General features: G+C 64.4%; 55 protein-coding genes (2 of these 55 cut by a window edge). 23 read left to right on the top strand and 32 right to left on the bottom strand.

Going from position 1 to position 56,411, the window contains the following annotated elements:
- Positions 1–102 carry the end of a TVP38/TMEM64 family protein gene (locus KUV74_RS06990; protein ID WP_045991712.1) on the top strand. 606 nt of this gene lie to the left of the window's left edge, so 102 of the gene's 708 nt are visible here — the last part of the coding sequence; its start codon lies off the left edge, out of view; it ends in the stop codon at positions 100–102.
- Positions 103–118: 16 nt separating this feature from the next.
- On the opposite strand, the gene KUV74_RS06995 is transcribed toward KUV74_RS06990, so the two are convergent.
- The 3 genes from KUV74_RS06995 to KUV74_RS07005 form a co-directional block, all read right to left on the bottom strand.
- On the bottom strand, positions 119–1,195 hold the full coding sequence (locus KUV74_RS06995; RefSeq protein ID WP_083970241.1) for a sensor domain-containing diguanylate cyclase: 1,077 nt from the start codon (positions 1,193–1,195) through the stop codon (positions 119–121).
- Positions 1,196–1,362: 167 nt separating this feature from the next.
- Positions 1,363–2,700 (bottom strand): glycosyltransferase, encoded by a 1,338-nt coding sequence (locus KUV74_RS07000; RefSeq protein ID WP_222515990.1) that lies wholly within the window; start codon positions 2,698–2,700, stop codon positions 1,363–1,365.
- A gap of 236 nt (positions 2,701–2,936) precedes the next feature.
- Positions 2,937–3,815 (bottom strand): LysR substrate-binding domain-containing protein, encoded by an 879-nt coding sequence (locus KUV74_RS07005; RefSeq protein ID WP_222515991.1) that lies wholly within the window; start codon positions 3,813–3,815, stop codon positions 2,937–2,939.
- A gap of 164 nt (positions 3,816–3,979) precedes the next feature.
- On the opposite strand from KUV74_RS07005, the gene KUV74_RS07010 reads away from it, so the two are divergent.
- Entirely contained in the window at positions 3,980–5,158 is a 1,179-nt protein-coding gene (locus KUV74_RS07010) for a TauD/TfdA family dioxygenase (protein ID WP_261395169.1), read from the top strand.
- A 16-nt stretch (positions 5,159–5,174) separates the two neighbouring features.
- Here the strand turns inward: KUV74_RS07010 and KUV74_RS07015 are convergent, their stop codons facing one another.
- On the bottom strand, positions 5,175–6,080 hold the full coding sequence (locus KUV74_RS07015) for a LysR family transcriptional regulator (protein WP_108132410.1): 906 nt from the start codon (positions 6,078–6,080) through the stop codon (positions 5,175–5,177).
- Positions 6,081–6,253: 173 nt separating this feature from the next.
- On the opposite strand from KUV74_RS07015, the gene KUV74_RS07020 reads away from it, so the two are divergent.
- Positions 6,254–7,330 (top strand): tartrate dehydrogenase, encoded by a 1,077-nt coding sequence (locus KUV74_RS07020; RefSeq protein WP_045991709.1) that lies wholly within the window; start codon positions 6,254–6,256, stop codon positions 7,328–7,330.
- Positions 7,331–7,369: 39 nt separating this feature from the next.
- Here the strand turns inward: KUV74_RS07020 and KUV74_RS07025 are convergent, their stop codons facing one another.
- From KUV74_RS07025 to KUV74_RS07040, 4 genes are all read right to left on the bottom strand, one after another.
- Entirely contained in the window at positions 7,370–8,683 is a 1,314-nt protein-coding gene (locus tag KUV74_RS07025) for a TRAP transporter large permease subunit (RefSeq protein ID WP_045991708.1), read from the bottom strand.
- Positions 8,683–9,192: a TRAP transporter small permease subunit gene (locus KUV74_RS07030; protein WP_045991707.1), complete on the bottom strand. Its 510-nt coding sequence runs from the start codon at positions 9,190–9,192 to the stop codon at positions 8,683–8,685. The genes KUV74_RS07025 and KUV74_RS07030 overlap by 1 nt, the downstream gene beginning before the upstream one ends.
- Positions 9,193–9,247: 55 nt before the next feature.
- Positions 9,248–10,297 carry a TRAP transporter substrate-binding protein DctP gene (gene dctP / locus KUV74_RS07035; protein ID WP_261395172.1) on the bottom strand — a complete coding sequence of 350 codons (1,050 nt, stop codon included), beginning with the start codon at positions 10,295–10,297 and terminating at the stop codon, positions 9,248–9,250.
- A gap of 525 nt (positions 10,298–10,822) precedes the next feature.
- Positions 10,823–11,890, bottom strand: a complete 1,068-nt coding sequence (locus KUV74_RS07040; RefSeq protein WP_222515992.1) for a class I SAM-dependent methyltransferase — start codon at positions 11,888–11,890, stop codon at positions 10,823–10,825.
- Positions 11,891–12,045: 155 nt separating this feature from the next.
- On the opposite strand from KUV74_RS07040, the gene KUV74_RS07045 reads away from it, so the two are divergent.
- The 11 genes from KUV74_RS07045 to msrA all read left to right on the top strand — a co-directional run bounded on the left by KUV74_RS07045 (position 12,046) and on the right by msrA (position 22,142).
- Positions 12,046–12,642, top strand: a complete 597-nt coding sequence (locus tag KUV74_RS07045; RefSeq protein ID WP_108448237.1) for a lipocalin family protein — start codon at positions 12,046–12,048, stop codon at positions 12,640–12,642.
- A 128-nt stretch (positions 12,643–12,770) separates the two neighbouring features.
- A complete protein-coding gene (locus tag KUV74_RS07050; protein WP_222515993.1) occupies positions 12,771–13,793 on the top strand; it encodes an SMP-30/gluconolactonase/LRE family protein in 1,023 nt (340 codons plus the stop codon).
- 428 nt (positions 13,794–14,221) lie between these two features.
- Entirely contained in the window at positions 14,222–15,229 is a 1,008-nt protein-coding gene (locus KUV74_RS07055) for a succinylglutamate desuccinylase (protein ID WP_045992791.1), read from the top strand.
- A 223-nt stretch (positions 15,230–15,452) separates the two neighbouring features.
- A complete protein-coding gene (locus KUV74_RS07060) occupies positions 15,453–16,223 on the top strand; it encodes an ABC transporter ATP-binding protein (RefSeq protein ID WP_045992792.1) in 771 nt (256 codons plus the stop codon).
- An 18-nt stretch (positions 16,224–16,241) separates the two neighbouring features.
- Entirely contained in the window at positions 16,242–16,946 is a 705-nt protein-coding gene (locus KUV74_RS07065) for an ABC transporter permease (RefSeq protein ID WP_045992793.1), read from the top strand.
- Positions 16,946–17,677 carry an ABC transporter permease gene (locus tag KUV74_RS07070; RefSeq protein WP_108132404.1) on the top strand — a complete coding sequence of 244 codons (732 nt, stop codon included), beginning with the start codon at positions 16,946–16,948 and terminating at the stop codon, positions 17,675–17,677. The genes KUV74_RS07065 and KUV74_RS07070 overlap by 1 nt, the downstream gene beginning before the upstream one ends.
- 194 nt (positions 17,678–17,871) lie before the next feature.
- Positions 17,872–18,639: a transporter substrate-binding domain-containing protein gene (locus tag KUV74_RS07075; protein ID WP_371931862.1), complete on the top strand. Its 768-nt coding sequence runs from the start codon at positions 17,872–17,874 to the stop codon at positions 18,637–18,639.
- 427 nt (positions 18,640–19,066) lie between these two features.
- Entirely contained in the window at positions 19,067–19,849 is a 783-nt protein-coding gene (locus KUV74_RS07080) for a transporter substrate-binding domain-containing protein (protein WP_222515994.1), read from the top strand.
- 61 nt (positions 19,850–19,910) lie between these two features.
- Complete coding sequence (gene iadA / locus KUV74_RS07085) at positions 19,911–21,068, top strand: beta-aspartyl-peptidase (RefSeq protein WP_222515995.1); 1,158 nt, start codon at positions 19,911–19,913, stop codon at positions 21,066–21,068.
- Between the two features lie 115 nt (positions 21,069–21,183).
- Positions 21,184–21,630, top strand: a complete 447-nt coding sequence (gene msrB / locus KUV74_RS07090) for a peptide-methionine (R)-S-oxide reductase MsrB (protein ID WP_108132402.1) — start codon at positions 21,184–21,186, stop codon at positions 21,628–21,630.
- A 2-nt stretch (positions 21,631–21,632) separates the two neighbouring features.
- Positions 21,633–22,142, top strand: coding sequence for a peptide-methionine (S)-S-oxide reductase MsrA (msrA, locus tag KUV74_RS07095; protein WP_222515996.1), 510 nt, complete (start codon positions 21,633–21,635; stop codon positions 22,140–22,142).
- Between the two features lie 144 nt (positions 22,143–22,286).
- Here the strand turns inward: msrA and cadR are convergent, their stop codons facing one another.
- Positions 22,287–22,736, bottom strand: coding sequence for a Cd(II)/Pb(II)-responsive transcriptional regulator (cadR, locus tag KUV74_RS07100; RefSeq protein ID WP_222515997.1), 450 nt, complete (start codon positions 22,734–22,736; stop codon positions 22,287–22,289).
- A gap of 545 nt (positions 22,737–23,281) precedes the next feature.
- On the opposite strand from cadR, the gene KUV74_RS07105 reads away from it, so the two are divergent.
- Together KUV74_RS07105 and KUV74_RS07110 are read left to right on the top strand one after the other, a co-directional pair.
- Positions 23,282–25,348, top strand: a complete 2,067-nt coding sequence (locus tag KUV74_RS07105; RefSeq protein WP_315900728.1) for a cation-translocating P-type ATPase — start codon at positions 23,282–23,284, stop codon at positions 25,346–25,348.
- 142 nt (positions 25,349–25,490) lie between these two features.
- On the top strand, positions 25,491–25,742 hold the full coding sequence (locus KUV74_RS07110; protein WP_222515999.1) for a FitA-like ribbon-helix-helix domain-containing protein: 252 nt from the start codon (positions 25,491–25,493) through the stop codon (positions 25,740–25,742).
- 12 nt (positions 25,743–25,754) lie between these two features.
- Here the strand turns inward: KUV74_RS07110 and KUV74_RS07115 are convergent, their stop codons facing one another.
- From KUV74_RS07115 to KUV74_RS07165, 11 genes are all read right to left on the bottom strand, one after another.
- Positions 25,755–26,009 (bottom strand): type II toxin-antitoxin system Phd/YefM family antitoxin, encoded by a 255-nt coding sequence (locus KUV74_RS07115; protein ID WP_045992800.1) that lies wholly within the window; start codon positions 26,007–26,009, stop codon positions 25,755–25,757.
- 211 nt (positions 26,010–26,220) lie between these two features.
- A complete protein-coding gene (locus KUV74_RS07120; RefSeq protein WP_222516000.1) occupies positions 26,221–26,490 on the bottom strand; it encodes a BrnA antitoxin family protein in 270 nt (89 codons plus the stop codon).
- Positions 26,459–26,743 (bottom strand): BrnT family toxin, encoded by a 285-nt coding sequence (locus KUV74_RS07125; protein ID WP_108132400.1) that lies wholly within the window; start codon positions 26,741–26,743, stop codon positions 26,459–26,461. The genes KUV74_RS07120 and KUV74_RS07125 overlap by 32 nt, the downstream gene beginning before the upstream one ends.
- A gap of 128 nt (positions 26,744–26,871) precedes the next feature.
- Entirely contained in the window at positions 26,872–27,606 is a 735-nt protein-coding gene (locus KUV74_RS07130; RefSeq protein WP_108132551.1) for a glutamine amidotransferase-related protein, read from the bottom strand.
- Between the two features lie 124 nt (positions 27,607–27,730).
- Positions 27,731–28,909, bottom strand: a complete 1,179-nt coding sequence (locus KUV74_RS07135) for an iron-containing alcohol dehydrogenase (protein ID WP_185696393.1) — start codon at positions 28,907–28,909, stop codon at positions 27,731–27,733.
- Positions 28,910–28,916: 7 nt separating this feature from the next.
- Positions 28,917–30,302 carry an aldehyde dehydrogenase family protein gene (locus tag KUV74_RS07140; protein ID WP_222516001.1) on the bottom strand — a complete coding sequence of 462 codons (1,386 nt, stop codon included), beginning with the start codon at positions 30,300–30,302 and terminating at the stop codon, positions 28,917–28,919.
- A gap of 73 nt (positions 30,303–30,375) precedes the next feature.
- Positions 30,376–31,755, bottom strand: a complete 1,380-nt coding sequence (locus tag KUV74_RS07145) for a glutamine synthetase family protein (protein WP_124803328.1) — start codon at positions 31,753–31,755, stop codon at positions 30,376–30,378.
- A gap of 99 nt (positions 31,756–31,854) precedes the next feature.
- Positions 31,855–32,913: a twin-arginine translocation signal domain-containing protein gene (locus tag KUV74_RS07150; RefSeq protein WP_222516002.1), complete on the bottom strand. Its 1,059-nt coding sequence runs from the start codon at positions 32,911–32,913 to the stop codon at positions 31,855–31,857.
- A 136-nt stretch (positions 32,914–33,049) separates the two neighbouring features.
- The gene (locus KUV74_RS07155; protein ID WP_045992804.1) at positions 33,050–34,372 is read right to left on the bottom strand and encodes a TRAP transporter large permease subunit; all 1,323 of its coding nucleotides are present in this window, start codon (positions 34,370–34,372) and stop codon (positions 33,050–33,052) included.
- Positions 34,373–34,556: 184 nt separating this feature from the next.
- Positions 34,557–35,132: a TRAP transporter small permease subunit gene (locus tag KUV74_RS07160; RefSeq protein ID WP_108448230.1), complete on the bottom strand. Its 576-nt coding sequence runs from the start codon at positions 35,130–35,132 to the stop codon at positions 34,557–34,559.
- Positions 35,133–35,315: 183 nt separating this feature from the next.
- Complete coding sequence (locus tag KUV74_RS07165) at positions 35,316–36,275, bottom strand: LysR family transcriptional regulator (protein ID WP_045992806.1); 960 nt, start codon at positions 36,273–36,275, stop codon at positions 35,316–35,318.
- Between the two features lie 183 nt (positions 36,276–36,458).
- On the opposite strand from KUV74_RS07165, the gene KUV74_RS07170 reads away from it, so the two are divergent.
- A complete protein-coding gene (locus KUV74_RS07170) occupies positions 36,459–37,259 on the top strand; it encodes a TraX family protein (protein WP_108132396.1) in 801 nt (266 codons plus the stop codon).
- Positions 37,260–37,436: 177 nt separating this feature from the next.
- On the opposite strand, the gene KUV74_RS07175 is transcribed toward KUV74_RS07170, so the two are convergent.
- Positions 37,437–38,381: a LysR substrate-binding domain-containing protein gene (locus KUV74_RS07175; protein WP_045992807.1), complete on the bottom strand. Its 945-nt coding sequence runs from the start codon at positions 38,379–38,381 to the stop codon at positions 37,437–37,439.
- Positions 38,382–38,582: 201 nt separating this feature from the next.
- On the opposite strand from KUV74_RS07175, the gene KUV74_RS07180 reads away from it, so the two are divergent.
- The gene (locus KUV74_RS07180) at positions 38,583–39,593 is read left to right on the top strand and encodes a YeiH family protein (RefSeq protein ID WP_108132395.1); all 1,011 of its coding nucleotides are present in this window, start codon (positions 38,583–38,585) and stop codon (positions 39,591–39,593) included.
- 110 nt (positions 39,594–39,703) lie between these two features.
- Here KUV74_RS07180 and KUV74_RS07185 read toward each other — a convergent pair whose 3' ends face one another.
- The 3 genes from KUV74_RS07185 to purE all read right to left on the bottom strand — a co-directional run bounded on the left by KUV74_RS07185 (position 39,704) and on the right by purE (position 42,503).
- Positions 39,704–40,693 carry a BMP family protein gene (locus tag KUV74_RS07185; protein WP_221621151.1) on the bottom strand — a complete coding sequence of 330 codons (990 nt, stop codon included), beginning with the start codon at positions 40,691–40,693 and terminating at the stop codon, positions 39,704–39,706.
- 135 nt (positions 40,694–40,828) lie between these two features.
- Entirely contained in the window at positions 40,829–41,944 is a 1,116-nt protein-coding gene (locus KUV74_RS07190) for a 5-(carboxyamino)imidazole ribonucleotide synthase (RefSeq protein WP_045992810.1), read from the bottom strand.
- A 37-nt stretch (positions 41,945–41,981) separates the two neighbouring features.
- Positions 41,982–42,503 (bottom strand): 5-(carboxyamino)imidazole ribonucleotide mutase, encoded by a 522-nt coding sequence (purE, locus tag KUV74_RS07195; RefSeq protein ID WP_045992811.1) that lies wholly within the window; start codon positions 42,501–42,503, stop codon positions 41,982–41,984.
- Between the two features lie 249 nt (positions 42,504–42,752).
- Here purE and KUV74_RS07200 point away from each other — a divergent pair, with 249 nt between their 5' ends.
- Positions 42,753–43,451, top strand: a complete 699-nt coding sequence (locus KUV74_RS07200) for a YbaY family lipoprotein (RefSeq protein ID WP_052704348.1) — start codon at positions 42,753–42,755, stop codon at positions 43,449–43,451.
- 92 nt (positions 43,452–43,543) lie between these two features.
- Here the strand turns inward: KUV74_RS07200 and KUV74_RS07205 are convergent, their stop codons facing one another.
- From KUV74_RS07205 to KUV74_RS07230, 6 genes are all read right to left on the bottom strand, one after another.
- Entirely contained in the window at positions 43,544–45,547 is a 2,004-nt protein-coding gene (locus tag KUV74_RS07205; RefSeq protein WP_108448224.1) for a TRAP transporter permease, read from the bottom strand.
- A gap of 140 nt (positions 45,548–45,687) precedes the next feature.
- A complete protein-coding gene (locus KUV74_RS07210) occupies positions 45,688–46,269 on the bottom strand; it encodes a DUF1850 domain-containing protein (RefSeq protein ID WP_240184177.1) in 582 nt (193 codons plus the stop codon).
- A gap of 17 nt (positions 46,270–46,286) precedes the next feature.
- A complete protein-coding gene (locus tag KUV74_RS07215; RefSeq protein ID WP_108132391.1) occupies positions 46,287–47,249 on the bottom strand; it encodes a TAXI family TRAP transporter solute-binding subunit in 963 nt (320 codons plus the stop codon).
- A 245-nt stretch (positions 47,250–47,494) separates the two neighbouring features.
- Positions 47,495–48,697 carry an L-2-hydroxyglutarate oxidase gene (lhgO, locus tag KUV74_RS07220; RefSeq protein ID WP_108448222.1) on the bottom strand — a complete coding sequence of 401 codons (1,203 nt, stop codon included), beginning with the start codon at positions 48,695–48,697 and terminating at the stop codon, positions 47,495–47,497.
- A gap of 142 nt (positions 48,698–48,839) precedes the next feature.
- Positions 48,840–49,835 carry a glutarate dioxygenase GlaH gene (glaH, locus tag KUV74_RS07225; protein WP_083970404.1) on the bottom strand — a complete coding sequence of 332 codons (996 nt, stop codon included), beginning with the start codon at positions 49,833–49,835 and terminating at the stop codon, positions 48,840–48,842.
- A gap of 166 nt (positions 49,836–50,001) precedes the next feature.
- Positions 50,002–51,423: an APC family permease gene (locus KUV74_RS07230; protein ID WP_045992816.1), complete on the bottom strand. Its 1,422-nt coding sequence runs from the start codon at positions 51,421–51,423 to the stop codon at positions 50,002–50,004.
- Between the two features lie 323 nt (positions 51,424–51,746).
- Here KUV74_RS07230 and KUV74_RS07235 point away from each other — a divergent pair, with 323 nt between their 5' ends.
- The 4 genes from KUV74_RS07235 (at position 51,747) to KUV74_RS07250 (ending at position 55,054) form a co-directional block, all read left to right on the top strand.
- Entirely contained in the window at positions 51,747–52,031 is a 285-nt protein-coding gene (locus KUV74_RS07235) for an XRE family transcriptional regulator (RefSeq protein WP_071211119.1), read from the top strand.
- A gap of 114 nt (positions 52,032–52,145) precedes the next feature.
- Complete coding sequence (locus KUV74_RS07240) at positions 52,146–52,811, top strand: hypothetical protein (protein ID WP_045992818.1); 666 nt, start codon at positions 52,146–52,148, stop codon at positions 52,809–52,811.
- Between the two features lie 240 nt (positions 52,812–53,051).
- Positions 53,052–54,203, top strand: coding sequence for a diguanylate cyclase (locus tag KUV74_RS07245; RefSeq protein WP_181248598.1), 1,152 nt, complete (start codon positions 53,052–53,054; stop codon positions 54,201–54,203).
- A 179-nt stretch (positions 54,204–54,382) separates the two neighbouring features.
- Entirely contained in the window at positions 54,383–55,054 is a 672-nt protein-coding gene (locus KUV74_RS07250) for a hypothetical protein (protein ID WP_045992819.1), read from the top strand.
- Positions 55,055–55,056: 2 nt separating this feature from the next.
- Here KUV74_RS07250 and KUV74_RS07255 read toward each other — a convergent pair whose 3' ends face one another.
- Both KUV74_RS07255 and KUV74_RS07260 read right to left on the bottom strand, forming a co-directional pair.
- Positions 55,057–55,656, bottom strand: coding sequence for a peroxidase-related enzyme (locus tag KUV74_RS07255; protein WP_261395179.1), 600 nt, complete (start codon positions 55,654–55,656; stop codon positions 55,057–55,059).
- Positions 55,657–55,883: 227 nt separating this feature from the next.
- Positions 55,884–56,411, bottom strand: the end of a protein-coding gene (locus tag KUV74_RS07260; RefSeq protein WP_222516003.1) for a CoA-acylating methylmalonate-semialdehyde dehydrogenase. It continues 972 nt past the right edge of the window; 528 of the gene's 1,500 nt are visible here — the last part of the coding sequence; its start codon lies off the right edge, out of view; the stop codon is at positions 55,884–55,886.

Genomic DNA, 56,411 nt, shown 5'->3' on the forward strand with positions numbered 1-56,411 from the left:
GGTGGCCTGGCGCTGGGTGTCGGCCTGCTGGTCGGACTCAAGCGCTGGGCCGACGGGAGAAAGGCCGATCGGGGATCATCCAGACAAGTGGAAAGCAAGTAGCACCGCCACGGCTGACCTACTGCGTCACGTGCACGAACTCGACTCGGTTTCGACCATTGGTCTTGGCCTTGTACATCGCCTGATCGGCCTGATTGACCAGGCTGTCGAGGTCAGCGCTGTCACTGTCGATCAGCAACGCACCGATACTGGCGGTGACGCGTATCACGCTATCGGCGACGGGTATCTCCAGCTCGGACAGGGCAAGGTTGAAACGCTCGAGGGCGGACATCAAGGCAGGCTTGTCGACGTCCGCCATGACCACGCAGAACTCCTCTCCCCCCATGCGGGCGATAAGGTCCGACTTGCGAAAGCTTGCGTCGAGCGCCTTGGCCACGGCGACCAGCACCCTGTCCCCGGATTCATGGCCGTAGGTATCGTTGATCGACTTGAAGTGATCGAGATCGACCAGCGCGACACCCAGCGCTCCCTTGCCGCGCTGCCAGCGCTTGGCCAGGGTGGCAAAACGGGTAGCAAAGGCGCGACGATTGCACACCCCGGTCAGGGGGTCGGTCTCGGACAGCACTTCCATCTCTTCGATCTGATGATGGATGCGTATGCTGGCGGCGACCCAGTGGGCCATGGCCTGCAGGCGCTCACGATCTTCATCGGTGAAGGCATTCGGGCTTTCGTGGGCGATGTTCATGGTGCCCACGCAGCGACTGCCGCTGATCATCGGGACATCGAGACAGCACCCTAGCCCCTTGGCACTGAGCATCTGGCAGTCGAGATCGGGACTCCCGTCAAAACGCTCGGCGTACTCCGCCTGGCGAGTGCGATAGACACGTCCGACCATGGTGCCGTAGATCGGCACAGGCTGATCCATCGGGATGGCGTTGTTACCTTCCATGGCGATCAGGGTCAGCTCGGTCTCGGACTGCGCCAGAGTGATGGAAGCGCGGTTGGCGCCAAACACCGTACTTGACCAGCGTGCCACCGTATCCAGCACGTCCTGGAGCGATTCGGCCGCGGACAGCTCATGCACGAAGCGTATCGGTAACTCGATGGTCAGATCCGCGCGCAGGGACACGGCGTCGTCATCACGCTGCGCCGACGATGATCGCTTGCTGTCCTGCCGTGTCTGTTCCAACGTCATACCCTCACCGAGCGCTGTTCGCTCTATCCAACCGAAGAAACGAAGCCTTTGGAGATTCTATCGTGCTCTCCTGGTGAAGCCGAGTCACATGAGCATAAAATGAATGAACGCACTATTCGGAAAATTTTGTGCGTTTAAACCTAGGTGTCTTGAATCAGCAAGCGGCGTCACCTCGACGGCAGTTCGGGTTCGTCTTCATGTTGGCCGGGCCACCAGGATGGCCGCTCCTCACGCCACTCTTCACGCCACGCCTCCTGGACCAGGTGGCGTAGCACCCTCCCTCGGTAGCGTAGCATCTGCCACTCCGCGCCCAGTCGGCTGCGTACACGCTCCCAGCCGCCGTCATCGGCGTGGGTGAAGGGGCCGCCGCGGGCGATCGCCAGGCGGTAGACCCGCAGGCAGCGCTCGGCGCAGCGAGCCTCGTCGTAGGCCTGGGCCGTGCTCAGGGCGGTCTCGTGCAGGGCCGGCCAGTATCGTGCGTCGGTACATTCGGCCAGGGCCAGGGCGAAGGCCTGCTCATCCTCATGCGCCAGCAGCCGTCCATTCTCGCCATTTCGCACGACTTCGCGAACGCCAGGGGCATCGAGGGCCACCACCGGCAGCCCCGCTGCCATTGCTTCGGCCACCACCATGCCCTGGGTCTCGCTGTGTGATGCAAAGGCAAAGACGTCCATGGCGTGGTAGGCGTCGATCAGCGCCTGCCCGTGCAGGCAGCCGGTAAAACAGACACGCTCGCTCACCCCATGACGATCGGCGGCGGCTTCCACCGCTTCTCGGGCATCACCGTCTCCTACCACCAGCCACCAGGCCTCGGCATCCTCGACCAGCGCCTGGCACACCGCGCCCGCCAGAAATGCCAGATTCTTCTCTTTGGCCAGCCGACCAAGATGGCCGATCACCCGGGCATCAGCGGGGATCGCGAAGTGGTCCCGCCAGCGATCACGCTTGCCCGTCGCAAAGAGTGAAGTGTCCACCCCGCTGGGCACGACCGTCATGTCCGGGTTGCCGGCGCGCTGGACCAGCAGTTGCTTGACGCTCTCGCTGGGAGCAATCACCTCATCGCACAGCCAGGTGTACTGGGTCGCCAGTGCCACCGCAAAGCGCTGCATCCGCGAGGAATCCCCCGGCACGTAGTGGGTGTAGTGCTCGTACAGCGTGTGGTGGGTGAACACCAGTGGCAGGCCGTAGGTTTCCGCCGCGCGCGCTGCGGTGTCGCCCAGCAGGAAGGGATGGTGTGAATGCACGATGTCCGGCTCGAAAGCCTCGATGGCGTCGAACAGTTGTCCGGGGATTGGCACCGGCAGCGAGAAGTCGCTGCCGTTGAAGTGCTGCACCGCGACGACACGCACCACGTCCGGCTCGTGTTCCGGCTGTCCCTCCAGCCGAGGCGCCACCACCAGGACACGATGCCCCGCCTGCTGCAACTGGTGCTTCAGGCGCTGCACGGACTCGCTGACACCACCGACGATCGGCGCATAGGTGTTGGTGAACATCAACACATTCACGGCGGCAGCAGTCTCCCGAAACAGATAATGGACCGCACCCCGGCGACGACAATCCCAAGGTGCGGTGCAGGCGGGAGCCGGACGGCACCCTCACTCTCAATTCTATGCTCTTACGAGCGCCAGCGCCCGCCAGCGATAGCGCTCGATAAGCGGGCACGATCATACCGACTCGAGCGGCTCAGCCCCAGCCCTCCTGGAGCAAAGTGCCGAGGCCTGACCTCTTGCCGACAAAGTTGTCACGATGGCCCAGGCGCCACTTCGCCCGCCAGCCAGCGCCATAGCCGTTCGCTTTCGATACTGCCCTGCGCACTGCGCGGGCGACACAACCAGAATCCTTCGCGGGTGGGCACCTCTATGTCGAACGGGGCAACCAGCCCCTGGGGATCTTCCAGCAGGCAGCGGTGCACCAGCGCCACCCCCGCCCCTTGCCGGGCCAGGGCCATCACCATGGACAGGTTGTCGCAGATCAGACTGTGACAGTGGCTCGACAGATCCTTGCGCCCGGCGTGCTCCAGCCAGGCCGGCCAGCCGGCCGCGAAGCCCGCCGCGTGGAGCAAGGTCTGCCCGGCCAGGGCATCCAGCGAGACGAGCTGCCCTGCCAGCGGCGGCGTACAGACCGGCAACAACGACGACGCCCCCAGAGAGATCGACTCCATGCCGCGCCACTCTCCCTGGCCGTAGCGCAGTTCGATATCGGCCCCTTCGGCACCGAAATCCGAACTCCAGACGGCGCTGACCACACGCACGGTCACCTCGGGGTGGGCGATGTGAAATCGTGCCAGACGAGGCGCCAGCCATTGGCTCTGAAGCGCCGGCGTAGTGCGCAGCGTCACCGAACGATCCGGGGTCACGCCGAACACCTCCAGGGTGCCCTCATCGAGCCGCGCAAAGGCTTCCTGGACGCTCGGCAACCAGGCCTGGCCCGCCGGCGTCAGCGTCAGGCTGCGCGGGTGGCGCACGAACAGTGGCTGCCCCAGGCGGTCCTCCAGCAGCCGAATACGTTGACTGATGGCGGCCTGGGTTACCGACAGTTCCTGGCCCGCCGCGGTAAAGCTCAGGGTTCTTGCCGAGGCCTCGAAGGCCTGCAGCCAATGCAGAGGAGGAAGTCGGTGCATGTAGTTTCTGGCCCTGTGGTTTAGCGACGATGAAAAAGACAGTCATAAGCCAGGCTTGGCCTAAGGCGTCATATTAGTCGTTTGTCGCCATCGCCTCGAGCCCCCACCATCGGCGTCAACACTCGTCACCTATTTCGTCAACACTCGTCACCTGGGAGCCATCCATGAGCACCACCTCGTTGACCTCGACCGCCGACGCCGGCCACATCGATATGCACGAACTGGCCCCCTGGCCCCAGCACCTGACGCTGACCGACGTGGTCGCTGAAGGCTTGCGTCTCTCGCTGGTCTGGAACAACGGCGACCGAGGACAATTTCCTCTGTTGTGGCTGCGCGATCACTGCGCCTGTGATCAGTGCCGCCACCCGCTGACCCGGGAACGCCTGGTCACACCGATGGCCGCCGTTCCAGGGCTCGACGAGGCCCGCATCGAGCACGGTCAGCTCCACCTTGACTGGCAGGACGGACACCACAGCCGCTTCGCCGCCGGCTGGCTGCACCAGCGTCGCCCCGGCGAGGCCGCCATCGACAGCCTGCCGCGGCCTGTCGCCTGGCAGACGCCGTTTTCCCCCCAGCATGTGCGGCATGCCGATCTGGTAGCCGGTGGCAACGGCGAAAAGGCCTGGATCACGGCGTTGCTGCGCGACGGCCTGGTGCTGCTCGACGAGGGGCCGCTGGAACTCGAGGAGGTCAGTCGCCTGGCACGGCGCATTGGCCCGCTCAAGGCCACCAACTTCGGGGCTCGCTTCGACGTCATTTCAAAGCCCAACCCTAACAACGCGGCCTACACCTCGATCGCCCTGGCGCTGCACACGGACCTGCCCAACTGGCGCCAACCGCCGGACATGCAGTTGCTGTATTGCCTGAAGAACGATGCCGAAGGCGGCGGCTCGATCTTCGCCGACGGCATCCAGGTCGCCGAGGCGCTGCGCGCGGCCAACCCCGATCACTTCCAGCTTCTGGCCGAGACCGCCATCGACTTTCGCTTCCAGGACGAGGAACACGATATCAGCGTCCGCGAGCCGGTCATCGACGTCGGCACGGATGGGCGCATCCGCGAGATTCGCTTCAACAACTGGATTCGTGACACCCTGCACCTGCCTGCCGACCTGATCACCCCCTGGTACGAGGCCTACCACCACTTCTGGACCCTGCTGCATGCACCACAGCATCAGATTGCCCTCGACCTGCGTCCCGGGCAGATGGTGGCCTTCGACAACCGCCGGGTACTGCATGGACGTGAGGCCTTCGATCCCACCACCGGGGAGCGTCACCTCCAGGGCACCTACCTGGACCGCGACATGCTGGAATCCCGGCTGCGAGTGCTGGCACGCAAGGGCTGACGGGGCCGGCAGTTGTTCAATCGAGTGACGGGATCCTGGCCGCCAGGCGCCGAGCGAGGAAGTCGACCAGTGCACGCAAGCGCGCGGGGACGTGCCGGCGCTGGGCGTAGACCGCGAAGAAGTCGGCACGCACCCCCTGCCAGCCCGGCAGCAGGCTGACAAGGCGCCCCTCCTTCAGTTCATCGTGAACGTCCCACCAGGAGCGCAGCATCACCCCGTGACCATCGAGCGCCAGTCGCTTGATGACCTCACCGTCATTGCTGGTAAGGCGCCCGCCGACCTTGACCGACGTCTCGACACCGTCGGCGTCGACGAATCGCCACAGCGCAAAATCGCTGTCATTCTCCCGCAGTACCAGACAGGCGTGGCGCTGCAGCGCCTGGGGAGTCTCGGCCCGACCACAGCGCTCGATATAGTCGGGAGAGGCGCAGGCAACACGTCGGCTGGCCACCAGACGGCGGGCCACCAGGCGCGAGTCGGGGGGCTCGCCAATCCGGATGCCCAGATCCACGCCCTCCACCAATGGCGCGGGAAAGTTGGAGAGTTCCAGTGACGCCTCGATGCCCGGATGCAATGCACAGAACTCGGACAGCAAGGGCGCCACATGGCGACGGCCGAAACCGAAGGTCGCGTTGAGCCGCAGCGGTCCCGCCAGCGCTTCGCGATCCTCGCCCAGGCTCTCTTCCAGTTCGGCCAACTCATCCAGTAGCGCGACTCCCCTCGCCAGGTAACGCTCACCTTCGGCGGTCAGGGTAAGCCGCCGGGTGGTGCGCGTGGCGAGCTCCACCCCGAGCCGCGCCTCCAGCTGCTTCAGGCGCTTGCTGACCGCCGACAGCGACAGTCCTAGCTCGCGTGCGGTGGCGGTCAGATTGCCGGCCTGGGCCAGTTGACGAAAGAACGCCAGATCATCGAGTGACGCCACCCTTTTCTCCACTTGAGGTCAACAATGAATTGCCATCGAGCCCCATTATCGCCTCGCTGTAAAGAGCTAGACTGACTTCACCCCTTGCCCCCGCCAGGTTCCACGCCAGGCACCACCGTGGCCGGCGCGTGAGGCGCAAACGACACGCCAGCAGACAAGATCAAGGAGCTTTCATGGCCCATCGCATCGCCATCATCGCCGGTGACGGTATCGGCACCGAAGTCATGCCCGAGGGCGTGCGCGCCCTCGAGGCCGCCGCCAAGCGCTTCGCTATCGACCTGGATACCCAGACCTTCGACTTCGCCTGCTGCGACTACTACCTCGAGCACGGCAAGATGCTGCCGGACGACTGGCGCGAGACGCTGATCGACTTCGATGCGATCTTCTACGGCGCCATCGGCTGGCCCGAAAAGGTACCGGATCACATCTCGCTGTGGGGCTCGCTGCTCAAGTTCCGCCGCGAGTTCGACCAGTACGTCAACCTGCGCCCCTGCCGCCTGCTGCCGGGTATCAAGAGCCCGCTGGCCGGTCGCGAGCCCGGCGACATCGACTTCTACGTGGTCCGCGAGAACACCGAAGGCGAATACTCGAGCGTCGGTGGCACCATGTTCGAGGGCACCGACCGGGAGGTGGTGATCCAGGAAACGGTGATGACCCGCCACGGCGTCGACCGGGTGCTCAAGTACGCCTTCGACCTGGCCCAGAGCCGCCCGCGCAAGAAGCTGACCTCGGCCACCAAGTCCAACGGCATCGCCATCACCATGCCCTGGTGGGACAGCCGAGTGGCCGAGATGGCCAAGCAGTACGGCGACGTCGAGGTGGACAAGTTCCACATCGATATCCTGACCGCCAACTTCGTCATGCATCCGGACTGGTTCGACGTGGTGGTGGCCTCCAACCTGTTCGGCGATATTCTTTCCGACCTGGGGCCCGCCTGTACCGGCACCATCGGCGTGGCGCCCTCGGCCAACATCAATCCCGAAGGCACCTTCCCGAGCCTGTTCGAGCCGGTTCATGGCAGTGCCCCGGATATCGCCGGCAAGGGCATCGCCAACCCCATCGGCCAGATCTGGTCCGGCGCCATGATGCTCGAACACCTGGGTCACAAGGACGCCGGTGACGCCATCCTGGCCGCCATCGAGGCGGTGCTGGAAGACGGCGACAGCGAAGTGCTGACCCCGGACCTGGGCGGCAACGGCACCACCGAGCGTCTGGGCGCCGCGATCAGCGAGCGTATCGCCCAGGGCTGATCACCCTGCCGGCCCGGCATCCTCGAGCCGGGCCGGTCTTCAGAATCCCACGATCTGCTCTGGCAACCATGTCGCCAGACTCGGCACCAGTGCCACCGCCAGTAGTGTCACCAGCTGGATCGCGATGAAGGGCAGCACCCCTCGGCACATCTGTCCGTAGGTGATGTCATCCGGGGCGATGGACTTCAGATAGAAGATCGATGATGCCATCGGTGGGGTGAGATAGCTGGTCTGGATGGTCACCAGCACCAGGGTGGCGAACCAGACCGGATCGATGCCCAGTTGCTTGACCACCGGCGTGAAGATCGGAACGCAGATCAGCACGATGGAGGTCCAGTCGAGCACGAAGCCGAGCAGGAAGGTCACGCCGAGGAAGAACAGTATGACACCGGTGGGGCCGCCGAGCTGCTCGGCGATCTCGGCCACCATCTCGCCGCCGCCGTTGACCGCAAAGATCCCGGTAAACATGGTGCCCCCCGCCACGATCAGCAGAATCATGGCGGTGATGCGCACCGTCAGGGACAGCGACTCCCCTAGCGCCTGGACGCTGATACCGCCATTCATCACAGCCAGCAGCAAGGCGCCGCCCACGCCGACCGCCGCCGCCTCTGTCGGTGAGGCAATGCCCATCAGCAGCGAGCCCAGCACCGCAAACATCAACAACAGCGGGGGTACCAGGGCCTTGGCGGTGATCGCGAGCTTCTGGCCCAGCGGCAAGGGTGTCGCCTCCACGGCCGGAGGGCCGTCCTGGGGGCGCAGGGCGCAGCGCACCAGAATGTAGAGAGCAAACAGCGAGACCATCAATCCGCCTGGCAGAATGATGGCGGCAAAGAGTTCGCCGATGGAAAGCTGGGCAAGGGCCGCATACACCACCACGATCACGGTCGGCGGAATGATCGTGCCCAGGGAGCCCCCAGCACAGATGGTCCCGCTCATCAGGCTATTGCGATAGCCATAGGCCCGCATCGCGGGTATCGCCATCAGACCGATCATGATCTCGACAGCACCGACCACTCCAGAGGCGGCGGCAAAGATGGCCGCCATGGCGATCGTCGTCAGCGCCAGCCCCCCAGGCAGTCGGCCGATCCAGAGCTGGATGGCATCGAACAGTTGACGCGCGATTCCCGACTTCTCGAGGATTCCTCCCATCAGCACAAACAGCGGGATGGAAGACAGCACATAGTGGGTGGCGGCGCTGTAGACGCTACCGTACAGCTGCTGAAAGATCATCGGTCCGAAGGCGTACCAGCCAGCGGCAACCGAGACCAACGTCAACGAATAGGCGATGGGGATGCCCAGGAAGATAAGCAGAAATAAGCCGGGAAACATCAGACCGGCAACGAGGGCATCCATCAGCGACTCTCCTCGGTGGTGCGTGCTGTACAAAGCTGCCGCACTCCGTCCACCGCAAGCTGGCAGGCGAAGAGGGAAAGCCCGATGGCGATAAGGGCGTAGAGCGGCCACATCCTTGGTGCCCATACGCTGACCATTTCCACCTCATTGGTGTGCCAGGCCCGCAGGGTGCGCAGCCATCCGTGATGCGCCATCAGCGCCACCACCGGCACCATCAGCAGTAGATAGACGGCACCGTGCAGGCGCTGGACCAGACGCGGCGGAAGCAGGCGACTGAAGGCATCGACCCTGACGTGGCCATCCACCTTGGCGGTCCAGGCGATGCCGAGAACAAAGGCTGTTCCCGTGGCCATGTAGGACAGATCGAAGGCCCAGATGGTCGAGGCATTAAAGGCATAGCGTGCAATGACTTCGTAGAGCATGGCGCCGGTCAGGGCGACAAGCGCCAGGCGACTGCCCCACGCCAGCAGCGTCGACGCCCTGTCGATGAGGTTCATCAGTGTATTCATGAATAGGCGTCACCCCGCAGGCCGAGGTGACGTTCCTCCAGGATCGGTTGAGGGGTCAGTCGCGGATCAGGTAGTCGTTCTGCTCGCTCCAGCGCTGCTGGTAGGTGCGGTAGTCTTCCAGCAGCGCCCGCATTGCAGGATCGTCTGACGCTTCAACCGTGGCCTCCATCCAGGCCCGACCGCTCTGGGCCAGATCCTCGACAAACTCGGGGTCCAGGCTCACCACTTCATTGCGGCCCGAACGGTAAGCCTCCATTGCCAGCATGTCCTGGTGATAGAACTGGCTCAGGCCTTCATAGGTCGTGAGCTTGGCGGCGGCTTCGATCAGCGGCTTGAGGTCGTCTGGGACGGCCGCCCAGGTGTCCTCGGTCACGACAACCTCCCAAAGGAAGGTGGGCTGATGCACGCCGGGAACCACGATGTACTTGGCGGCTTCATGGAACCCTTCTGGCTGGTTGCTCGATGGGGTTGCCCACTCCACCGCGTCGACACCCTTGCGCTGAAGCAGGGTGTAGGTGTCCCCCGGCGGCACCACGGTCGGCACTGCGCCGTAGTATTCACGCATCACCTCCGCCCAGGGGCCCGACGTACGATACTTCAAGCCTTCGAGATCGTCGGCACCATCGATCCTGACGTTGGCGTGAGCGAAGACTTCGGTGGAGCCGATACCGACGATCAAGGAATGCAGCCCCTCGCTGGCGCGCAGCTCCTGCAAGGCCTCTTGACCGCCCCCTTCGTAGATCCAGTTGATATAGGTCTCCGGCCCCATGCCACCGGGGAAGCCGGCAAAGATGGCGTTGATGGGCTTCTGGTTTACCAGGTAGCTGGGCGTGGAGTGCCCCGCCTCCACGGTGCCTTCCAGCACGGCCTCGTATACCTGCAACGCAGGTACGATCACCCCTGCGCCGAAGAGTTTGATCTCCACCCGACCCTGGCTGAGGGTGTCGGCGTTGTCGGCAAACCGCTCCAGAAAGTTCTCGTAAAAAGGGGAGCCCGCCGGTACCGAGGTCGGCACCTTCCACTCGACGTCAGCCGCCAGGGCAGGCGCCACCAGCCCCATCACCAGACTTCCGATCGCTGCTGCACTCAAGGCCTTGTTGTTCATTGTATTGACTCCATCGGTGTATCCAGCGCCCATCGCCAGATTCCACATTCCCCAACGCTTCGACAGGCCGATACACCCAGACTCAGGCAACGCCGCCAAAAACGTAGATTGTATAAAATATATTTACAGGATACCCAAATGCAAGAGCGCCGTGAAAGCCCGCCCCTGTGATCCATCAAGACAATGGTCAGACCAGAACCCCGGTCAGGTGGCGCATGCCAACTCGACGTGACACAACCGCACCAGGCCACCCTGTACCAAGGCGTCGCACGTCGGCCGAGAGAGACAGAAAAAAAAGCACGGAGGGAAGGCAGGAAACAGAGAAGGATGCCGAGAGAAGAATGCAGAGAGACGACCAGAGAGCACAGAGCACAGAGCACAGAGCATCAGCAGGCTTGGCAAGCCCGTGCCCCCTGAGGAGGCAACCATGGGAGAGGGAGCCTCCTGGAGGAGGCCGTCCGCTGAACGACATACAGCGGCGCTTATTCTATGAATCCAGGTGCTTGAATTCAGGGGGTCAAACTGTCAGGTTCGCGGCAATGGGTGGTGTTGCCACACCCCCTGGACCACCCTCACCCGGTCGTCGCTGAGGTTATCGAGCAGGTTACGGCCCATCTCCACGAAGACCTCACCAAAGATCAGCGCAGGCCCGGGCAAGCGGGGACGAATGGGAGGACGGGCAGCAGGTCCTGACGCCTGAGGTGACGACTCGCCCCCCTCCTGCCTGGGCGGCTGCGCCTGGTCCGTGTTGCTGCCCCCATGGGCTCGGCGGTCGGTCCCGCCCTGCTCGCGACGCCGGTGATGGCTGCGCCAGGCCAGCGCCTCGGCGCTGACATCCTCCAGTGCCTGGCGCTGAAACCCGGCGGCCTGGAGGTGTTGCTCGAGATCCTTCAGGGACAACAGTCGGCTATGCTCGGGCGTTCTCGCCCAGGGCACCGGCAGCGATAACGGCGCAGGATTGTCGCCTCGAACCACCTCGTGGAGCAGCAACCTGCCGCCCGGGGCGAGCACCCTGCGACACTCGCTCAGCACAGCGGCGATGTCCGGCATATTGAGCAGGGCATGCTGGCACCACACCGCCTCGACACTGGCATCCCCCAGCGGCAACTCGGCAGCATCGGCGCACACGAAACGGGTACTGTCCTCCAGTCCACAGGCCCGACTCAGCCAGGTCGCGACCTCGATGAAACCCGGCGTGATATCCACCCCCACCACTTCGTAGCCAAGCTCGCGGGCCAGCAGACGACTGGCGCCGCCGGTACCGCACCCCAGATCGAGAAGGCGCGCTGCGCCGCTGGAACCCGTGCCCGCACCCGCGACCGCGTCCAAGCGAGGACCGTCCCCCTTGTTCGGGGACTGGCCGGCATCTCCCCCCGCCAGGGCCATCAATCGCCGGCTGGCCGCCCTGCCCCCCAGATGCAGTTGATCGATACCGGCCATCTCGTCGTGACTCAGATGGTCGGGGTCGCATCCCGCCTCGACGAAGGCACGCTCGAGCCGTGCCAGCAGGCTTCCTTTGGCATCATAGTGCTGGCCCAGCTGGCTACCTGCCGTTCCCTGCGCGGCCTCTCCGGGTGTCCCCTTTAGCGTCATGCGGCGCTCCTTGCACGTTTATGGCTGCTCGACCTCAAGCGGGAAGCCTCTTGGACAACAGCAGCAAAAAAGACATACACTTCTTGTACGAAAATTATGCAACACATTCAGCGGTGACTCGTCTTCCACCCGCCTGCCCCCCTTCAGGAGCCCTCATGGATACGCAAGGACGCCGGCCTTCGTCGGCCCCGGCTCGAAAGCCGACGCGCCTCTCCACCCTGCTCGCAGCCGTTGGCGCCCCGCTGGTGCTGTCGGCCTGCACAGGCCTGCCCTCTGGCACCCAGCCCATCGATGACTTCGCCCTGGAGGACTATCTGGGTCGCTGGTACGAGATCGCGCGCTTCGATCACAGCTTCGAGGAAGGGCTCGACTGCGTCACCGCCGACTACGCCACCCGGGATGACGGTGGCGTCCAGGTGATCAACCGTGGCGTCGACCTGTCCAAGGGCGAGCCCGACGTGGCCGAAGGCAAGGCCTACCTGCTGGAGGAAGACAACGTCGGCCGCCTGAAGGTGAGCTTCTTCGGCCCCTTCTATGCAAGCTACAACATTCTGGCGCTGGATGACGCCGGACAATGGTCGCTGGTCACCGGACCGGACCGCGACTATCTGTGGATCCTCGCCAGAAGTCCCCAGCTTGACGATGCGACCTACCGCTCGCTGGTCCAGCGCGCACAGGATCTGGACTACCCGGTCGAGGAGCTGATAGAGGTCGAACAGGGCGAGGAGTGCGAGCCCTATCGCCAGGGCTGAGCAATAGTCAGGCGCTGCCGCAGGGCCGCCTGACCTCGTCAGAATGTATAACATACAGACCAGTGAACACCTCATACGCTGAAAGGGCGACCACCTCGGTCGCCCTTTCACTGCATGGAGGTCAAGCAATGTCACTGGGAAGACGAGAGTTTCTTGCCGCCACGGCGGCCATCGGCGCCACCGCTGCGGCGCCGTCGCTATTTGCCCACGCCGGCGGCACGCCCGAGCGCTATCCGATCGACGCCTGGCAGGTGGTGGATGATCGCTTCAAGCAGTACATGCTGTTCAACGCCCCGCTGGAACGGGAATGGACGGGCGGACTCTGGCTCGAGGGGCCTACCTGGAACGCCGTGGGTCGCTACGCAGTGTTCAGCGACATCCCCAGGGCCCGGCAGATGCGCTGGGACGAGGCCAGCGGCCAGGTCAGCGTGCTGCGTGATCATATCGGCCATTCCAACGGCAACGCTTTCGACGATCGTGGTCGCCTGATCGCCTGCGAACACTCGCCGGCCCAGGTGGTTCGCTACGAGTGGGACGGCAGTCGCCATGTGCTGACCAGCACCTTCGACGGCAAGCCACTCAATGCCCCCAACGATCTGGTCACCCTGCCCGGCGGCGCCATCATCTTCACCGACCCCGGCTACGGCGCGCACTCCGACTACGAGGGCAAGCAGCGCTCGCTCGAACTCGAGACCGCCATCTACTACTGGGAGGACGGCATGCAGGAGCCGACCCGTCTGACCACAGAGCTCTACAAGCCCAATGGTATCGCCCTGGGGCCGGACGGCAGCTCGCTGTATGTCACCGATACCGCCCCTTCGCACCATCCCGATCAGCCCGCTACCATCACGCGATTCACCTTCAGCGCCGAGAACAGGACGCTGGCTGGTGCCGAGAGGCTGGTGGAAAGCACCAGCGAGGGCTACGACGGCATGTGCTGTGATGAGGACGGCAACCTCTGGGTCGGCACCTCAGGGGGCGAGGGCAAGGATGGGGTCAGCGTGTTTGCTCCGGATGGCACCCTGATCGGTCGCGTCCTGCTGCCAGAAGTCTGCGCCAACGTCTGCTTCGTCGGAGAGAAGCGCAACCGTCTGCTGATGGCCGCCAGTCAATCGCTGTATACCCTCTATACCGGCGCTCGCGGTCTCTAGGCGCCTGCCGCTGTGGCCGCTCATCTCCAACCCGGCGGCGAATGCTGCCGGGCCTTTCATTATCGCACCCCCGGTTTTCACCAGATCGACGCTCGCTCTTGCGAGGTCCCTCGCTGCCTAAGAAGGTGAAGCGGCATCCGCGCCTCCAGCGATGATCGAATGCCCGACCATCGGCCGCTGACAGGCCACGCCCTGCCCTGTTTCCGTTCGCCCCAGCTCGGCTGGCGAGTCGGCCCGGAGGGTCGCTAGTGGGTAGGTAGTGGGCCAGCTCTGGGCCGATAAGAGGCAACGGGGTCCTCCTGGGGGCTCGCAATGGTGCGGCGACAAGAATTCGATAAATGCCTTGGCAACAAGAAGACTCCCGATGACGTTTGTTCTGACACCCGACTCAGGTTCCCTTTGTTCCTCGCCTCTGGCGGGAGGTCGCCATGCTGGCTGAGTGGCTGACGGCAAGTCTTGAGGCCGATGCGTCGTCCCCCGACCGGCCGATCAAGGGCCGGGAAGGCTCGCTAAAAGGCGGCCGCTATCGGATCGAGGGGCCAGGCCTGCTGCGCCTGATCCCGGACACCGTCGGCGCAGATGCACGCGCCTGCGTGCTGTCCGTCGGCATCCACGGCAACGAGACCGCGCCGATCGAGCTGCTGGGTGATTGCCTGGCGCGCCTGGAGGCAGGGCTTGCCTCTGTCGGTGCTCCGGTATTGGTGATCCTCGGCAACCTCGAGGCGATTCGTCGCAACACCCGCTTCGTCGAGACCAACCTTAATCGGCTGTTCCGGCGGGAACTCGACCAGCCAGGCGACGAGGCCGTCCGCGCGCGTGAGCTGATGGCCGCGGTGGATGCCTTCTTCGCCGACCACAGCCAGCTGCCAAGGCTGCACTACGACCTGCACACCGCGATCCGCGACAGCCACTACCCACGCTTCGTGGTGGACCCTTTCGCCGAGACTCGTACCGATAGCGAGCAGTGGCACTGGATGGCCGGCGCGGGCATCCAGGCGGCGCTCAAGCAGCATCAGCATAGCTGGACCTTCTCCCACTACAGCAAGCACTACCACGGCGCCCAGGCGTTTACCCTGGAACTCGGCAAGGCGTTGCCGTTCGGCCACAATGATCTCGAGCCACTTGAACCCATGGGCCGGCTGATTCAGTCGCTGATCGCCGGACAATTGCCCGAGTCGGGCGAGATCCAGCAGCTGGATGGCTTTGCGGTGGCTGTCGAAGTGTTCCGTGAAAGCGAGGACTTCGCGCTGTGCTTTGCCGATGACATTCCCAACTTCACCGAGTTCGCCCCCGGTACCGTGGTGGCGCGTGACGCCCAGGCCGGCGATACCCGTATCGGTGACGAGCCGCTCAAGGTGGTGTTCCCCAACGCCAGGGTAGAACTCGGCGCTCGAGCGGCGCTGCTGGTGCGCCCGGTGAGGCTGACATCAGCGTGAGATCGCACCTCTTTTACTTACAATAAATATATACATAACAACAACCTGGAGATAGACGCATGACAACTCCCGCCCCTATACTCGACGAAGGTCTATACCCCCTCGGATCAGCTTCGTCTGCTGCGCCGTTCCAAGCCTGTTAGAATCCCCCGTTTTTTTCGCGCCAGCCCGCGCCATCCGGCCGGCCCACCCGGCACGGCCGATTCTATCTGGAGCCCGATTCATGGCTGATACACCAATTCCGCTGGAAGTGCGCAATATCAAGAAGCGCTTTGGCAACACCGAAGTGCTCAAGGGGCTGTCTCTCGAGGCCCGCAAGGGGGACGTCATCACCCTGATCGGCGCCTCCGGCTCCGGCAAGAGCACCTTCCTGCGCTGCATGAACCTGCTTGAACAGCCCAACGAGGGCGAGCTGTTTGTCCACGGCGAACAGATCCGCTTCAAGGAAACCAAGCACGGCCGCGAGCCTGCCGACTGGAACCAGGTGGTACAGATGCGCGCCAAGCTGTCGATGGTGTTCCAGAGCTTCAACCTCTGGGCCCACATGACGCTTCTGGAGAACGTCATCGAAGCGCCTGTCCACGTGCTCAAGAAGTCGAAGAAGGAGGCCATCGAACACGCCCGCGCCCTGCTAAAGCGGGTCGGCCTGGCCGAACGCGCCGACTACTATCCGGCCCAGCTTTCCGGTGGCCAGCAGCAGCGTGGTGCCATCGCCCGGGCACTCGCCATGGACCCGGAGGTCATGCTGTTCGACGAGCCGACCTCGGCGCTGGACCCGGAGCTTGTCGGCGACGTGCTCAAGGTCATGCGTGACCTGGCCGAGGAAGGCCGCACCATGATCGTGGTAACCCACGAAATGGCCTTCGCCCGCGACGTCTCCAGTCAGGTGATCTACCTGCACCAGGGTCAGGTCGAGGAAGCGGGTCCGCCCGACCAGGTGCTGGGCAACCCCAGCTCCGAGCGACTCAAGCAATTCCTTGCACCCAAGCGCTGAGGCGGCCAGGAGAGACCCATGATTGACCTTCACGGTTACGGGCCACGCCTTCTCGAGGGGGCGCTGGTCACCATCGAACTGGCGGTGCTGTCACTGATCCTGGCCATCGGGCTTGGCCTTGTCACCGCCAGCGCCAAGATGTCGCGCAACTGGGTGGCCCACCGCCTGGGCACCCTCTATACCACCATCATCCGCGGCGTACCGGACCTGGTGCTGATGATGCTGCTGTTCTTCGGCGGCCAGATCGGCATCAACATGGTCACCGACTGGCTGTACGCCCGCTTCGGTATCGACATCTTCATCAACGTCAACGAGTTCGTCGCCGGCGTCCTGACCATCGGCCTGATCTTCGGTGCCTATATGGGCGAGACCTTCCGTGGCGCCTTTCTGGCGGTGGACAGCGGCCAGATCGAGGCAGGCCGCGCCTACGGCATGAGCCACGCCCTGGTGTTCCGCCGTATTCGCTTCCCGCAGATGATGCGCCATGCCCTGCCGGGCCTGTCCAACAACTGGATGGTGCTGTTGAAGACCACCGCCCTGGTCTCGGTGATCGGCCTGTCCGACATGGTGCGGGTCGCCGCGGAGGCCTCCAAGGCCACCCGCGAGCCCTTCCTGTTCATGATCATCGTGGCGGTCATCTATCTGCTGATCGCCAGCGTCTCGGAGTGGTTCTTCGCCAGACTGCAGAAGCGCTACGACGTCGGCTTCGGAGGGCATGACTGATGGATTCACTGCTTGCCTCAATCGAAGCACTGCTGGCCGACAACACCATCTTCACCCTCGACACCCTGTCGTACTACGGTGAGGGCCTGACCACCACGGTCCAGCTGGTGTTCCTGTCATTGATCGTCGGCCTGATCGCCGCGGTGCCACTGGCCATCGGCCGGGGTTCCAAGCGCCGCTGGATCAAGATGCCGATCTTCTTCTACACCTATGTATTCCGCGGCACGCCGCTGCTGGTGCAGCTCTACCTGATCTACTACGGCGTGGTGTTCGTCGAGGGCATCCAGGACACCTGGCTATGGGTACTGCTGGAGAAGCCGTTCTTCCCGGCGCTGGTGGCGTTCTCGTTGAACACCGCGGCCTACACCACCGAGATCTTCCATGGTGCGATCAAGGCCACCCCGCGTGGCGAGATCGAGGCGGCCAGGGCCTACGGCATGCGCTACTCGCTGATGATGCGCCGCATCGTGCTGCCCAGCGCCTTCCGCCGGGCGCTGCCGGCCTACGGCAACGAGGTGATCTTCATGCTCCACGCCAGCGCCATCGCCAGCGTAGTGACCATCATGGACCTGACCGGTGCGGCTCGCTTCGTCTATGCCCGCTACTACGCGCCCTTCGACGCCTTCCTGTTCGTGGCGGCGATCTACCTGTGCCTGACCTTCGCCATCCTGTACCTGTTCCGCTATCTGGAAAAGCGCCTGCTGGCCCACTTGAAGCCGGCCTCCGGTTAAGCCGTCGTGACGCCGGAGGCCACCGCCTCCGGCGCCGTCGCGCTATCGTCAAACAAGCGTTGGGAACTGGCGTTTCATTTCTGCCGCCCTGCCCTTCCTGAGAGGGCCCCGATTCGCTAAGGTGATGGTATGCGTCCACAAGACGCCCTCCCATCGCATCAACACCCGCTTATCAATAACAAGGGTTTACCTATATGACACTGCGCAAGCTCTTTACCGCTGGCCTGATCGGCACCGCGGTTCTCGCTTCTACCGCCCAGGCCGAGGTTCGTGACATCCGCATCGGCGTCGATGTGCCCTACGAGCCGATGGAATACCGCACCCCCGACGGCGAGCTGACCGGCTTCGACATCGATCTGGGTAACGCTCTTTGTGCTGAAGTCGGCATCCAGTGCGAGTGGGTGGTTCAGGGCTGGGACGGCATCATCCCCGGCCTGATGGCGCGCAAGTACGACGCCATCATGTCCTCCATGACCATCAACGACGAGCGTCGTGAGCAGGTGCTGTTCTCCGACCCCTACTTCACCCCGCCGTCCGCCTGGTTCGCCCCGACCGACCTGGAGATGGGCAACCCTGACGTCGAGTCCCTCGAGGGTCTGACCATCGGCGTGCAGCGTGGCACCCTGCAGGACAACTACGTCACCGACCTGTACGGCGACGTGGCCGATGTCAGCCGCTACGCCACCGCCGACGACCTGGTGCTGGACATGGACTCCGGCCGCGTCGACATCGGCTTCCTCGACTATCCGGTCGGCAAGTCGACCCTGCTGGACAGCGAGGCAGGCGACTACAAGGTGGTCGGTGAGCAGATCACCGAGCCCAAGGAGTACTTCGGTGACGGCTTCGGCATCGCCTTCCGTCAGCGTGACGAGGACCTGGCCAAGGCCTTCAACGAGGCGCTCGCCACCCTGAAGGACAACGGCACCTACGAAGAGATTCATGCCAAGTACTTTGCTGAATAAGTCTTTGCTGAATAAGCATCTTGCTGAAGCAACAAGTCCTGCCCGAGCCAACGCCTCGAGCAGGCACCGCGCCGGACCCTCTTGGGTCCGGTGTCACCACCGGCACTCGCTGGAACACTTGCTGGCAATCTTGCTGTAGCACTCGCTAGAACACTCGATAGCACCTTGAAGCGACAGGACATCTTCGTGCCCCTGACCTGGCTCCCCATCTTCGCAGAGTCCCTTCCCCGGCTGCCCTGGCTGGATGGCTTTGCCCTGAGCGAATGGTTCGACGAATAGCGTCCCCTGCGCATACTCCAATGCCTTGAAAGTTCTGCTTGTTTGCCCCCCCCTGGCGACATTGCCCTGTCTGTCGGCAGCTCCCTGCTGATGCATCGTTGCAGGGGTCCTACTCTGTGGTTATTCACTCTTGTCCAAGGAAATCCCCATGAATCGTTCCCCCCTTCTGCTGGCCTCCGCCCTGTCCGCGCTGATGATCGGCGCAGGCCCATCACTCGCCGAAGAGCCGCTTCGCCTGGCCGTCGATGTGCCCTACGAACCCTTCGAGTACAAGACCGCCGACGGTACCCTGACCGGCTTCGAGATCGACCTGGGCAACGCCGTCTGCGAGCGCCTCGAGATCCAGTGCACCTGGGTCGAGCAGCCCTGGGACGGCATGATCCCGGCGCTGATGGCGCGCAAGTTCGACGCCATCATGTCGTCCATGGCGATCACCGAGGAACGCAGCCGCCAGGTGCTGTTTTCCGAGCCCTACTACACCACCCCGAGCGCCTGGATCACGCCGCGCGGCCGCGACATCGACATCGCCGACAAGGCCAGCCTCGAAGGCCTGAGCGTCGGCGTGCAGCGCGCCACCCTGCAGGATCGCTACGTCACCGACCTGTACGGCGATGTGCTCGAAGTACGCCGCTACGCCAGTGCCGACGACGTGGTCGCCGACCTGCGTGCCGGCCGCCTGGACCTGACCTTCATGGACTACCCGATCGCCGAGGCGATGATCGACATCGATACCGAGCAGAGCGACTTCGTGCGCATCAGCGACTTCATCAAGGAGCCCGAGACCTACTTCGGCCAGGGCGTCGGCGTGGCCTTCCGCAAGCGCGACCGTGAACTCGCCGAACGTTTCAACGAGGCCCTGGCTGAGCTCAAGTCAGACGGCACCTACGACGAGATCATGAACGAGTACTTCAGCTACGACGTCAAACTGTGAACGTTGCCCTTTATCGTTCAGGCCGGCCTGCCCCAGGGCCGGCCCTGTCTCGGGAGCCGCCATGCTGATCCTTCTGAAGAATGCCCGCCTCTACGCCCCTGCCGCGATGGGCCTCAAGCACCTGCTGATCACCGACCGCCGCATCGCGGCGGTGCTGGAGCCCGAGGCCAGCGTCGATGAACACTTTCCCGGCCTCGAGGTACACGACCTCGAGGGCCGGCGGGTCATCCCTGGCCTGGTCGATCCACTGGTGCACATGACCGGCGGTGGTGGCGAAGGCGGCTTTGGCACCCGCACCCCCGAGCTCCGCCTCGAGGATGCCATCGCCTCCGGCGTCACCACCCTGGTGGGGGCGCTCGGCACCGACGCCCTGACCCGCACGCCGGCCAACCTGCTCGGCAAGGTACGCGAGCTCGCCGCCGGCGGCCTGAGCTGCTACGCCTACACCGGCTCCTACCAGCTGCCGCCGGTGACCCTGACCGGCTCGGTGGCCGAGGATATCGTCCATATCCCCGAGTTCATCGGCGTCGGTGAGGTCGCCATCAGCGACCATCGCGGCTCCCAGCCCAGCGCCCATGAGCTTGCTCGGCTGGCCTCCGAGAGCCGCACCGCAGGAATGCTCGCCGGCAAGTCCGGGATCGTCTTCATCCACACCGGCGACGCCGAAGGTGGCCTGGAGATCCTGCGTGAGGTAGCACGCACCACGGCCTTGCCCATCGCCCAGTTCATGCCGACCCACATCAACCGCACCGCGGCGCTGTTCGAGGATGGCCTGCGCTTCGCCCGGGACGGCGGGCGGATCGACTTCACCACCAGCACCACGCAGGAGCTTCTGGCCGACGGCGAGGTGCCGGCCTCCGAGGCCGCCGCCAGGGCGCTCAAGGCCCGCGTCGACCCTTCGCGCATCAGCCTGTCCTCCGACGCCAACGCTTCCCTGCCCCGCTTTGACGCCGAGGGGCGATTCGTCGGCCTCGAGGCTGGCCGCCTGGACAGCCTGTTCGAGGTACTGGGCGAGTGCGTCAACGACCACGGCATCGCCCTGGAGGTCGCCGTGGGCCTCGCCAGCACCCACGCCGCAGACGCCCTCGGGCTCAAGCGCAAGGGACGTCTGGCGGTCGGTCAGGACGCCGACCTGCTGGTGCTCGGCGACGATGACTGGGCCATCGACCAGGTCTGGGCGCTGGGTCAATGCCTGCATCGGCGTGACACGAATCGTTAGGCGTGTAAGGATCTCTCCATCACCACGACTGATTACGGTCCCGCAAGCTGGCGTGTAACCTTGATGGCAAGCCATCGCGCCGAGCCTGCGTCTCCCCCACCCACGAGGAGAGCCCATGAAAAGCTATGAAAAGTCACCCGAGGCCATCGCCCGACTGAACCGCGAGCAGTATCGGGTCACCCAGGAAAGCGGCACCGAGCGTCCCGGCACCGGGGAGCACCTGCACAACCAGGAGCCCGGCATCTACGTGGACATCGTCTCTGGCGAGCCGCTGTTCGCCTCGTCGGATAAGTACGAGTCCGGCTGTGGCTGGCCCAGCTTCACCAAGCCGATCGAGCCGGCCTACGTCAACGAGCTGGTGGATTCGTCCCATGGCATGATCCGCACCGAGGTGCGCTCATCCCACGGTGACAGCCACCTGGGTCACGTCTTCAACGACGGCCCCAGGGACAAGGGAGGCATGCGTTACTGCATCAACTCGGCGTCGCTCAGGTTCATCCATCGCGATGACATGGAAGCCGAGGGCTACGGCGAATATCTGAATCAAGTCGAGGAGGTCTGAACATGGCACAACAACGCGCAGTTCTCGCAGGCGGGTGCTTCTGGGGCATGCAGGATCTGATTCGCCAGTTGCCAGGGGTCGAGTACACCCGGGTCGGCTACACCGGTGGCGACGTGCAGAACGCCACCTATCGTAACCACGGCACCCACGCCGAGGGTATCGAGATCCTGTTCGATCCCGACGTGATCAGCTATCGCAAGCTGCTCGAGTACTTCTTCCAGATCCATGATCCGACCACGCCCAATCGTCAGGGCAACGACCGTGGCATGTCCTACCGCTCGGCCATCTACTACGTGGATAAAGAGCAGAAGCGTGAAGCGCTCGACACCATCGCTGACGTGGAAGCCTCGGGTCTGTGGCCCGGCAAGGTGGTCACCGAGGTCGAGCCGGTGGGGGATTTCTGGGAGGCCGAACCCGAGCACCAGGACTACCTGCAGCGCATTCCCCATGGCTACACCTGCCACTTCCCGCGCAAGGACTGGGTACTGCCTAGGCGCACCGAAGAGGCCTGATGCGCGTCGTCTGACAACGCCAACCAGGCCATCGCATCACGGCACCCACCAGCGCCGCCCCTCGGGGCGGCGCTGTCGTGTCCGGCCCTTGGTGTCCTGTCCGAGCTCTATGCAATGGGAGACGCGGGCTTGCGCCAGCCGGGCTCAACGCCGCGGATGGACGCCACCGACGTGGGCATGCTCCAGCGTCTCGGGGGGATCGACCGGCTGGGACAGTTCATTGAGGATGCCGCACTCGCCGACCTTGCCCTGGCCTGCGCAGCGACGACGCAGGCCTTCCAGTTCGACCTTGAGCCTGGAGAGCTGAGCGATCCTCTGCTCGACGTGCCCCAGGTGCGCCTCGATCAGGGCGTCGGCCTCCTCGCAGGGCTGATCGGGATCGTCCTGACACGCCAGCAGCGCGCGGATCTCGTCCAGCGTCATGTCCAGGGCGCGGCAGTGACGGATAAAGTCCAGACGCTCGGCGTGGGCCTCACGATAGAGTCGATAGTTGCCCTCGCTGCGCGCAGGCTCGGGCAGTAGGCCCTCGCGCTCGTAGTAGCGCACCGTCTCCACCTTGACCCCGCTGCGTCTTGCCAGCTCGCCGATCTTCATGGGTTTTCCTCTCGCCAAACGTCCATCCATTCTGGCCAGGCATCGACTGTCTCGTGCCAGCCCTTGACCCTATAGTGACTACAGGGTGTCAACTCTGACTCAGAGACCCGAGTGGAGTTCCCAGGATGGTAGATTCCCCCAAGATGGTAGATTCCCCCAAGATGGCAGATTCCCCTAAAGAGCGCAGCGCGAAAAGTACGAGCAAGGCCCGCTGCTGCGCTTCCCGAAGCGCAGACGGCGATTCCAGAGTTGACGCAAGACCGGCAAGCACAGATGCCCGCTGCGGCTCCGACGCCAGGACCGAAACAGTAAGCGAAACCAGCTCGGCAAGCGCTGGCAGTTGCTGCGCCTCCAGTGCCACGCCCCGCACTGAAACCAAGACCGAAACTAGAGACGAAACAACAAGCGAAACCAGGCCGGCGGATACCAGCACCTGCTGCGGGGCAGCCGAGACTGCCGACACCCCACAGAGCAGCGAAGCGTCCCCTTCGGCCAGTCGTCTTGCGCTGACCATCGACGAGATGTGCTGCCCCACCGAAGAAGGCGTGCTCAGAAAGACGCTGGCCGATCTTCCCGGGGTCGAGGCGCTGAGCTTCCAGCTGATGCAGCGTCGTCTGGTGGTCCATCACCACGGTGTCGATCGCGACGCCCTGGCCGCCCGTGTCCGCGACACCGGCATGACGCCTCGCTTCGAGGATGACCAAGGCGCCGACGCCGCCGATGATTCCCGCAGCACCACGACGACACCCTGGGGGCGCCTCGCGCTGGCCGGCATTCTGGCCCTGGGCGCCGAGGCCATCGGCTGGCTCGGGCTGACCGCAGGCTTGCTTACGCCGCTGCTGGCCATCGTCGCCATCGCCCTGGTCGGCATTCCCACCTGGAAAAAGGGCCTTGTGGCGCTGCGCCACGGCACCCTCAACATCAATGCGCTGATGAGCGTGGCGGTAACCGGCGCCATGCTGATCGGCCACTGGGCCGAGGCGGCCATGGTGATCGTGCTGTTCACCCTGGCCGAGCACCTCGAGGCCAGGTCGCTTGCACGCGCGCGCCAGGCCATCTCAGGACTGCTCGACCTGGCCCCACCCAGGGCACGGGTGCTGGATGAAGGAGAGTCTGGCAGCGGCGAGTGGCGCGAGATCGACGCTGACGACGTCGCCATCGGTGATCTGGTCAGGGTACACGCCGGCGAGCGTCTGGCGCTGGACGGCGAGATCGTGCGCGGTGACCCTAGCCTGGATGAGGCGCCGATCACCGGCGAGAGCCTGCCGCGTGATCGCTCCCTCGGCGAGAGCGTCTACGCCGGCTCCATCAACCTGGCCGGCGACTTCGACTACCGCGTCACCCGGCGGGCCAATGACACCACCCTGGCGCGCATCATCCACGCGGTGGAAGAAGCCCAGTCCCGTCGCGCGCCTACGCAGCGCATCATCGATCGCTTCGCCGCCATCTACACCCCGGTGGTGTTCGTGCTGGCCGGGCTGGTCGCGCTGGGCTGGCCACTGCTCGGCCTCGGCCCCTGGCTCGACGGGGTCTACCGCGCCCTGGTGCTGCTGGTCATCGCCTGCCCCTGCGCGCTGGTGATCTCCACCCCGGTAACGGTGGTCAGCGGCCTCGGTGCCGCCGCACGCCAGGGTATCCTGATCAAGGGCGGCGTCTTTCTCGAGCAGGCCACCCGACTCACCCACCTGGCGCTGGACAAGACCGGCACCCTGACCGAGGGCAAGCCACGGCTGGTGCGCTCAGCTGCGCTCGGTGACAGCAGCGACGCCGAGGGACAGCGCCTGGCCCTCGCCCTGGCGGAGCGCTCCAACCATCCGGTGTCCCGCGCCCTGGTGCAGGGGCTGGGCTCTCAGCCTACGGTGTCACTGGAAGGTGTCGAGGAGCGCGGCGGTCGTGGTCTGGTGGCAAGCGAGGCCGATAGCGGTGCGACAGTGTGGCTCGGCAACGCCCGCCTGGCCGGCGAGATGGGGGTCAGCCAGGCCCAGCTGACCAGCAGTGACGCCGACAACGACGACGCCGGTATCGTCTGGCTGGGGCGCGACGATCGGCTGCTGGCCTACTTCGCGGTCAAGGACGCCCTGCGCAGCACCAGCCGCCAAGCCATCAAGCGCCTGCATCGCCAGGGAGTGAGCGTCAGCATGCTCAGCGGCGACGCCCAGGCCAGGGTCGATGCCATCGCTCGTGAAGCCGGCATCGACGAGGCCTACGGTGAGCTGTTGCCGGAGGACAAGCTGTCGCGCCTGGACGCGCTGTCCAGCCGCGGTGTGTGCGCCATGGTCGGCGACGGCATCAACGACGCCCCGGCGCTGGCCCGGGCCGATATCGGCATCGCCATGGGCGCGGCAGGCAGCGACGTGGCCATCGAGACCGCCGATATCTCACTGATGAACGACGACCCGGCCAGCCTGCCACGGCTGATCGACCTGGCCCGCAGCACCCGCCGCCTGCTGGTGCAGAACATCGCCCTGGCCCTCGGCATCAAGGCGGTATTCCTGGCCCTGGCGCTGACCGGCCACGCCACCTTGTGGATGGCGGTATTCGCCGACCTGGGCTCGAGCCTGCTGGTCGTCGGCAACGGACTAAGAATACTCAGACAGCGGTTTGATGGTTGATAGGCAAAGAGGGAGCACCTGAGCCTGGCTCTTCTGGCGAAGGCAGCTCCCATACTCCCGACCAACACCACAGCGCGCCTAGTTGCCATGCAGTCAGGTGACTACGATGAATGCACTGAGAATGCAGTAGGAGACACTACCTATGGCCATGCTGACGGTTCGCAACCTTCCCGACGAGGTACATCGCGCCCTGCGCATCCGTGCGGCTCGACACGGTCATAGCATGGAGGCGGAGGCACGCGAGATCCTCGAGACGACGGTATCGCTCGAGGGCAAGGTCAAGCTGGGTTCGTTGCTGGCCGATATTGGCAAGCAGGCCAGGCTGAGCGACAGCGAATTTGCTGTGTTCGAGCAGGCCCGCGACAAGACGCCTGCGCGACCGGTGAGTCCATAACCCGACGCGCCATCACGGTATCCCTTGCGACGAGTCGAACTGGGAGAAGGTGTCCCATACCGACATACGATCAAAGTCCTCCGGCACGCTGAACTGGCCATCAAGAAAGCCAAGCCGCCTCAGGTGCTCGGGCTCCGGTCTTTCGATGGAGGTAACCCGAACCACCGGCTTGCCCGCCATTGTAATGAAGCATCCTTCTCCCTGACGGACTCGCTCGACGAGCTGTACCAATTGCGTGCTGGCTTCTTCGATGTCAAAGGATCGCATGCTCTTCCCCCCGCCTGGTCACGACAAACTGCCTGCGACATGAGACAAGCGTACAGCCGTATTCAGCTTGCTGCAGTCATCGTCCCCCCTCCCTGACCGCCATCGCCTCGCGCATGAAGCGCAGTATCCACTTTGCCATCACGCCGTCGTCGATGCGTCCGGCCAGCGAGGCCTGGCCTGGCGTGTCCGCCAGCTATTTGGCGGCCAGACCTCAATCGCTACCATGTTCTCGAATGTACTGTTTCAGGGCTTGGTCGATGCGGCGCTGCCAGCCATCACCGTCCTGCTTGAAGTGGTCAATGACGTCCCGAGACAGACGTATCGACGTCTTCACCTTTGTCGGCGTTCGTTGCGCCCCCCGCTGCCCGATGGCCCGCTTGAGGTTTGCAGGCAACACCTCATCCATGGGGCGCATACGTTCAATATCCTCATCGGTGAGTTCCCTGACCTCACCTGTCCTGTCCGTGAGTCGCCTTGTCATAGCGCCGCACCTCCCGAGCGTTGGCCTTTCTCAAGCTGATGACGCGAATTCCACCTTCAATCGGCGTGAAGCACACCACGTGGGCCCGCTGACCGATCATCCCGATGGCAACAAACCGACGCTCCGGGTAATCGTTGCGCTTGTCTTCGGTCAGTAGCGCCCCTTCCCAATCGAAATGAGACACCTCGCTGAAGGGCAGGCCGCGCTCTCTGGCATTCCAAGCGCTCTTCCCCGGATCGAAGTCGATGATCATGCTTTAAATGTATGGACAAAAAAAGGACAAGAAGGTTCGTTCTCCCACTACGCACTCGTTGCCGAAACTAATGCTTGCCAGGTGCCTTGGCTGCCACCACCAAATAATGGCCTCCATCTTGCGTCTCGTCACCCCTCCCTGACCGCCATCGCCTCGCGCATGAAACGCAGTATCCACTCGGCCATCACGCCGTCGTCGATGCGTCCGGCCAGTGAGGCCTGGCCCTGGCGTACCCGTTCTTCCCCGACCAGGCCCTGGCGCAGGTGCATCAGGTCGCGGGAGTAGTCGGGGCGAAACTCGGGGTGGCCCTGGACGCCAAGAAAGCAGCGGCCGACGCGGATCAGGTAGTGGGGGCAGAAGCCGCTGCCGCCCAGGGTCGAGGCGCCTTCGGGCAGCGTCTCGACCTGATCCTGGTGGCTGACCAGCAGGTCGAGGTCATGCTGCCAGGGGGTCATCCAGGGCTCGCGCTCGCCGACCCGATTGTTGGAAAGCCCCACGCCCCAGCCCTTGGGACTCTTGATCACCTCGCCGCCCAACGCCTTGACGATCAACTGATGGCCGAAGCACACCCCCACCAGCGGCTTCTCGGCGCGATAGAGCGCGCGCACGAAGTCCTCAAGCCGGGCGATCCAGGCGTGGCCGTCGTTGACCCCGAACTTCGAGCCGGTGGTCAGCCAGGCGTCCACAGCCTCGACGTCATCGGGAATCTCGCCGTCCAGGCAACGGTAGACCTGCCACTCGAGGCTGACCCCCAGGGAAAAGGCCGCCGGCGCCAGCAGCGCCTCGAACATGGCCGGGTAGTTGCCGTGGGCGTCGATCAGCTCCGGCGCCACGTCGTCGCACTGCAGTAGACCGATTCGCATGATGTTCTCCATCACCAGTACTCCCTTGACGCTGGCCGGCCACCTTGCCAGAGACGAGCCGGGCGCCGCCAGGGCCACGTCATCGGGCGGGGCCGGGCGCTATTCCAAGCGCTAATACCAAGCGCTATAGCCGGCCCTGCTGGGCCGCCAGGAAGATGCGTTGATAGTCCTCGGCCGTAAAGGCGATGGGATTGCTTGCCGCGGACGGATCGACCACCGCCATTTCGCCGATCTTCACCGCCTCGGCGTCGTCGATGCCGATGGCCGCCAGGTCGTGGGGGATCGCGAGCCGCTCACGCAGCTCGAGCACCCAGTCGATGGCACTTGAGGTGCCCGGCTGGCGGATATCGAGATAGCGACACAGGCGCACCATGGGTTCGCCGATGGCGCGCTCGTTGGCCTTGAGCACATAGGGCATCAGGATGGCGTTCAAGGTGCCATGGTGGGCGTCGTACAGCGCCCCCAATGGATGGGCCAGGGCATGCATGGCGCCGAGCCCCCGCTGGAAGGCGGTGGCGCCCATGCTCGATGCCACCAGCATGTTGAGCCGGGCCTCCAGGTCGTCGCCATGGGCGTAGGCCCGGGGCAGATAGTCACGGACCCGGCGCATGCCCTCCACCGCGATACCCTCGGCCATGGGGTGATAGCCCGGCGCGCACCAGGCCTCCAGACAGTGGGACAGGGCATCCATACCGGTGGCGGCGGTGACCGCAGGGGGCAGGCCCACGGTCAGGGTCGGGTCCAGGATCACCCGGGCCGGCACCATGCCGGGGTGGAAGATGATGCGCTTGACCCGCTCGGCCTCGTCGGTGATCACCGAGGCGCGTCCCACCTCCGAGCCGGTACCGGCGGTGGTCGGCACCGCCACCAGCGGCACGATGGCGTCACCGTCGGCGTTCTTCCAGTTGTCGCCGACGTCCTCCAGCGACCACAGCGACAGGCCGTCGCGCTGATTGGCCATCAGCGCCACCGCCTTGGCCGCGTCGAGTCCGGAGCCTCCGCCGAAGGCGATCACGCCGTCGTGTTCCCCCTGGCGGAAGGCATCGACGCCGGCGATGACGTTGGCACCGGTGGGATTGCCCTTGATCTCGGCAAACAGCCCCGCCCTGAGTCCTTCGCCGGCGCAGTGATCGAGCACTTCGCGCACCATCGGCAGCGCCGCGAGCCCCGGATCGGTGATCAACAACGGCGCCGTCATGCCAAGCTCTCGGCACTGCGCTGGCAGATCACGAATTCGACCGGCGCCGGTGAGGATGGCCGAGGGGTAGTTCCAGCTGGTGGTGTAGCGGCTGATATCGCTCATGGTTGCCTCAGGCGTGTTTCAGATGGAAGGACTTGGGCCGGGTCAGGCTGTCGAAGCCGAGCCGCGACAGCGAGCAGCCGCGACCCGAATGCTTGACGCCGGTCCAGGCCAGCTCCGGGTCCAGATAGTCGCAGCGGTTGACGAAGGCGGTGCCGACCTGAAGCCGCGCAGCCAGCGCTTCGCCGGCGACCAGGTCGCGGGTGAAGATCGCCCCGGTCAGGCCGAACTCGGAGTCATTCATCAAGGCGATGGCCTCGTCGTCGCCCTCCACCGCCATCACCCCGACCACCGGGCCGAAGCTCTCCTCGCGCATCACCGCCATGCTGTGGTCGACCCCGGTCAACAGCTGTGGCGCCAGATAGGCGCTGCCGGGGCGCGACAGCGGATAGTCGCCGGGATCGATCCACGCGCGGGCGCCGGCGGCCACCGCCGCCTCCACCTGGCCCCGCACGAAGTCGGCGGCGGCGGGCTTGACCACCGGCCCCAGGCTGGTAGACGGGTCGCAGGGGTTGCCGAGCCTGAGCTGCTTCAGCCAGGCCACCGCCCGTTCGACGAAGTCATCGAAGATGGCGCGCTCGACGTAGATCCGCTCGATGCCGCAACAGCTCTGGCCCGAGTTGAAGAAGGCGCCGTCCATCACCCCTTCCACCGCGCTGTCCAGGTCGACGTCGGCACGCACATAGGCGGCGTCCTTGCCGCCGAGTTCCAGCGCCGTGGCGATAAAGCGCCCGGCGGTGGCGGCTTCGACGGTGCGACCACCGCCCACCGAGCCGGTGAAGGACACATGGTCGATGCGAGGGTCACCCATCAGGGTCTCGGTGGCCTGGTGGCTCAGATGCAGGTACTGGAACACCCCCTCGGGGATACCCGCCTCTCGGGCGGCCTCGACCATGCGCTCGGCACACAGCGGGGTCTGGGCAGAGTGCTTGAGAATCACCGCATTGCCGGCGAGGATCGCCGGCAATGCGGCGTTCACCGCGGTCATGTAGGGGAAGTTCCAGGGCGCGACGATCAGCGAGACGCCCAGCGGTTCGCGGCGGATATAGCGGGTAAAGCCGGACTTGTCGGCCAGGCGCAGCGGCGCGAGCGCCTCAGGCGCCATGGCGATCATCGCCCGGGCGCGCTCCTCGAAGCCGCCGATTTCCCCGCCGCCCTGAGAAATGGGCCGGCCCATCTGCCAGCACAGCTCCTCGGCGTGCTGATCGCGCCGGGCGACAAAGGCGTCCACCATCGCACTGCACAGGCGGCAGCGCTCGGCGACGTCACGTTCGCGCCAGTCCTGCTGGGCCTCGACCGCGCGGGCCAGGGCCGTTTCGATCTCGGCCGCGCCGGCCTGCTCGCGCTCCACGTACACCGAGCCGTCCACCGGCGATATCGTCTGTTGAATGGCCATGCAGTTCTCTCGTCTGTCGGTTGGCGGGATGCCGGGCATCCGCGTCAGATGATCTCGATACCGGGCATCCGCGTCAGATAATCTCGAAATAGCGATCGAGCTCCCAGTCGGTGATATGCCGACGGAACTCGCGCTCCTCCCATTCCCGGGTGGCGGCAAAGTGCTCGACGAAGTCGTCGCCGAAGAGCCCGCGCGCAGGCGTCGATGCCTTGAGCCGCTGGGCCGCCTCCCACAGGGTTCGCGGCAGCGCCTGGTGCTCGGGATGGTCGAGCTCGTAGGCGTTGCCGGTAACCGCGGTATCGGGCTCGAGCCCCTGCTCGATGCCATAAAGGCCGGCACCGATGGCCGCGGCCAGCGCCAGGTAGGGATTGGCGTCGGCGCTGCCGAGCCGGTATTCGACCCGCTGGGACTTGGCGCTGCCGGGGATCACGCGCAGGGCGGTGGTGCGATTCTCGACGCCCCAGGTGGCGTCCGTCGGCGCCCAGAAGCCGGGAATCAGCCGGGTGTAGCTGTTGATGGTGGGGGCGAACATGGCCAGAAACTCCGGCATCAGCCGCTGCTGGCCGGCGACGAAGTGACGCTGGATGGCGCTCATGGAGTGCTCGGCGTCGGAGTCGTAGAAGGCCGACTCGCCGCTCTCGAGGTGCTTCATCGACAGGTGGATATGGCCGCTCTGGCCGGGATAGTCCGGCGACCACTTGGCCATGAAGGTGGCCATCAGGCCGCGTCGCTGGGCCCACACCTTGGTGAAGGTCTTGAACAGCGCCGCCTTGTCGCCGGCGGCCAGCGCCTCGTCGACGCCGATGGCGGCCTCGAGCACGCCTGGCCCGGTCTCGGTGTGCAGCCCCTCGATGGGGAAGTCCATGCGCTGGGACAGCTCCAGCAGCTCGTGGTAGAGCTCGGCATGCACCGAACTCCTGAGCATGGAGTAGCCCATCATGTCCGGGGTCAGCGGGCGCAGGTTGCGAAAGCCCTTCTCGCGCACCGATTCCGGCGTCTCCTGGAACATGAAGAATTCATACTCCAGCGAGCCGTGAACCGAGAAGCCCATCTCGGCGGCCCGGCCCAGCACCCGCCGTAGCAGGCCACGCGGACAGATCGCCTCGGCCCGCTCGGTGAATTCGGCCATGAACAGCAGCATGTCGCCTTCGAAGGGTACCTCGCGACAGCTCTCCGGCAGCACGCGCAACTGGGCGTCGGGATAGCCGGTGTGCCAGCCGGTGTAGCGCGTGTTGTCGTACAGCTCGTCCTTGCTGTCCCAGCCCAGCACCACGTCGCAGAAGGCGAAGCCGCCGTCGAGGGCGGCAAAGAACTTGTCGCGGTGCATGTACTTGCCGACCATCACCCCGTCCAGATCGAGAAAGCCGATCTTGACGTGGGAGAGGTTGCGCGCCTCGACCACCCGGCGGGCGTCATCCGCCGTGCGCACGTCCCTGGGATTGAGTCCTGACATCGATCACCCTCCTCATGGGCGAAGGAACAAGGGCGAAGAAACAACGGGCCGACCTTGATTGCCGGGCCGGCCCGCAACGCCCGATATCTACCGAGAGTGTCAGCTGTAGCGGTAGGGAGGTCCCGCCTGCTGCATGGTCTGACGATAGTCCTTGAGGATCTGCACCACCTTGGCGTTGCGCTCGCTCTGGCTTGCGATCTCGTCCCAGAAGCTCAGCGCCTCGTCCTCGATGGTCTGCCACTCGCTTTCCGGGATCGAGGTCAGCTCCAGCTTGCCGCCCTGGGTGCGGTAGTGGGCCTCGCCCCACCAGTACCAGTGCTGACGATAGTAGTGAGAGCTGTCCATGCACATTCTGAACAGCGTCTTCAGGTGATCCGGCAGCTCGTTCCAGCGCTCGCTGTTGGCGAAGTAGGAGCCGGCCCAGGCGCCGGAAATATTGTTGGTCAGGTAGTAGCTGGAGACGTCCGCCCAGCCCACGGTGTAGGCCTCGGTGATGCCGGCCCAGGAGATGCCGTCGAGTTCGCGGGTCTGCATGGCGACCTCGATGTCCTCCCACGGCAGGGTCACCGGCACCACCCCGAAGCGGGTCAGGAAGCGCCCGGCGGTGGGGAAGGTGAAGACCCGTTTGCCCTCCAGGTCCTTGATGCTGCGGATCGGCTCCCGGGTGACAAAGTTGCAGGGGTCCCAGCTGCCGGAGCCGAGCCAGGTCACTCCCTCGATCTCGCCGTAGGCCTCCTCCCAGATTTCCTTGAGGCCGTAGTGGTTGAACAGGGTCGGCACGTCCAGGCTGTAGCGCGAGGCGAACGGGAAGTAGCCGCCGAACACCGAGACATCGACCGGAGCATTGATCGAGTCGTCGTCGCTCTGTACCGCGTCGATGGTGCCCCGCTGCATCGCCCGAAACAGCTCGCCGGTGGGCACCAGCTGGTCGGAGAAGTACAGCTCGATCTCCATCTCGCCGTTGGCGGCCTTGTTGAAGGCCTCGATGGAGGGCTTGATCACGTGCTCCGCCAGGGCTGGTCCTGCGTAGGTCTGCAGTCGCCAGCGGATCGGCGTCTTCGACTGGGCGTGGACGTAGGGGGCGGCCAGGGTGCCCGCCCCCACGGTGGCGGCGGTGGCGACACCGGCCTTCTTGAGGAAGTCGCGACGATTGGTCATCCGTTCTCTCCCGTTTTCGTTGTTGTTGCCTGACGTTGCGTCCGTAAAGGACGCCTGTGGTCGTCTTCTCCTGCCTTCTTTAAAGCTCCTTGCTTCACATCCCTGCCTGCCGGGCCAAGACCGCGACAGTCTTGCCTCAGTAGTCCCTGAACAGACCCGGCAGCCATAGCGCCAGCTCGGGAAAGGCGGTGATCAGCGCAAGCCCCGCCAGCATGATGGCGACGAACGGCCAGACGCTGCGGTAGATGTCGCCGAGACTGATCTCCGGCGGGGCCATGGCGCGCATCAGAAAGAGGTTGTAGCCAAACGGTGGGGTCATGTAGGCGATCTGCACGGTGATGGTGTAGAGCACCCCGTACCAGATCGGGTCGAAGCCCAGGGTGATCACCAGCGGCACGTACAGCGGCGCCACGATCACCAGCATGGCGGTGTCGTCGAGGAACATGCCGAGCAGAATGTAGGACAGCTGCATCATCACCAGGATCTGCCAGGGGGTGAGGCCGAACTGGTCGAGGAATACCGACTCGATGGCGCGCACCGCGCCGAGACCGTCGAACACCGCGCCAAAGCACAGCGCCGCCAGGATGATCCACATGAACATGCAGGTGATGCCGAGCGAGCGGCGCACCGTGGTCTCGATCACCGCCAGCGTCAGACGGCGCTTGAACGCCGCCGCCAGGGTTGCCGACAGCGCCCCCACCGCGGCGCTCTCGACCAGGCTGGTGACGCCCATCACGAACAGCCCGGTCATGAAGAAGAAGATCGCCAGCGGCATGATGCCCGCGCGCAGAAGCTTCAGCTTGTCGGCGGTGGACAGGTTGCGCTCCTCCGGCGGCAGCGCCGGGCCCAGGCTCGGCTGCAGGCGACAACGCACCACGATGTAGATGACGAACATCGCCGCCAGGATCAACCCGGGGATGGCGCCGGCCAGCCACAGCTGGCTGACCGGCTGTCGCGCGATCATGCCGTAGAGCACCAGCACCACGCTGGGCGGCACCAGGATGCCAAGCGAGCTTCCGGCCTGAATCACCCCGGTGACCATGATCTTGTCATAGCCCCGGCGCAGCAGTTCCGGCAGGGCGATGGTGGCACCGATGGCCATGCCGGCCACACTCAGTCCATTCATCGCCGAGACCACCACCATCAGGCCGATGGTACCCACGGCGAGCCCGCCCTTGAGCCCGCCCATCCATACGTGGAACATCTCGTAGAGTTCGGAGGCGATGCCCGACTCCGACAGCATGTAGCCCATGAAGATGAACAAAGGCAGGGTCAACAGCGGATACCAGTTCATCAACTGGATGGCAGCGCTGAACGGCATCTCCATGCCGCCATCGCCCCACAGCAAAAGCGCCGCCGCCGCGCCGACGAAGCCGATGACGCCGAACACCCGCTGTCCGGTCAACAGCAGCAACATCATCGAAGAGAACATCGTCAGCGCGATCATTTCATAGCTCATCGATCGCCCTCCGTCCCTGGCTCTGGCTTAGAAACAGCAACATCATCGACGCTCTCGACAAGGGCAGCATAAGCGCGATCATTTCATGGCTCATCGATCGCCCTCCGTCCCTGGCTCTGGCTTAGAAACAGCAACATCATCGACGCTCTCGACAAGGGCAGCGTAAGTGCGATCATTTCATGGCTCATCGATCGCCCTCCCCGTCCTTCCGGTCCTGCTCTTCCCTGCCGTCCTTCTCCCCCTCGGTCTGCTCGAGCGGGTGTCCTCTCAGCACGGCGATATCCTTGAACAGGGTCGAGAGGCACTGGGCGAGCATCAGCGCCACCCCCAGGGTCATGATGATCTTGATCGGCGCCAGCGGCGGCGCCCAGGAGCTGTAGTTGGTCTCGCCGTACTTGATCGCGTAGCTGGTGCTGGAGATGCCGCCGGCCAGCAGGGTGGCGAGGAACACCAGCAACAGCAGCATGGTCAGGACGTCGCTCATGGCCTTGGCCCGTGGCGACAGTCGGGTATAGAAGAGATCCATGCGCACATGGTCGTCGAGCTGCATGGAGTAGGCACCGCCCAGCAGAAAGTAGGCGACCATCAGGAACTGAGAGACCTCGACGCCCCAGATCAACGGCCGATCAAACAGGGTGCGCGAGAGCGAGGCGTAGAGCAGGACCCCGATCATCACGAAGATCAGGTACATGACGATACGACCGATACGCCGATTGAATCGGTCCACGTAGCGGACGTAGAGGCGAATGGCTGCCGGCATGGGAGCTCCCGGACACAAGAGGAATCTCCTGAGTCTTGGCCCAGCCTGGCCGGACGTGCCAGTTGCATCGACTTCAACGACGTGATGACTATCGAAGCTTTCGATACTGCTCAAGCAAAGTGCAGAGAAAAGCAGCCACTGCACCGAAACCGGCCATGAAACTGGCCATCGCCGGGAAGATCCTCAGACGGAAGTGACGATCTGCTCCTCGACCCAGGGCAGCTCCTCGGTGAGCGTGGCACGAAAGTCGCCGTCCAGCAGGCGGCGGGCGTCCCGCGCCAGCTGCCCAGGCAAGCCACCGAGTTCGTCGCGCCTGGCGACCAGCGTCAACGAGCGCTTGAGCGGCGCCAGCGGCAGCGCTTCGATGCGCACCCTGAGCTGATCGAGCCCCGCCTGATACAGGCACAGCGGGGTCGTCACGGTAAAGCCGACGCCGTCGCTCACCGCCTTGAGCAAGGCGCAGGTATTGTCCAGGTGCAGCCGCGCCGGCAGCTCCACACCGGCCAGGCGCAGGTGGCGCTCGATACTCTGGCCGATCAGCGACTGCGGCACGTAGCGCACGAAGTCGAGCTGACGCGATAGCCAGCGCAGATTGTCAGCAGGCCCCGTCCAGCTCGCCGGCAACACCAGCACAAAGGGCTCGTCCAGCACCCTGTGACGCTCCAGGCCGTCGTAGTTTTCCAGCCGATCGTCGGAGATGATCACGTCCACGTGCCGCGTCAGCAGCGAGTGCCCGTGCATGTGCGAAAGCCCGGTGGTCAAGGTGTAGTCACGGGTGTGGCGGCGGATGACGTCGATCAGCGGCTTGCCCACGGCGGTGGCCAGCGAATCCACCAGCGCCAGGCGCATCTGATGCAATTGACCGAAGGCACCGGTGATCAGTTCGCGGCGGGTATCCCTGGCCTCGCCCAGCAGACGGCGGGCACGGTCATAAAAGAAGCGTCCGGCGCTGGTGGGTTCCAGCGGCCGCGAGCGGCGCTCGAACAGCGCCAGCCCCAGGCTCTCTTCGAGGGTCGCCAGGCAATGCGACACCGACGACTGGGTCAGGCCGAGCGCCTCGGCGGCGGCGCTCTGGCTACCGCGTTCCAGGGTCTCGACGAAGATTTCCATACTGCGCAGGTCGAAGCCGAAGCCATTCTTCATGGCGTCTCCTCGGTGGTGATGTTGTTATTGTCTCGGCGCTGTTGTCGGCTCTTGCTGGGGCTGTCGCAGGGATCCTTGACCCGGTGCTGATCCTGGTCGGTGTCGAAGCTCTACTCTGACTCCTGCGGAACTTGTCGGCCCGGCACAAGTCTACCCTGGCAAGCCGAACAACAGGGAAGTCCGATGACCTACGTCGCCAGCGCCAGCTACCACGAACGACCGTCCTCCCACTGGACCGGCTGGGGCCAGTGGATCGCGCTTGTCACCATGACCCTGGACCACCTGGCACGCTACCTGGCCACCGACGCCTGGCACCTTGGCTGGGTCGACTCGAGCGTGGGCCGTATCGCCTTTCCACTGTTCGCCGGCATGGTCGCCTGGCACGGGCTGTTCAATACCCGTGATCCGCTGCGCTACGCACGCCGGGTGATGATCATCGGTCTGCTGGCCCAGTTACCCTACCAACTGATGCCCCGCGAGGCGCTGTTTCAGCTCAACATCTGCTTTACCCTGGCGCTCGGGCTGATGGCCGGCCACTGGCTTGAGCAACTGACCCGGCGACAGGAAGCCGGAGAGCTCGGCCATGTACGCCTGGCGCTGGAAACCCTCGGCGTGGCAACCGGCTGGTACTTTGCCGGCTTCTGGGTCGAATACGGCCACCATGGCCTGTTGCTGGTGCCGTTTTTCATGCTCGGCATGGGCCAGCTCCATCGTACCGACGACGCCCTGCTCTCGCGCCTGCTGGCGGTGGTCGGCTGCCTGCCGCTGCTGCTGGTGGCAGGCATGATGAACAGCTCCGACATGGCCAAGTCGGTGACCGTGGCCACGGTCCTGGCGGTACTGCTGCTGGCCGCTGGTGCTCACCGGCTATGCCGCGCGCCCGGCATCGTCATGCCGCGGCGGATGTGGCTCGCATGGTATCCCGCCCACTTCGCGGTGATCGCCGCCATCCTGCTATGGACCGGCAACGCCCAGATCATGTAACGGTACCGGCAACGCCCAGAGAACCCGCCAAGGTGGCTCGCCTGCTCTTGATACCCCCAGGCCCACTTCGCGGTGATCGCCGCCATCCTGCTGTGGACCGGCAACGCCCAGATAATGTGATATTGAAAGCGCGGTGATCGCCGCCATTCTGCTGTGGAACGGCAACGCCCAGATCCTCTAGGCGTCCTGCGCCGGCAGCGCGAAACGGCTTCTCTGTTCCATCAAGAAGACCTTGAAGGCCTGCCAGGCCGGGCTGCGGTAGCGGTCCGGATGCCACACCAGCGAGAAGTGGCGGGTCAGCGGCAGGTCATGTGACAGCGCCAGCAACTCCCCTCGTTCGAGCTCTCCCCGCACGCTCAGGTGCGACAGGCAACCCAGTCCCAGGCCCGCCGCCACGGCCTGCTTGATCGCCTCGTGCTGTCCCAGCTCCATGCGTACCTTGAGCCTCGGCACCCGGGGCAGCACCGCCGCCTCGAGTACCTCCCGGCTGCCGGAGCCGATCTCGCGCAGGATCCACGACTGCTCGACCAGATCAGCGTCCTCGACCCGGCCCTTGGCCACCAGAGGGTGCCCGGGCGCGCAGACGATCACCATATGGTCTTCGCACCACACTTCGCTGGCGAGCCCTGGCTCGTGACAGCGCCCCTCGATCATCCCCAGGTCGGCGTCGAAGCGCTGTACCTCGGAGATCACCTCGCCGGTATTGCGCAGTCGCAGGCGCAGGTCGACCCCCGGATGCAGTCCGCCGAACTCCCCAGCCAGCGGCGGCAACAGATAGGTGCCGATGGTGGCGCTGGCGGAGATCGCCAGGCTGCCGTGGAGCTCGTCTCCCGGTTCCTCGGCGGCGGCGATCAGCTCGCCCAGATCATCCAGCAGCTGTTCGGCGCGCGGCAGCAGTCGATGGCCCATGTCGTTCAGGCCAAGCCGCCGTCCCGGGCGTTCGAACAGGGTGACACCAAGTTGACGCTCCAGGTCCGCCAGCGCCTGGCTGGTCGCCGACTGGGACAGGCTCAGTTGTCTGGCCGCGGCGCTGACGGTTCCCAGCCGGGCCACCGCCACGAAGACCTCGAGCTGGCGCAGGGTGATATGGGAGCGGGTGGGACTGTCTGGCGAGAAACTCATCACGGTGCTCGACGGTTGCAGGGAAGATGGCGGGGAAACGACAACGGCTCCTATATCGGCTCAGCTTATAACAGGTTTCGTTATTACACGATAATCATCTGGTATATCCACGCCTAGAATCTCCCTATCGAACCGACGCCTCAGGCTCCACCCAGACGAGCCGGTAGCGGCGATACCCTGACACGAAGAGGAGATCCGCTCATGTGGCAAGGACTTGCGCTATGCGCACTATTGACGCTGGCCGGGCAGGCCATCAGCCGACTGCCCGGTATCGCCGACGCAGGCGTGAGTCCGCTGGTGTTCGCCCTGCTGCTGGGCATCGTGGTCGGCAATCTGCCGCTCAAGCGCACCGTCGAGGGCGCCCAGCCGGGGCTCGCCTTCGCTACCCGCTGGCTGCTGCGCGGCGGCATCGTGCTGTTCGGCCTGTCGCTGACCTTCGCTCAGGTGGTCGGACTCGGGCCCAAGGTGCTGCTGCTGGACGCGCTGATCATCACCGCGGTACTGCTGGTCGGCTACCAGATCGGCACCCGGGTGCTCGGCATGGATCGCGAGACCACCCTGCTGACCAGTGCCGGCAGCGCCATCTGCGGCGCCGCTGCGGTGCTCGCCACCGAGTCGACCATTCGCTCGAAGCCGGCAGCGGCGTCCATGGCGGTGGCCACGGTGGTGCTGTTCGGCTCCCTGGCCATGCTGACCTACCCGCTGCTGTATCCGTGGCTGGGCATGGACGAGGGACTGTTCGGGGTCTATATCGGCGCTACCGTGCATGAGGTGGCCCAGGTGGTCGCCGCCGGCGACGCCGTCGGCCCGGATGCCCTGGCCAACGCGGTCATCGTCAAGCTGGTGCGGGTGATGCTGCTGGTGCCCTTCCTGCTGGTGGTCGGCCAATGGTGGCTGCGTCAGCCGACCCAGGAAGGCGCCGAGGCCGGCGCTCAGGGCGCACACAAGGCCAAGCTGGTGATCCCCTGGTTTGCCCTCGGCTTTATCGCCATGGTCGGCGTCAACAGCGTCATCACCCTGCCCGCGCCCCTGCACTCGGGTCTGGTGCTGGCCGGCCAGATCGCCCTGACCATGGCCATGGCCGCGCTTGGCATCAACACCCGGATGTCTCGCCTCAAGGCGCTCGGCGTGAAGCCCTTTCTGCTCGCCCTGATCCTGTTTGTGCTGCTGGTGGTTGGTGGCGGGATGGCCAGTGCCCTGCTGATGGGCTGACCGGATCGATGGACCGGGCAGGAACCCGACACACAGCGAAGAAGGCGGCCTTGCGGCCGCCTTCTTGCGTGGAGCTAATCCATCATTGAGCAGCGAGAGACTTGCCCCTGCTACAGAGAGAATTCCTCGCCGTCGTAGGACGTCTGTACCTCGATGCTTCCTTCGACGATCTCGGCGGCGAGGCGATCGAGTTCGGCGACGATGTCGTCCTCGACCCAGGGCGCCAGCGACAGACTCACCGCCTCCGGGTTCTCCAGGCCGATACGCACCACCTCACCCGAGCTCCAGCTGCCCTGCTTGACCGCCTCGGCAGCAACAAAACCCGCCATGGACACGTTGGCGATGGCGGAGCCGGCGAACACCTCCGGGTAGTCCTCATGCCACTCGCGCACATTGCCGAACTGCCAAACGCCTTCGGCCTCCTGCATCGCCTCGATGGCCCCTTGGCGACCTGCATTCAACATGGTGAAGATGATATCGGCACCGGCCTCGATCTGGGCGCTGGCCACGTCATGGGCCAGTGACACATCGTCCTGATCGCCGGCGAAGATGGTGAGGAAGTCGGCGTCCGGCCGGGTATGCTGCAGACCGTGGTAGAAGCCCCCGCGACCCTTGAGACCCGGAGTGACGCGAATCCCCGAGATATGGCCCACCACGCCGCTTTGGGTCAGCAGACCCGCCGCTGCACCGGCGAGCCAGGCGGACTGCTCCTGAAGGACCTCATAGCTCGACACATTGTCGCCGGTGACATCCCCCTGGGTAACGGAGAACAGCACCTCGGGATAGTCCGCGGCCACCGTCATCACCGCCTCGGAATTCTGACCGCCGTGGGCGATGATCAGGTCCGGCCCGGCATCCGCCAATCTCCGCAGGGCGGCCTCAAGCGCGTCGGGCTCCGGCGCTATCCCGTCCTCGTAGCTGATCTCGGCGCCAAGTTCGGCCTCGATGCGCTCGAGTCCACGGTAACCCGCCTCCATGAAGCCGCCGTCATCCTTCTGCCCCGGCAATAGCATGGCCACCTCGAAGGCATCCGCCACGGCCAGGGAAGGCGAAAGCGAGAGACCACACAGCGCCGCCATGTATCCAACTTTACGTATCATCGAACACCTCATTACTTATTTTTGTATACAGAACGTATCAACTACTCTAGCGCCGTGGTGGCGTCATCGCCACCCCGAAACGACGACGGGCCCCGTAATGGGGCCCGTCGTGGAGGAAGCGAAACAGCGCCTGGCTCAGTCTTCGAAGCTGAAGCGCACCTCGGGCGCGTCCGGCACCAGGGCGGCGCATTCGCGCACCCGCTTGAGCAGGCTCGCGTGATCGTCGGCGACCAGGTTGATGTGACCAAGCTTGCGACCGGCGCGCTCGCTCTTGTCGTAGCGATGCAGGTGGGCGTCGCGCATGGCCAGCACCTGGCTCGGCTCGGGCTCGCGTCCGATCACGTTGACCATGCAGGTCGGCGCCCGGGCACTGGTGTCCCCGAGCGGCAGGCCCTGGATGGCACGCAGATGATTCTCGAACTGGCTGGTCACCGCGCCATCCATGGTCCAGTGGCCGGAGTTGTGCACTCGCGGTGCCATCTCGTTGGCCAGCAGGCTGCCGTCGGCGCACTGGAACAGCTCCAGGGTCAGCACACCGACATAGTCCAGCTCGTCCAGCAGCGCCCGGATGTATTCATCGGCGGTGTGCTGGACGCTGTCGTCGAGATCCGGCATCGGCGCCAGCGAGTAACGCAGGATGCCATCGACATGGACGTTTTCCGCCATGGGATAGAACACCACCTCACCGTCGCGTCCACGCACGGCGATGATCGACACCTCGCGCACGAAGTCGACAAAGGACTCGACGATCAACCGCGGGTGATTGATGCGCTTCCAGGCATCGGCAGCTTCCGCCGGGTCCTTCAGCACCGCCTGCCCCTTGCCGTCATAGCCCTCGGTGATCGACTTGGCCACCACCGGCGTGCCCAGCTCACGAGCGGCGGCTTCCAGCGACTCGGCGCTGTCCACCAGGCGATAGGCCGGCGTCGGAATACCCAGTCGATCGAACAGCGCCTTCTCCTCGGCACGATTCTGACACACCCGGATCGCCTCACTGCCGGGGTAGACCGGTTTCTCGGCTTCGATCGCCTGGACCAACGACACCGGCAGGTGCTCAAACTCGTAGGTGACCAGGTCGACGTCTTCGAGGAAGCTCTGGACGTGCTTCTGGTCGGTGTCGATCATCACCTCGCCGATCCCGGCGCTGGGGTGGCCGGTGGTATCGAGAAAGCGGAACCGGTTGGCCAGCGGATAGCCGGCCAGCGCCAGCATACGGCCGAGCTGTCCGGCCCCGAGAACGCCAATCTTCATGACTTGCTCCTGTTTTCCTGCGGGTACACGACGCCGTTCAGCCCTGGCGAGACTCGGGCGGACGAGGATCGGGATTGTCGAGCACGGTCTGGGTCTGCTCGGCGCGGAAGGCCTCGACGGCCTCGCGAACCTGGCTGTCCCCGAGCCCCACGATCTGGGCTGCCAGCAGGCCAGCATTGGTAGCGCCGGCCTTGCCGATGGCCAGGGTGCCGACGGCGACGCCGCCCGGCATCTGGGCGATCGACAGCAGTGAATCCAGCCCCTTGAGCGCCTTGGACTCCACCGGCACGCCGAGCACCGGCAGCGCGGTCTGGGAGGCGACCATGCCGGGCAGGTGCGCTGCACCGCCAGCCCCGGCGATGATCACCTGAATACCACGCTCGGCGGCACCCTTGGCGTAGTCGAACAGCAGATCCGGGGTGCGGTGGGCGGAGACCACCTGGGTCTCGTAGCTCACGCCGAGGCGCTCGAGCATGGTCACGGCGTGTTCCATGACCGGCCAGTCGGACTTGGAACCCATGATCACGCCGACCCGGGGCGCTGGGGAAGTGGATGACATCGGCAACTCCTCGAAGAAACGACGGCGCCGCGGCAAAGAAATCGCCACGACAAGGGAACAATCGGGAAGCGGCATAGTCTAGCAGAGCCGGGGGAGCAGTACCTCTCCCTATGCGGAGACGTCGCCAGCCAGCGACAGCGCCTTTCACCCTGACTGCGCATTGGCCTGCTAGGGTAACGCTGCTGTCGCGGCCATCGCCGACACTCCACGCCGCCTGACAGGACGACCCGCTCACCCAAGGAGAGAGCCATGAAACCGACCCTGCTGCTTATTGCCGCCCTGACCTCCGGCCTGGCGCTGGCCGGTTGCGATGAGGGACAGAGCACCGCCAGCACCGCGCAGGAGGGCTCGAACGCCAGCCAGCAGAGCACCACCGAACAGGCGCAGAAAATGACGCTTGACGGTACCCTGAGCTTCGCCGAGGCCGGCCAGAGCCTGCCCGACAATGCCGAGGTCACGGTGTTGCTCAACGACGTTGCCCTCGCCGACGCCCCGGCCAGGACCATCGCCGAAACCACGGTGACCATCGAGCGCCAGGCGCCGACCGACTTCTCGCTGAGCTACGCAAGCGACGCGGTGAACCCGCGCCACACCCACAGCCTGCGTGGCGAGATCCGCAACGACGAAGGTCAGTTGGTGTGGACCAGTACCGAAGCCACTCCGGTGGAAGTCGGTGCCGACGCCGACCAGCCGCCGGTGTCGGTGGTGCTGCGCCCGGTGGGTGCCGACGGCAATGCCCAGAGCGACAGCATGCAGAAGGCCCAGGAGGCGCTGCTGTCCAGCGGTGATGAACCCACCGCCGCCGAGAAGCAGGCCGTGGAAGAGGCCGACGCCGTGGCCGAACAGGCCGCCGGCATGCAGGAGCCCAGCCAGGGCGCCGCCGCGGCGAGCGGCGAAAATGCCGACACCGGTGCCAATACCGAGACGTCGTCCAGCCAGCCGCAGTAAGCGAGCGCCCTCGACGGACCGGCTCCTCCCGATACGACAACGCCGTGCCCAAGGGCACGGCGTTGTCGCTGCTGGCGGCTGCCCTGGCGCCGCTAAGCTGTTGCCGGCGAGCGGCGAGCCTGCCAGAAGTTGAGGCTGATGATCGCCAGCATGACGGCGGCACCGGCGACGTCGAACACCAGCGACGGCAGGAACACCCCGACGATCGCCGGCAGCAGCAGCACGCGCTGCCAGATCGCCATGCGGGTGAACAGATAGCCTTCCAGGGTGGCGGCGAAGGCGCCCAGCGCCAGAAGCCCGGTGAAGCCCTTCCAGATCAGCAGCCAGACCGGCCCGCCGACGATGATCTCGGGGTTGTAGACCATGAACAGCGGCACCAGGTAGAGGCCCTTGGCAAACTTCCACGACTGGAAGCTGGTCTCCATGGGCTTGGCCCCGGCGATGGCGGCCCCGGCGAAGCCGGCCAGCGCGATCGGCGGCGTCACGTTGGAGTCCTGGGAATACCAGAACACCACCAGGTGGGCGATCAGCAACGGCACCCCGAACTCATTGGCCAGCGCCGGTCCCACCAGCACGATCAGCACGATATAGCTGGCCGTCACCGGCAGCCCCATGCCCAGCACGAGACTCGCCAGCAGCACCATGATCAGCGCCAGCAGCAGGTTACCGCCCGAGAAAGCCAGCATCATGGCCGAGAACTTGAGGCCGAGACCGGTCAGCCCCACTACCCCGACGATGATCCCTGCCACCGCACAGGCCATGGTCACCGCCACGGCGTTGCGCGCACCGAGTTCGAGGCCTTCAATCAGCTTGAGCAGACCGTTGCGACAGGCCAGCCCCAGACGCTCGGCGGTCACCGGCTGCCCCTCGCCTGGCGCCACGAACAAGAACCACACCGCAAAACGCAGCACCGCCACCAGCAGCATGCAGACGATGGCGTAGTAGCCCACTCGCATCGGCGACATGTTCATCATCAACAGCCACACCAGCACCGCCAGCGGCAGCAGGAAGTGCCAGCCGTGCTTGAGCACGTCGCTCATCTGCGGCAGCTCGTCCTTGGCCATGCCCTGCATGCCCTCCTTGAGGGCGATGATATGCACGAACAGATAGACGGTGGCGAAGTACATGAAGGCCGGCAGGATGCTGACCTTGACCACCTCGAGATACGGCAGCCGGGTGTACTCGGCGATCAGGAAGGCACCGGCCCCCATCAGCGGTGGCATGATCTGGCCACCGGTCGACGCCGCCGCCTCGATGCCACCAGCCTGGTGGGGCTTGTAGCCCAGGCGCTTCATCAGCGGGATGGTAAAGGCGCCGGTGGTGACCACGTTGGCGATGGCGCTGCCGGAGATCGAGCCCATGCCGGCGGAGGCGATGACCGCGGCCTTGGCGGGCCCGCCACGCTGGCGGCCGGTGGCAGCGTAGGCAAGATCGATAAAGAACTTGCCCGCCCCGGTGATCTCGAGAAAGGCACCGAACAACACAAAGATGAAGATATAGGTCGCGGCCACCCCCATGGGCAGGCCGAAGATGCCTTCCTGCCCCAGGTAAAGCTGGCCCACCAGGCGATCGAGATTGTAGCCGCGATGCTCGAGGATGCCGGGCAGGAACTGGCCGAGCCAGGGTAACTCGCCACGAGGCCCGGCAAAGGCGTAGAGGATGGCGATCAGGCCGATGATGGTCATGCCCAGACCCACCGCGCGACGGCTGGCCTCCAGCACCGTGATGGTGGCGATGATGCCGACGGTGATGTCGGTCTGGCTCCAGAAACCGGCGCGATTGATGATCTCGTCCAGAAACAGCGCCATGTAGCCGCCGGTGATCATCGCTCCGGTAAAGAACACAAGGTCGATCGCCCCACCCAGCACGCCCCTGTCACGCTTGGGACCGAACACCGGAAACATCAGGAACGCCAGCATCATCACCAGCGCAAGGTGGATGCTGCGCTGATAGAACAGCCCCAGCGGCTGAATCCCCGCCGAGTAGAGCTGGAACAGCGACAGGCCGACCGCCACCAGGGTGATCAGCCATAGGATGGTCTTGGGGTGGTTGGCCTGGCTGCCAGGCACCACCGGTGAAGCTGCCGTTTCGCTCATTGTCGTGATTCTCGTCAGGCCTTGCCGGCGCTTGGCCGGTCGGCATAATTCGGAATGCTGTCGCAGGTCGCAGGCCCCTCGAGGGGCCGAAGTGCCCACGCGGTTGGTGGCGTTATTCGATAGCCTGGGCCAACGACAGGCTAGTCGCGCCGCTCGAGTCCAACGCTGACCAAACGCCCCGCCGCCAGATCGCTCAGGCTGATGGGCGTGGAGGCCGCCGGCACGGCCAGGGAGTCCCCGTCCGCACAGTCGGCCCGAGCCTTGATCAACGTCTCCAGGGTCGGCTCACCACGGCTGACCAGGCGATGATCGACGCGCTTGGCGCCGACCCTCAGCCGATAGCGATTGCCGGGGACGGGCTCGTCGATGTCCTCGATCCAGTAGCCGCCCTGACCGTCGCTGACCTGGCGTCCGCGCCCGGGCACATGGTCGAGGCCCGCGGCGAAGTCCGGCAGGTGGCTACGTTCAAGCACCATGGCACCGCCGAGGTTGCGATAGCAGTCAAGCACCTCGAAGCCTTCTACCGAGTGATTCCAGGCCAGGCACCAGCCGGCGCCATCGGGCATCGGCAGTTCCACCAGCGCGGCGCCCTCGGCGTCGCGCACGCTCAAGGTAAATAGAGCATCGCTGTCGGCATCACTTGCCTGGCCAGCGCCCGCCACGGTCATCAGCGTGACCAGCCCAAGCGCAGGCAGGGCGAGCCCGGAGGCCCGCCCTGCCATGTGTCGACGCCCCGCCATCAAGGACGCTGCTTGTCCTGCACCTCGGCACCGACTTCCTCGTAGTAGCGCAGTGCGCCAGGGTGGAAAGCGATGGGTGTGGAGTTCACCGAGAACTCGACGGTGGTGTCATTGGCCGCCGGATGGATGGCGATCAGCTCGTCGGTCTGCTCGAACAGGGTCTTGGTGATCTGGTAGGCCAGTTCCTCGTCCATCTCGCTGCTGGCGATCAGCACGTTGGGTACGCCAAGGGTCTGCACCGCTTCTTCCATGCCTTCGTAGAGACCGGCCTTGAGCTCATACGGGGCAAACACCGGTTCGTCCTCGCGCGCCTTGGCGACTTCCTCGTCGCTGAGGCCGATCAGCCGAACATCGCTGGTGGTGGCCAGATTCAGAATCGAGCTGGTGGGCGGTCCCACGCTCCAGAAACCGGCATCGATATCGCCATCACGCAGGGCGTCGGCGGTCTCGTTGAAGTTCAAGCGACGCGGGTCGAAGTCGTCGTAGCTGATGCCGTTGGCTTCGAGGATGGCGCGGGCGTTGAGCTCGGTGCCGCTGCCGGGCGCACCCACGGACACGACCTTGCCTTCCAGGTCCTCCAGCGAGTCGATGTCGGAGTCGGCCATGGTCACGATCTGCACCGCATTGGGATAGATGGAGGCGATGGCACGAATGTTCTCGAGCTTGCGCCCCTCGAAGTCACCGGTACCGGTAGCGCCCTGGTGGACGGTGTCGGCCAGCGCCAGCGCCAGATCGGAGTCACCACGCCAGACCAGTCCCATGTTCTCCACCGAGGCGCCGGTCACTTCGGCCACGGCGTCGTAGCCGTCGACGTGCTTCTTGATCAGCTCGGCCAGGCCTCCACCGTAGGGGTAGTAGGTGCCGCCGGTTCCACCGGTGGCGATCGACAGCTGGCTCTGGGCCACGGCGCTGTGGCTGGCAACCAGCAGGGATGCCGTCAGGGCAAGGGTCAGTGCTCGCATGGTCTTCCTCCGTTCCTCGTGGGAACCGCTTAGAATTTATTGTGCGGAATTGAAGTGTCGATACAGCAATCGCCTAGGCAAGCTAGCAAGAGCCGGCCTCGCTTGCCACTGCAGACATTTCGACGTTTTTTATCTTTGTCTGCAATTCTCACAAGGTCTTAGAGACACTGGCCCGCCATCCTGCCCGTCGAACCCCCGAAGGGCGCGCGTCTCAGGGAGCTGGCGTCGCGCCGGCTTTTCACGCCTCAGCGTTGACTGTCGACCAGCTCGCGTACCTTGGCGACGATATGGGCACCGATCGGCAACGCCGAGGTCGCCGCCGGCGATGGCGCATTGCCTACGTTGATGGTGCGCGGCGTGTTGACGAACAGGAAGTCGTCGACCAGCTTGCCGTCTCGTGTCACCGCCTGGGCACGCACCCCGGCCGGGTAGGGCTTCAGGTCATCCAGGGTGAGACTCGGGCAGTACTTGCGCACCTCTTCCAGATAACCACGCCGTGACAGCGAGTTCTTCATCTCGCGCATGCCAGGGCCCAGATGACGCCACAGCACCTTGAGAATACCCGGATGGCTGACCATGCCGACCAGATCCGCTGCCGAGACATCACGCTTGCGATAGCCCTCGCGGGCCAGTGCCAGCACGGCGTTGGGCCCCACCGTCACGCTGCCATCGATCATGCGGGTAAGGTGGACGCCGAGAAACGGCATGCTGGGGTCCGGAATGGGGTAGATCAGATGATTGACGATGGCGTTGCGGTGCTCGGGCAACTGAAAGTACTCCCCGCGGAAGGGACAGATGGTGAAGCTCGGGGTCTGCCCCAGCATGCGCACCACCCGGTCGGCCATCAGCCCCGAGCAACTTACCAGGTAGCGACTGCTGAAGGTCTCGGTGGTGGTGGTCACCACCACTTCCTGGCGACGTTCGTCGAGCCCGGTGACCTCCCGTGAGTAGCGGATCTCGCCACCGCGTCGCTCGAACTCGGCGGCCATGGCGCGAGTGACCTCGGCATAGTCGACAATACCGCTGGACGGCACGAAGATGCCGCCGACGCCGGTGATGTTGGGCTCACGCTCTGCAAGGGCACCGGCGTCGAGCCATTCACGCTCGAGCCCATTGGCTTCGGTGCGTTCCCACAGGGCCTTCATCCGCCCCAACTCCACCTCGTTGGTGGCGACCAGCAGCTTGCCGCAGCTGTCGTAGGCGATGCCGTGGGTCTCGCAGAACGCCTTGGTGGCACGGTTGCCTTCCAGACAGAAGCGCGCCTTGAGGCTGCCCGGTGTGTAGTAGACCCCGGCGTGTATCACGCCACTGTTGTGACCGGTCTGATGGCGAGCCGGACCGTCCTCCTTTTCCAGCAACAGCATGCGCTTTTCAGGATAGGCGTCCTTGAGCTGCATGGCGGTGGACATGCCCAGAATGCCACCGCCGATGATGATGAAGTCGTACATGGGGGTCTCGTTGTCCTTGGTCTTGCCCCGCCGCCGGGACGGGACCGGATACATCGTGGGCGGCCGGGTATCGCGGGGCCCATCACCCTAGAGTACCGCGTCGGGCCGTGCCCCGCTGCACCCCTCTTCCCCGGAGGACACCTCAGCCCTGGCGCGCTCGCAGGGTGCTGCCACAGGTGAAGACACCGCGCTGGCGCATCAGCTCGCGTCTGAGCTGCGGGTGAGCCTCGAACTTGTCGCGACCGTGCAGCCAGAAGTGGTTGTTGATCAGCAGGAAGCTGCCGACCGGGTTGGGCAGGGAAATGACGCCGTCGCTCGACTCCAGCGAGTCGGACAGCTCGCAAAGCCAGTTGCCCTCCTCCAGATCACGTGGCTGGACGAACTGATCGATGTAGGCCATCACCGGGCGGCCATCACGGTCGACGTCGAATACCGGGTGAAAGACGTCGCGCACCACCTTCTTGCTGGGCGGAGCCGACCAGCGCATCTCACTGAACGCCAGCGGGTGACGGCAGAACCGCTCCAGCTCGTGCCAGTCGTCCAGATGGAGCAGCCGCGAGTTGCCGCCTTCCATGTGCTGCTCGTCGATCTTCATCATCAGCACGTAGTCGGTGACCTGTTCGACGAAGGTGCCGTCGTTGTGAAGCTCCATCACCCGATGCGGCGCCCGCAGATAGCTGTCGGAGGAGTCGACATTCTCGACCACGAAGCGGGCATAGTACTGACCACTCATGGCATCGAAGTTGGATCGTCCGATCAGGTGGGCAACGGCGGTGGCAAACTTGACCATGTCCTCGGCCTGCTCGACCCGGTCCAGCCCTTCCGGCACGACCTGCAGTGCTCCCTGGCGACGGTCCAGCAGGATATTCGCCAGCCGCGGCCTGAGCGTCCCCTCGCACAGCTCATCGAGTATTCCCGCGACACGAAAACGCAGCATCGACTTGTACTCCAGCGCCTGAATCGGCCATTCGGCACAGGCGTCGAGGAAGGCAGCGACGACCGACCGCTCGACACGCAGCTCCTGCAGACGCTCGGAAGACGTCGACGGGACCAGGGTGAACCCGCGCGGATCGCGTGCGCCAGGGGCGGTGGTCTGATCATCACGATCCTGAAGCTGGGCAGAGGCAAGGATGGACATGGCAGGGCTCCGTATTTGTTTTGACGTTTTGTCAAAATATCTACATTTTTATTTTTAGTCAACAAAAACCCGGCTGCCGCCGGGTGCTGACATTCTCGACAAGGTCCAGAGTTCTTGAAGCGTCCGCCGGCCGGCAAAGATGCCGACCGGCGTTGCGGTCAAGGCGTCAGGTGCCTTCCAGCTCACGACGCATCTGTCGCTGGCTGTAGGCCGTGCCATAGCGGCGGCGGGACCACAGGTACAGGCCAAGCCCGGCACCCATCCAGCCGGCGAACAGCCCCCACTCGATGGGTGACAGCGCCGAGGGGCTACCGGGCAGGTAGAGCCCGATCAGTCCCAGCGACAGCACCACCGCCAGCCAGCCGACCAGGCGAGGATGGCTGACCTTGAACGGTCTTTCGAGTTCCGGCTCCTTGCGCCGAAGCACCAGAAACGAAATGGATACGAACAGGTAGGCGATGACGATGCCGAGACCACCGGCCACCACCAGCCACACCATGGCCTGGCGTCCCAGCAGAGGCGCCAGGCTCGACAAGGCTCCCATCAACAGGATGGCGTTGACCGGCGTCCTGTGACGAGGATGCAGCTTGGCCAGAAAGGCCGGCAGCATGCCGCAGTGGGCCAGTGCATAGATGGCGCGAGAGCCACCGACGTAGAAGGCGTTCCAGCTGGTCAGGATGCCGGCGATACCCGCCAGCACCATCAGGTTGGCCGCCCAGGGGGTGTTGAACACCGCCCCCATGGCGTCAGGTACCGCCAGGGAGCTGTTCTCGAGCTCCGCCTTGGGCAGCATCAATGCCGTTCCCAGCACGATGAAGGCGTACCAGAACACCGCCAGGACCACCGACAGCATCAAAACCCTACCGATCTCGCGAAACGGCAGGTCGATCTCTTCCGCCGCCTGCGGGATGACGTCGAAGCCGACAAACAGGAAAGGAACCATGATCAGCACCATGGTGATCCCGCCCAGCACACCCTCTTCGGTGTTGAACAACGGCGTCAGCGAAGCGCTGCTACCCTCGAACAGGGCGCCGGTGATGAACATCACACCGACGGCCAGAATCAGCAGCGTCACCACCTTCTGGACCAGCGCCGCGGTGCGCACGCCAACATAGTTGATGGCCATCATGACCACCGAGCCGGCCACACCGACGGCAACCCAGGTGGCCTTGACGTCCCAGCCCGCCAGGGTCCACAGGTGACCGACGGCGTAGCCGGGGAACAGATGCTCGACCACGGTGGGCAGCGCTACCGCCTCGAAGGCCACCACGCTGAGATAGCCCAGCACGATCGCCCAGGTACACAGGAAGGAGGCAAAATGGCCCAGGGCACGGTAGCTGTAGACGTGCTCACCGCCGACCTGGGGCATCGCCGAAGCGAGCTCAGAGTAGGTCAGCCCCACCAGCACGATCACCATGCCGCCCAGCACGAATGCCAGTATGGCGCCAAGGCTTCCTGCCGAGGTGATGAAGCCACCCGTCAATACGATCCAGCCCCAGCCGACCATGGCACCGAAGGCCAGCGCCAGGACGTCCTTGCGGGCCAGCACTCGGCTCAGCTGGGCTCCGCCATTGCTGTTATTGTCCATGAGATAAACCTCTCGCCGCAGTGGTGCGTTCCCGCAGAACAGTGATTGTTGACCGGGGACAGGACGCACCGTTGAATTTATCAATCGCGCGTGCAACTTATCATGAGGATGTTTGCCGTCCGCAGCCTTCGTTTATACCTCTTTGGTCTAAGTTTGTAGGGCCTGCAGATGGCGCCATCGCCGTCAGCCGCAGTCTCCCGCGGCGTCTGCGGAATGAGGAGTTTTCGTCGCTGCGCCACGTCCAGAACGGACACCAAATTGGACTGGCAAGAGGGCAAAAAAGGTTGCATGCTGTAGGGGTCGAAAACGCCCATTGGAGTACCATGAGCACCGCAGATTCCTTGTCTCGAGCAGACGCTTCCGAACCGCCTCCTCGACGATGCCCTGACCTCGATGTCAGGGACCTGGAACAGCGCACACGACTGATGCGCATTGTTACGCGGCTTATCGCCGTATCTGATCTCGGAAGCCGCGAGATCGCACGCCGCGCGGGTCTCCCCATGCAGAAGATCAGTGATCTGCTGTCGGGACGACTGGAACACTTCACCTGCGACGAGCTGCAGGCCATTCGCCGCATCATCGACGATGGCCATCTGTCACTCTCCTGATTGGCCCGTGCTGGACGGCGCCCCGGAAGGCAATTCTGCCAGGGCGCCGCGTCTTGTTGGCGCGAGCCATTGCCCCGCCCTTCCCCTTGATCTTCATGCCATGAGGAATCATCGATGCGCCGTCTGCTAGCGGCTTGTCTGCTATGTGTGTCTGCAAGCGCCCTGGCCGATGGCCAGGCCACCCTGGTCGATGGCAGTGGCGACCCCGAGAGCGCCGTCACCGCACGCTGGATCGGTGATCAACTGCGCCTGGACTTTCCCCGCCACGCGGCCAAGGGCTATCTGCTGTTGAGAGACGGCAAGGGCCACGTGGTCACCAACTTCGGTGGTCAGACGGTGGTGCTGGGCATCCGCGATGTTCAATCCATCGCCGGGCAACTCGGTGGCCAGGACCTGTCCGACCTCGGCAGTTACCAGGCCCAGCAGGTGCTGTCGCTGGAGCCTGTCGGCACGCGGGAAAGTGTCGCCGGCATCGAGGGCGAGGTCTATCGTCTTGACTGGATTACCCAGGAGGGCGATCGCCGAGAGGATGAACTGGTACTCAGCCAGCGACCGGAGGTCATCGAGCTTTTACGGGTCGTCGACCGCTATCAGAGCATTCTGTCGGGGCAACCGGACCCGGTGGCGGCAAGGCTCGAGCAACAGGGGCTCGGACTTCTGCGTTTTGGCGACAAGTTTCAGGTGGCCAGCCTGACGGCGACGTCGCCCGATCCTGCCCTGCTGGCATTGCCGTCCCAGAGTGGCAACGTTGGTGAGCTGTTGCGTTCGGTCATTCAATAGACTTAGGGCCAGGCGCCAACTTTCCCCCTCTCCAGCAGTAGATCCACAGCATACCTAGGATGGTGTACTTGATCGCGCACCGCGTGGAATAGGTGTGTGTCAATTGCGTGTAAAACCGCGAAAATGCGATGCAGGAGTCTCCAATCCACGATATATCTTGAAGGTAGCCTTCAAGACATGGTGCGGCCGCACGGCTCGATGTCGTTCCGCAGTGGTCGCACCCATCCAGTGAGAGTTGCCATGAGGCCAATCGACAAGTCCCTGCTGGAACAGATGCACATCAGCGAGGTCGAGATCCAGCGTCGCAAGGAATTCCTGAGCCTCGACGAAGCCGACCTGGCCGATCTGGCAGCGCTCAAACCCCTCATCAACGAGCATATCGAGATCATCGTCGAAGAGTTCTACGAGCGGCAGACCGAGATCGACGAGATCAGCCTGCTGATCGGCGACTCCGAGACCCTGCAGCGACTGCGCTCGGCCCAGCGCCAGTACGTCCTCGACATCTTCACCGGCTACTACGACGCGGAATACGTCAACAGTCGGCTGCGCATCGGTCTGGTGCACAAGCGTATCGGCGTCGAACCCAAGCTGTTTCTGGCCGCCATGCGCACGCTCAAGGAAATCCTGTTTCGCGTCATCGACGAGAACCTCGAGGACGTGCAGGCGACCAAGTCGGCGAAGAACAACCTCGACAAATTGATGTACTTCGATATCACCCTGGTCTTCGATACCTATATCGATACCCTGCTCAACGAGGTCCACAGCGCCAAGCGCCGGATGGAGCTCTACGCTCGCAACCTGGAAGAGAAGACCAAGGAGCTGGCCGCCTACGCAGAAAAGGACGCCCTCACCGGGCTGTTCAACAAGCGAGGCATGAGCGAGGCCCTGAACAGGGAGATCCGCATGGCCGAGCGACGTCACTCGCTGGTCAGCCTGATCTACTGCGATATCGATGACTTCAAGCAGATCAACGATACCCACGGCCACCACAAGGGTGATGAAATCCTTGTCACCTTCGGCCAGATCATGCGTGAAACGGTCCGCAGCAGCGACATCTGCTGCCGCCTCGGGGGGGATGAATTCTGCTGTATCCTGCCAGACTGTGACGCCAAGAGCGCCAAGACCATCGGCAGCAAGATTGAACTGGCCTTCCAGAGCAAGTACCCGAACTTCTCGATCAGCCTGGGCGTCGCCGAGACCGGGGATCGAGACTACCTGCGCGAGGAAGAACTGCTGCGCGCCGCCGACGCCATGATGTATCGCAACAAGGAAGCCAGAAAGCGCAGTGCCGCAGAGGCCGCCTCGAAGACCTCAGCCAGGACGTTGCCAGCCCCCGCCCAGGCAGCAGAGAAGACAACCAGCTCAACGGCCGCCCAGAGTGACGATCACTGACTTCCACTCGCCTGGCTCGGCATTGTCTCGATAAAAATTTAAATTTCTGCTAATAAAGTTGGATCTAAAATAAAAAGCCTCGATCAGGGCATGCGGGAAGCTCGGCAGACGCCCCTGCTTCAACCAGGTCCTGATGGTGGCATGTGCTGGTTGTCGTACGGTCTCGAGGAAAATGCCCCATGTCCTACCATGAAGCCAAGGAACACGCGCCCGGTCGCCTGCATCGGCTATTCAGTTCGCCCTATACCGCCTTCGACAACCAGACCAGCGAGCGACGCCTGCATCTACTGCTGGCCCTCAATCTGCTGGTCTTCGCGCCGATGCGCCAGGGCCGACTGACGTTACGACTGCTCGATGGCTGGGAAAACGGCGACTGCGAACAGCACACCCTGAACTTCCGGGACGCCGACATCCACCGCCCCCATGACCTCATCAACGCCGCACCACACACCCAGTCACACCCACTGCTCGCCCCGGCCCTGGAAGAGGCGTTGTCCAGCGCCGAGGCCAATGCCATGGGGCTGGATAGCGATATTCGCCTTCACCCGGCGAAGTGGCCGGCCTTCCCCGGCGGACTCTCGCTCTACACACGCTACAAGGTCTGCCATCGCCTCATCTATGGCGAAGACGACAGCTACCGCTCGATTCGCTGCGAGACCCCGGTAGGCCTGCGCGAGATTCACGAGTTCCACTTGGAAGAAGGCGACTTCGCCGTCAGCCTGCCCCACGATGACTCCCCCGCCGACAGCGATGACACCGTGGGCCTGGTCCTTCATGCGGCCCAGCGCTCCGCCCTCACCCACTGGCTTGCCGATCTGGCAGAGCAACCACTGTCGAAGCTGATGGGCTGAGTTCAGGCGTCTCTGGGCACCCTGCCCATCAAATAGAATTCCGGGTTGGGTGGCGTCCCGGTCAAGGTCACCAGGCGGTTGGACAGCCCAAAGAAGGCGCAGATCGCACCGATATCCCAGATATCGTCGCGGCTGAATCCCACCGCCTGCAGACGTTGCTCCCACTCATCGGTCAGCTCGCCCAGATCGATTGCGCAGTGCAGCGCGAAGTCCAGCATGACGCGATGTCGCTCGCTCAAGCCAGAACTGCGATGGTTGACCGCCACCTGGTCGGCGAGCAGAGGATCCTTGCTGTAGATCCTGACCAGCGCTCCATGAGCCACCACGCAGTAGAGGCAGTGGTTGCGGGCGCTGGTGGCGACCACGATCATCTCCTTCTCGGCCTTGGTCAGGCTATCGGACTCACGCTCCATCAGCGCATCGTGATAGGCGAAGAAGGCACGAAACTCCGCCGGCCGATGGGCCAGCATCAAGAAGACATTAGGCACGAAGCCCGCCTTCTCCTGAACCGCCAGGATGCTGTCACGGATATCATCGGGCAGATCGTTCAGTGATTCGGGGACGGGAAAGCGGCTGAGAGATGGGCTGATCGAGGGGCTCATGGGGGCTCCGGGCTGACGTGGGCATGGAAGAAGGGCCTGGCAACACATTGACGTTAACGTAAAGGTCAATATTGCGCTCTGGTACTTTGATCGAATGCCGGGTCGCCGCTGCCGAAGACGACGATGCCCCCTTGACGGGGGCATCGCAGCCTGCAGCCGGGCCAGGCCCGAGAGCTCGAGTCAGGCAGGACGTGGCCGCTGCGCCAGCATGCCTGCTCGGCCCTGGATCAGCCGAGCGAGATGGTGCTATTGATGCCGCTCGAGACGTTTTCCGGCTCGAACCAACGCGCGGTCACCGTCTTGGTCTGGGTCCAGAAGCTGATGGCCTGCTTGCCATTGGGGCCAAGGTCGCCCAGCTTGGAGGCGCGCGAGCCGGTAAAACTGAAGTAGGCCACCGGCACCGGGATCGGCACATTGATGCCCACCTGACCGACATCGATATCGCTCTCGAAGCGACGCGCCACCCAGCCGGAATTGGTGAAGATGGAAGTACCATTGCCGTTGGGGTTGGCGTTGACGAAGGCGATGGCCTCGTCCAGCGTGTCCACCTCGACCACGCACAGCACCGGACCGAACACCTCTTCACGATAGATGCTTATGTCCGCCGTCACGCCGGCGAACAGGGTTGGGCCGACGAAGTTGCCGTCGGGGTAGCCCTCGACCTGGCAGCCACGTCCGTCGACCAGCAGCCGAGCGCCTTCCTGTTCGCCCTTGGCGATCAAGCCTTCGACACGATCCTTGGCCGCCGGTGACAC

The sequence above is a fragment of the Halomonas sp. DP1Y21-3 genome (assembly GCF_019801245.1).
Classification (GTDB): Bacteria; Pseudomonadota; Gammaproteobacteria; order Pseudomonadales; family Halomonadaceae; genus Halomonas; species Halomonas litopenaei.

Bases quoted from the DNA above. Each gene is read 5' to 3' on its own strand.
- KUV74_RS07150 (WP_222516002.1), bottom strand. From the start codon at position 32,913: ATGACCAATCGTCGCGACTTCCTCAAGAAGGCCGGTGTCGCCACCGCC.
- KUV74_RS07235 (WP_071211119.1), top strand. From the start codon at position 51,747: ATGAGCACCGCAGATTCCTTGTCTCGAGCAGACGCTTCCGAACCGCCT.
- KUV74_RS07215 (WP_108132391.1), bottom strand. From the start codon at position 47,249: ATGCGAGCACTGACCCTTGCCCTGACGGCATCCCTGCTGGTTGCCAGC.
- msrB (WP_108132402.1), top strand. From the start codon at position 21,184: ATGAAAAGCTATGAAAAGTCACCCGAGGCCATCGCCCGACTGAACCGC.
- KUV74_RS07030 (WP_045991707.1), bottom strand. From the start codon at position 9,192: ATGAATACACTGATGAACCTCATCGACAGGGCGTCGACGCTGCTGGCG.
- KUV74_RS07155 (WP_045992804.1), bottom strand. From the start codon at position 34,372: ATGAGCTATGAAATGATCGCGCTGACGATGTTCTCTTCGATGATGTTG.
- KUV74_RS07185 (WP_221621151.1), bottom strand. From the start codon at position 40,693: ATGATACGTAAAGTTGGATACATGGCGGCGCTGTGTGGTCTCTCGCTT.
- KUV74_RS07190 (WP_045992810.1), bottom strand. From the start codon at position 41,944: ATGAAGATTGGCGTTCTCGGGGCCGGACAGCTCGGCCGTATGCTGGCG.
- KUV74_RS07110 (WP_222515999.1), top strand. From the start codon at position 25,491: ATGGCCATGCTGACGGTTCGCAACCTTCCCGACGAGGTACATCGCGCC.
- KUV74_RS07115 (WP_045992800.1), bottom strand. From the start codon at position 26,009: ATGCGATCCTTTGACATCGAAGAAGCCAGCACGCAATTGGTACAGCTC.
- KUV74_RS07020 (WP_045991709.1), top strand. From the start codon at position 6,254: ATGGCCCATCGCATCGCCATCATCGCCGGTGACGGTATCGGCACCGAA.
- KUV74_RS07205 (WP_108448224.1), bottom strand. From the start codon at position 45,547: ATGAGCGAAACGGCAGCTTCACCGGTGGTGCCTGGCAGCCAGGCCAAC.
- iadA (WP_222515995.1), top strand. From the start codon at position 19,911: ATGCTGATCCTTCTGAAGAATGCCCGCCTCTACGCCCCTGCCGCGATG.
- KUV74_RS06995 (WP_083970241.1), bottom strand. From the start codon at position 1,195: ATGACGTTGGAACAGACACGGCAGGACAGCAAGCGATCATCGTCGGCG.
- KUV74_RS07060 (WP_045992792.1), top strand. From the start codon at position 15,453: ATGGCTGATACACCAATTCCGCTGGAAGTGCGCAATATCAAGAAGCGC.
- dctP (WP_261395172.1), bottom strand. From the start codon at position 10,297: ATGAACAACAAGGCCTTGAGTGCAGCAGCGATCGGAAGTCTGGTGATG.
- KUV74_RS07160 (WP_108448230.1), bottom strand. From the start codon at position 35,132: ATGCCGGCAGCCATTCGCCTCTACGTCCGCTACGTGGACCGATTCAAT.
- KUV74_RS07070 (WP_108132404.1), top strand. From the start codon at position 16,946: ATGGATTCACTGCTTGCCTCAATCGAAGCACTGCTGGCCGACAACACC.
- KUV74_RS07010 (WP_261395169.1), top strand. From the start codon at position 3,980: ATGAGCACCACCTCGTTGACCTCGACCGCCGACGCCGGCCACATCGAT.
- KUV74_RS07125 (WP_108132400.1), bottom strand. From the start codon at position 26,743: ATGATCATCGACTTCGATCCGGGGAAGAGCGCTTGGAATGCCAGAGAG.
- KUV74_RS07140 (WP_222516001.1), bottom strand. From the start codon at position 30,302: ATGGCCATTCAACAGACGATATCGCCGGTGGACGGCTCGGTGTACGTG.
- KUV74_RS07145 (WP_124803328.1), bottom strand. From the start codon at position 31,755: ATGTCAGGACTCAATCCCAGGGACGTGCGCACGGCGGATGACGCCCGC.
- lhgO (WP_108448222.1), bottom strand. From the start codon at position 48,697: ATGTACGACTTCATCATCATCGGCGGTGGCATTCTGGGCATGTCCACC.
- KUV74_RS07025 (WP_045991708.1), bottom strand. From the start codon at position 8,683: ATGGATGCCCTCGTTGCCGGTCTGATGTTTCCCGGCTTATTTCTGCTT.
- KUV74_RS07165 (WP_045992806.1), bottom strand. From the start codon at position 36,275: ATGAAGAATGGCTTCGGCTTCGACCTGCGCAGTATGGAAATCTTCGTC.
- KUV74_RS07055 (WP_045992791.1), top strand. From the start codon at position 14,222: ATGCTGGCTGAGTGGCTGACGGCAAGTCTTGAGGCCGATGCGTCGTCC.
- cadR (WP_222515997.1), bottom strand. From the start codon at position 22,736: ATGAAGATCGGCGAGCTGGCAAGACGCAGCGGGGTCAAGGTGGAGACG.
- KUV74_RS07240 (WP_045992818.1), top strand. From the start codon at position 52,146: ATGCGCCGTCTGCTAGCGGCTTGTCTGCTATGTGTGTCTGCAAGCGCC.
- KUV74_RS07065 (WP_045992793.1), top strand. From the start codon at position 16,242: ATGATTGACCTTCACGGTTACGGGCCACGCCTTCTCGAGGGGGCGCTG.
- KUV74_RS07175 (WP_045992807.1), bottom strand. From the start codon at position 38,381: ATGAGTTTCTCGCCAGACAGTCCCACCCGCTCCCATATCACCCTGCGC.
- KUV74_RS07170 (WP_108132396.1), top strand. From the start codon at position 36,459: ATGACCTACGTCGCCAGCGCCAGCTACCACGAACGACCGTCCTCCCAC.
- KUV74_RS07135 (WP_185696393.1), bottom strand. From the start codon at position 28,909: ATGAGCGATATCAGCCGCTACACCACCAGCTGGAACTACCCCTCGGCC.
- KUV74_RS07045 (WP_108448237.1), top strand. From the start codon at position 12,046: ATGGATACGCAAGGACGCCGGCCTTCGTCGGCCCCGGCTCGAAAGCCG.
- glaH (WP_083970404.1), bottom strand. From the start codon at position 49,835: ATGTCCATCCTTGCCTCTGCCCAGCTTCAGGATCGTGATGATCAGACC.
- KUV74_RS07050 (WP_222515993.1), top strand. From the start codon at position 12,771: ATGTCACTGGGAAGACGAGAGTTTCTTGCCGCCACGGCGGCCATCGGC.
- KUV74_RS07200 (WP_052704348.1), top strand. From the start codon at position 42,753: ATGAAACCGACCCTGCTGCTTATTGCCGCCCTGACCTCCGGCCTGGCG.
- KUV74_RS07040 (WP_222515992.1), bottom strand. From the start codon at position 11,890: ATGACGCTAAAGGGGACACCCGGAGAGGCCGCGCAGGGAACGGCAGGT.
- KUV74_RS07180 (WP_108132395.1), top strand. From the start codon at position 38,583: ATGTGGCAAGGACTTGCGCTATGCGCACTATTGACGCTGGCCGGGCAG.
- msrA (WP_222515996.1), top strand. From the start codon at position 21,633: ATGGCACAACAACGCGCAGTTCTCGCAGGCGGGTGCTTCTGGGGCATG.
- KUV74_RS07245 (WP_181248598.1), top strand. From the start codon at position 53,052: ATGAGGCCAATCGACAAGTCCCTGCTGGAACAGATGCACATCAGCGAG.
- KUV74_RS07250 (WP_045992819.1), top strand. From the start codon at position 54,383: ATGTCCTACCATGAAGCCAAGGAACACGCGCCCGGTCGCCTGCATCGG.
- KUV74_RS07120 (WP_222516000.1), bottom strand. From the start codon at position 26,490: ATGACAAGGCGACTCACGGACAGGACAGGTGAGGTCAGGGAACTCACC.
- purE (WP_045992811.1), bottom strand. From the start codon at position 42,503: ATGTCATCCACTTCCCCAGCGCCCCGGGTCGGCGTGATCATGGGTTCC.
- KUV74_RS07075 (WP_371931862.1), top strand. From the start codon at position 17,872: ATGACACTGCGCAAGCTCTTTACCGCTGGCCTGATCGGCACCGCGGTT.
- KUV74_RS07255 (WP_261395179.1), bottom strand. From the start codon at position 55,656: ATGAGCCCCTCGATCAGCCCATCTCTCAGCCGCTTTCCCGTCCCCGAA.
- KUV74_RS07005 (WP_222515991.1), bottom strand. From the start codon at position 3,815: ATGCACCGACTTCCTCCTCTGCATTGGCTGCAGGCCTTCGAGGCCTCG.
- KUV74_RS07230 (WP_045992816.1), bottom strand. From the start codon at position 51,423: ATGGACAATAACAGCAATGGCGGAGCCCAGCTGAGCCGAGTGCTGGCC.
- KUV74_RS07080 (WP_222515994.1), top strand. From the start codon at position 19,067: ATGAATCGTTCCCCCCTTCTGCTGGCCTCCGCCCTGTCCGCGCTGATG.
- KUV74_RS07130 (WP_108132551.1), bottom strand. From the start codon at position 27,606: ATGCGAATCGGTCTACTGCAGTGCGACGACGTGGCGCCGGAGCTGATC.
- KUV74_RS07210 (WP_240184177.1), bottom strand. From the start codon at position 46,269: ATGGCAGGGCGGGCCTCCGGGCTCGCCCTGCCTGCGCTTGGGCTGGTC.